Source organism: Amycolatopsis sp. NPDC005961 (genome assembly GCF_040629235.1).
Classification (GTDB): Bacteria; Actinomycetota; Actinomycetes; order Mycobacteriales; family Pseudonocardiaceae; genus Amycolatopsis; species Amycolatopsis camponoti.
This window is the reverse complement of sequence record NZ_JBEXVF010000025.1, coordinates 1-56,816: the sequence shown is the minus strand read 5'-3', so window position 1 is coordinate 56,816 and position 56,816 is coordinate 1. Positions and strand designations below refer to the sequence as shown.

51 protein-coding genes, 2 pseudogenes and 1 riboswitch (1 of these 54 running past the window's edge) are annotated in these 56,816 nt (G+C 71.9%); of the genes and pseudogenes, 34 read left to right on the top strand and 19 right to left on the bottom strand.

Annotated features, from left to right (window positions below; all coding sequences use genetic code 11):
• From ABZ342_RS23150 to ABZ342_RS23130, 5 genes are all read left to right on the top strand, one after another.
• Positions 1-193, top strand: the 3' end of a protein-coding gene (locus ABZ342_RS23150) for a DJ-1/PfpI family protein (protein ID WP_360476435.1). Its footprint begins 512 nt before the window's first position; the window shows 193 of its 705 coding nt (coding positions 513-705); its start codon lies beyond the left edge, outside the window; its stop codon occupies positions 191-193.
• A 101-nt stretch (positions 194-294) separates the two neighbouring features.
• Positions 295-3,717 carry a BTAD domain-containing putative transcriptional regulator gene (locus ABZ342_RS23145; protein WP_360476432.1) on the top strand — a complete coding sequence of 1,141 codons (3,423 nt, stop codon included), beginning with the start codon at positions 295-297 and terminating at the stop codon, positions 3,715-3,717.
• 100 nt (positions 3,718-3,817) lie between these two features.
• Entirely contained in the window at positions 3,818-4,327 is a 510-nt protein-coding gene (locus ABZ342_RS23140; protein WP_155549639.1) for a hypothetical protein, read from the top strand.
• Positions 4,328-4,409: 82 nt separating this feature from the next.
• The gene (locus tag ABZ342_RS23135) at positions 4,410-4,766 is read left to right on the top strand and encodes an SPW repeat protein (protein WP_360476429.1); all 357 of its coding nucleotides are present in this window, start codon (positions 4,410-4,412) and stop codon (positions 4,764-4,766) included.
• Positions 4,760-5,965, top strand: coding sequence for an MFS transporter (locus tag ABZ342_RS23130; protein ID WP_360476577.1), 1,206 nt, complete (start codon positions 4,760-4,762; stop codon positions 5,963-5,965). Before ABZ342_RS23135 ends, ABZ342_RS23130 begins: the two co-directional genes overlap by 7 nt.
• 51 nt (positions 5,966-6,016) lie before the next feature.
• Here ABZ342_RS23130 and ABZ342_RS23125 read toward each other — a convergent pair whose 3' ends face one another.
• Genes ABZ342_RS23125 through ABZ342_RS23110 form a run of 4 tightly spaced genes read right to left on the bottom strand, consistent with a single transcriptional unit; the run spans position 6,017 to position 11,538 of the window.
• Positions 6,017-7,084, bottom strand: coding sequence for a DNA polymerase ligase N-terminal domain-containing protein (locus ABZ342_RS23125; RefSeq protein ID WP_360476426.1), 1,068 nt, complete (start codon positions 7,082-7,084; stop codon positions 6,017-6,019).
• Between the two features lie 55 nt (positions 7,085-7,139).
• Entirely contained in the window at positions 7,140-9,149 is a 2,010-nt protein-coding gene (locus ABZ342_RS23120) for an ABC transporter ATP-binding protein (protein WP_360476423.1), read from the bottom strand.
• Positions 9,146-10,879: an ABC transporter ATP-binding protein gene (locus tag ABZ342_RS23115; RefSeq protein ID WP_360476420.1), complete on the bottom strand. Its 1,734-nt coding sequence runs from the start codon at positions 10,877-10,879 to the stop codon at positions 9,146-9,148. Before ABZ342_RS23115 ends, ABZ342_RS23120 begins: the two co-directional genes overlap by 4 nt.
• Positions 10,873-11,538 carry a TetR/AcrR family transcriptional regulator gene (locus tag ABZ342_RS23110; RefSeq protein WP_155549645.1) on the bottom strand — a complete coding sequence of 222 codons (666 nt, stop codon included), beginning with the start codon at positions 11,536-11,538 and terminating at the stop codon, positions 10,873-10,875. The genes ABZ342_RS23115 and ABZ342_RS23110 overlap by 7 nt, the downstream gene beginning before the upstream one ends.
• 342 nt (positions 11,539-11,880) lie before the next feature.
• Here ABZ342_RS23110 and ABZ342_RS23105 point away from each other — a divergent pair, with 342 nt between their 5' ends.
• The 7 genes from ABZ342_RS23105 to ABZ342_RS23075 all read left to right on the top strand — a co-directional run bounded on the left by ABZ342_RS23105 (position 11,881) and on the right by ABZ342_RS23075 (position 17,101).
• Entirely contained in the window at positions 11,881-13,125 is a 1,245-nt protein-coding gene (locus tag ABZ342_RS23105) for an ATP-binding protein (protein WP_360476417.1), read from the top strand.
• Positions 13,122-13,559: a roadblock/LC7 domain-containing protein gene (locus tag ABZ342_RS23100; protein WP_125315245.1), complete on the top strand. Its 438-nt coding sequence runs from the start codon at positions 13,122-13,124 to the stop codon at positions 13,557-13,559. Before ABZ342_RS23105 ends, ABZ342_RS23100 begins: the two co-directional genes overlap by 4 nt.
• A 29-nt stretch (positions 13,560-13,588) precedes the next feature.
• The gene (locus tag ABZ342_RS23095; RefSeq protein ID WP_086678176.1) at positions 13,589-13,957 is read left to right on the top strand and encodes a DUF742 domain-containing protein; all 369 of its coding nucleotides are present in this window, start codon (positions 13,589-13,591) and stop codon (positions 13,955-13,957) included.
• The gene (locus ABZ342_RS23090) at positions 13,932-14,552 is read left to right on the top strand and encodes an ATP/GTP-binding protein (RefSeq protein WP_155549647.1); all 621 of its coding nucleotides are present in this window, start codon (positions 13,932-13,934) and stop codon (positions 14,550-14,552) included. Before ABZ342_RS23095 ends, ABZ342_RS23090 begins: the two co-directional genes overlap by 26 nt.
• 19 nt (positions 14,553-14,571) lie before the next feature.
• The gene (locus tag ABZ342_RS23085; RefSeq protein WP_360476412.1) at positions 14,572-15,798 is read left to right on the top strand and encodes a styrene monooxygenase/indole monooxygenase family protein; all 1,227 of its coding nucleotides are present in this window, start codon (positions 14,572-14,574) and stop codon (positions 15,796-15,798) included.
• A gap of 84 nt (positions 15,799-15,882) precedes the next feature.
• Positions 15,883-16,755 (top strand): Ku protein, encoded by an 873-nt coding sequence (locus ABZ342_RS23080; RefSeq protein ID WP_360476409.1) that lies wholly within the window; start codon positions 15,883-15,885, stop codon positions 16,753-16,755.
• Positions 16,756-16,891: 136 nt separating this feature from the next.
• Positions 16,892-17,101, top strand: a complete 210-nt coding sequence (locus ABZ342_RS23075; RefSeq protein ID WP_155549650.1) for a hypothetical protein — start codon at positions 16,892-16,894, stop codon at positions 17,099-17,101.
• A gap of 310 nt (positions 17,102-17,411) precedes the next feature.
• On the opposite strand, the gene ABZ342_RS23070 is transcribed toward ABZ342_RS23075, so the two are convergent.
• The 5 genes from ABZ342_RS23070 to ABZ342_RS23050 form a co-directional block, all read right to left on the bottom strand.
• Complete coding sequence (locus ABZ342_RS23070) at positions 17,412-17,567, bottom strand: hypothetical protein (protein ID WP_086678182.1); 156 nt, start codon at positions 17,565-17,567, stop codon at positions 17,412-17,414.
• Between the two features lie 120 nt (positions 17,568-17,687).
• Positions 17,688-19,148, bottom strand: coding sequence for an adenosylhomocysteinase (gene ahcY, locus ABZ342_RS23065; RefSeq protein WP_360476404.1), 1,461 nt, complete (start codon positions 19,146-19,148; stop codon positions 17,688-17,690).
• A gap of 98 nt (positions 19,149-19,246) precedes the next feature.
• A riboswitch (S-adenosyl-L-homocysteine riboswitch) is annotated at positions 19,247-19,323 on the bottom strand.
• 31 nt (positions 19,324-19,354) lie between these two features.
• Entirely contained in the window at positions 19,355-19,837 is a 483-nt protein-coding gene (locus tag ABZ342_RS23060) for a GNAT family N-acetyltransferase (protein WP_360476401.1), read from the bottom strand.
• Entirely contained in the window at positions 19,834-20,514 is a 681-nt protein-coding gene (locus tag ABZ342_RS23055; protein WP_360476398.1) for a hypothetical protein, read from the bottom strand. The genes ABZ342_RS23060 and ABZ342_RS23055 overlap by 4 nt, the downstream gene beginning before the upstream one ends.
• Before the next feature lie 57 nt (positions 20,515-20,571).
• A complete protein-coding gene (locus ABZ342_RS23050) occupies positions 20,572-21,462 on the bottom strand; it encodes a diiron oxygenase (RefSeq protein ID WP_155549928.1) in 891 nt (296 codons plus the stop codon).
• Between the two features lie 86 nt (positions 21,463-21,548).
• Between ABZ342_RS23050 and ABZ342_RS23045 the strand changes: the two genes are divergently transcribed.
• Positions 21,549-22,196 (top strand): TetR/AcrR family transcriptional regulator, encoded by a 648-nt coding sequence (locus tag ABZ342_RS23045; RefSeq protein WP_360476395.1) that lies wholly within the window; start codon positions 21,549-21,551, stop codon positions 22,194-22,196.
• 108 nt (positions 22,197-22,304) lie between these two features.
• Here the strand turns inward: ABZ342_RS23045 and ABZ342_RS23040 are convergent, their stop codons facing one another.
• The 3 genes from ABZ342_RS23040 to ABZ342_RS23030 form a co-directional block, all read right to left on the bottom strand.
• Complete coding sequence (locus tag ABZ342_RS23040) at positions 22,305-22,499, bottom strand: hypothetical protein (RefSeq protein ID WP_360476392.1); 195 nt, start codon at positions 22,497-22,499, stop codon at positions 22,305-22,307.
• Between the two features lie 177 nt (positions 22,500-22,676).
• Complete coding sequence (locus tag ABZ342_RS23035) at positions 22,677-23,702, bottom strand: DNA polymerase IV (protein WP_360476389.1); 1,026 nt, start codon at positions 23,700-23,702, stop codon at positions 22,677-22,679.
• A gap of 22 nt (positions 23,703-23,724) precedes the next feature.
• Positions 23,725-23,988, bottom strand: a complete 264-nt coding sequence (locus tag ABZ342_RS23030; protein ID WP_155549656.1) for a DUF3040 domain-containing protein — start codon at positions 23,986-23,988, stop codon at positions 23,725-23,727.
• A 229-nt stretch (positions 23,989-24,217) separates the two neighbouring features.
• Here ABZ342_RS23030 and ABZ342_RS23025 point away from each other — a divergent pair, with 229 nt between their 5' ends.
• Positions 24,218-25,276: a cobalamin-independent methionine synthase II family protein gene (locus tag ABZ342_RS23025; RefSeq protein WP_360476385.1), complete on the top strand. Its 1,059-nt coding sequence runs from the start codon at positions 24,218-24,220 to the stop codon at positions 25,274-25,276.
• 28 nt (positions 25,277-25,304) lie between these two features.
• Here ABZ342_RS23025 and ABZ342_RS23020 read toward each other — a convergent pair whose 3' ends face one another.
• On the bottom strand, positions 25,305-25,937 hold the full coding sequence (locus tag ABZ342_RS23020; RefSeq protein ID WP_360476382.1) for a LysE family translocator: 633 nt from the start codon (positions 25,935-25,937) through the stop codon (positions 25,305-25,307).
• A 158-nt stretch (positions 25,938-26,095) separates the two neighbouring features.
• Here ABZ342_RS23020 and ribA point away from each other — a divergent pair, with 158 nt between their 5' ends.
• A complete protein-coding gene (gene ribA / locus ABZ342_RS23015) occupies positions 26,096-26,701 on the top strand; it encodes a GTP cyclohydrolase II (RefSeq protein WP_155549659.1) in 606 nt (201 codons plus the stop codon).
• Here ribA and ABZ342_RS23010 read toward each other — a convergent pair.
• Positions 26,698-27,231: a MarR family transcriptional regulator gene (locus ABZ342_RS23010; protein WP_155549660.1), complete on the bottom strand. Its 534-nt coding sequence runs from the start codon at positions 27,229-27,231 to the stop codon at positions 26,698-26,700. The two genes, ribA and ABZ342_RS23010, sit on opposite strands and share 4 nt — an antisense overlap.
• Before the next feature lie 99 nt (positions 27,232-27,330).
• Between ABZ342_RS23010 and ABZ342_RS23005 the strand changes: the two genes are divergently transcribed.
• Both ABZ342_RS23005 and ABZ342_RS23000 read left to right on the top strand, forming a co-directional pair.
• Entirely contained in the window at positions 27,331-28,293 is a 963-nt protein-coding gene (locus ABZ342_RS23005; protein ID WP_360476377.1) for an MBL fold metallo-hydrolase, read from the top strand.
• Between the two features lie 4 nt (positions 28,294-28,297).
• Positions 28,298-29,833: an FAD-dependent monooxygenase gene (locus ABZ342_RS23000; protein ID WP_360476373.1), complete on the top strand. Its 1,536-nt coding sequence runs from the start codon at positions 28,298-28,300 to the stop codon at positions 29,831-29,833.
• Here the strand turns inward: ABZ342_RS23000 and ABZ342_RS22995 are convergent.
• On the bottom strand, positions 29,735-31,948 hold the full coding sequence (locus ABZ342_RS22995) for a discoidin domain-containing protein (protein WP_360476370.1): 2,214 nt from the start codon (positions 31,946-31,948) through the stop codon (positions 29,735-29,737). The two genes, ABZ342_RS23000 and ABZ342_RS22995, sit on opposite strands and share 99 nt — an antisense overlap.
• Before the next feature lie 509 nt (positions 31,949-32,457).
• Between ABZ342_RS22995 and ABZ342_RS22990 the strand changes: the two genes are divergently transcribed.
• A complete protein-coding gene (locus ABZ342_RS22990) occupies positions 32,458-34,152 on the top strand; it encodes a discoidin domain-containing protein (protein WP_360476367.1) in 1,695 nt (564 codons plus the stop codon).
• Positions 34,149-37,055: a glycoside hydrolase family 3 C-terminal domain-containing protein gene (locus ABZ342_RS22985; protein ID WP_360476364.1), complete on the top strand. Its 2,907-nt coding sequence runs from the start codon at positions 34,149-34,151 to the stop codon at positions 37,053-37,055. Before ABZ342_RS22990 ends, ABZ342_RS22985 begins: the two co-directional genes overlap by 4 nt.
• Here the strand turns inward: ABZ342_RS22985 and ABZ342_RS22980 are convergent.
• Both ABZ342_RS22980 and ABZ342_RS22975 read right to left on the bottom strand, forming a co-directional pair.
• Positions 36,998-38,053: a LacI family DNA-binding transcriptional regulator gene (locus ABZ342_RS22980; RefSeq protein ID WP_155549665.1), complete on the bottom strand. Its 1,056-nt coding sequence runs from the start codon at positions 38,051-38,053 to the stop codon at positions 36,998-37,000. The two genes, ABZ342_RS22985 and ABZ342_RS22980, sit on opposite strands and share 58 nt — an antisense overlap.
• Positions 38,054-38,129: 76 nt before the next feature.
• Complete coding sequence (locus tag ABZ342_RS22975; RefSeq protein WP_360476361.1) at positions 38,130-41,186, bottom strand: discoidin domain-containing protein; 3,057 nt, start codon at positions 41,184-41,186, stop codon at positions 38,130-38,132.
• A gap of 195 nt (positions 41,187-41,381) precedes the next feature.
• Between ABZ342_RS22975 and ABZ342_RS22970 the strand changes: the two genes are divergently transcribed.
• The 7 genes and pseudogenes from ABZ342_RS22970 to ABZ342_RS22940 all read left to right on the top strand — a co-directional run bounded on the left by ABZ342_RS22970 (position 41,382) and on the right by ABZ342_RS22940 (position 46,971).
• Complete coding sequence (locus ABZ342_RS22970) at positions 41,382-42,134, top strand: sulfite exporter TauE/SafE family protein (protein WP_360476358.1); 753 nt, start codon at positions 41,382-41,384, stop codon at positions 42,132-42,134.
• Positions 42,135-42,177: 43 nt separating this feature from the next.
• Positions 42,178-44,442, top strand: coding sequence for a xanthine dehydrogenase family protein molybdopterin-binding subunit (locus ABZ342_RS22965; RefSeq protein WP_360476355.1), 2,265 nt, complete (start codon positions 42,178-42,180; stop codon positions 44,440-44,442).
• Positions 44,439-44,909 carry a (2Fe-2S)-binding protein gene (locus tag ABZ342_RS22960; protein ID WP_360476352.1) on the top strand — a complete coding sequence of 157 codons (471 nt, stop codon included), beginning with the start codon at positions 44,439-44,441 and terminating at the stop codon, positions 44,907-44,909. Before ABZ342_RS22965 ends, ABZ342_RS22960 begins: the two co-directional genes overlap by 4 nt.
• Positions 44,906-45,709 carry a xanthine dehydrogenase family protein subunit M gene (locus ABZ342_RS22955; protein ID WP_360476349.1) on the top strand — a complete coding sequence of 268 codons (804 nt, stop codon included), beginning with the start codon at positions 44,906-44,908 and terminating at the stop codon, positions 45,707-45,709. Before ABZ342_RS22960 ends, ABZ342_RS22955 begins: the two co-directional genes overlap by 4 nt.
• Before the next feature lie 29 nt (positions 45,710-45,738).
• Positions 45,739-46,065: pseudogene (locus tag ABZ342_RS22950) on the top strand (ATP-binding protein); the annotation flags it as partial.
• Positions 46,066-46,120: 55 nt separating this feature from the next.
• A pseudogene (locus ABZ342_RS22945) lies at positions 46,121-46,171 on the top strand (hypothetical protein); the annotation flags it as partial.
• Between the two features lie 32 nt (positions 46,172-46,203).
• Positions 46,204-46,971, top strand: coding sequence for a flavin reductase family protein (locus tag ABZ342_RS22940; protein WP_360476574.1), 768 nt, complete (start codon positions 46,204-46,206; stop codon positions 46,969-46,971).
• Here the strand turns inward: ABZ342_RS22940 and ABZ342_RS22935 are convergent.
• Positions 46,949-47,878 (bottom strand): hypothetical protein, encoded by a 930-nt coding sequence (locus ABZ342_RS22935; protein WP_360476346.1) that lies wholly within the window; start codon positions 47,876-47,878, stop codon positions 46,949-46,951. The genes ABZ342_RS22940 and ABZ342_RS22935 overlap by 23 nt on opposite strands.
• Before the next feature lie 94 nt (positions 47,879-47,972).
• Between ABZ342_RS22935 and ABZ342_RS22930 the strand changes: the two genes are divergently transcribed.
• The 8 genes from ABZ342_RS22930 (at position 47,973) to ABZ342_RS22895 (ending at position 55,178) form a co-directional block, all read left to right on the top strand.
• A complete protein-coding gene (locus ABZ342_RS22930; RefSeq protein WP_360476343.1) occupies positions 47,973-48,896 on the top strand; it encodes a 2-dehydropantoate 2-reductase in 924 nt (307 codons plus the stop codon).
• 161 nt (positions 48,897-49,057) lie between these two features.
• Positions 49,058-49,900 (top strand): ESX secretion-associated protein EspG, encoded by an 843-nt coding sequence (locus tag ABZ342_RS22925; protein ID WP_360476340.1) that lies wholly within the window; start codon positions 49,058-49,060, stop codon positions 49,898-49,900.
• 20 nt (positions 49,901-49,920) lie between these two features.
• Positions 49,921-50,388, top strand: a complete 468-nt coding sequence (locus tag ABZ342_RS22920) for a hypothetical protein (RefSeq protein WP_155549674.1) — start codon at positions 49,921-49,923, stop codon at positions 50,386-50,388.
• Positions 50,389-50,402: 14 nt separating this feature from the next.
• On the top strand, positions 50,403-52,397 hold the full coding sequence (locus ABZ342_RS22915; RefSeq protein ID WP_360476337.1) for a hypothetical protein: 1,995 nt from the start codon (positions 50,403-50,405) through the stop codon (positions 52,395-52,397).
• Positions 52,398-52,401: 4 nt separating this feature from the next.
• Entirely contained in the window at positions 52,402-52,746 is a 345-nt protein-coding gene (locus ABZ342_RS22910; RefSeq protein WP_155549676.1) for a type VII secretion target, read from the top strand.
• A complete protein-coding gene (locus ABZ342_RS22905) occupies positions 52,743-53,291 on the top strand; it encodes a YbaB/EbfC family nucleoid-associated protein (RefSeq protein WP_360476333.1) in 549 nt (182 codons plus the stop codon). Before ABZ342_RS22910 ends, ABZ342_RS22905 begins: the two co-directional genes overlap by 4 nt.
• Positions 53,292-53,364: 73 nt before the next feature.
• Positions 53,365-53,901, top strand: a complete 537-nt coding sequence (locus ABZ342_RS22900; RefSeq protein WP_155549678.1) for a GNAT family protein — start codon at positions 53,365-53,367, stop codon at positions 53,899-53,901.
• The gene (locus tag ABZ342_RS22895; protein WP_360476330.1) at positions 53,898-55,178 is read left to right on the top strand and encodes an MFS transporter; all 1,281 of its coding nucleotides are present in this window, start codon (positions 53,898-53,900) and stop codon (positions 55,176-55,178) included. The genes ABZ342_RS22900 and ABZ342_RS22895 overlap by 4 nt, the downstream gene beginning before the upstream one ends.
• Here ABZ342_RS22895 and ABZ342_RS22890 read toward each other — a convergent pair.
• Positions 55,164-56,399: an SGNH/GDSL hydrolase family protein gene (locus tag ABZ342_RS22890; protein ID WP_360476327.1), complete on the bottom strand. Its 1,236-nt coding sequence runs from the start codon at positions 56,397-56,399 to the stop codon at positions 55,164-55,166. The genes ABZ342_RS22895 and ABZ342_RS22890 overlap by 15 nt on opposite strands.
• Between the last annotated feature and the right edge of the window lie 417 nt (positions 56,400-56,816).

Below are 56,816 nucleotides of genomic sequence, written 5' to 3'. Positions count from 1 at the left end.
GGAGCGGCTGGCCGGGCGGCAGATCGCGACGAACGTCCAGTTCGCCATCGAGTACGACCCGGAACCGCCGCAGGGCGAACTGGACTGGGCGAACCAGCCCTACGGCGACCTCAAGCCGCTGCGCGAGCACACGCTGCGGGCCGGGCTGGGGGACAACCCGGAACTCCTGGGCAAGCTGCTCGCGCACACCTGAACCAACGTCGTCGGCCATCCGGGTGAACGAGGGAAATGCCAGACCCCGGGCGGCTAGATTCACCCCGCTCGATCAGGTGATCTCGCGGGTGAGGTGTAGCCGTGCGGTTCCAGGTCCTCGGTCCGATGACGGCCTCCGTCGTGCTGCCCTCGGCAGCCCAGCCGCGGCGGCTGCTCGCCGTCCTGCTCGCCTACGCCGGCCGCTTCGTCGGCCGTGACACGCTGGTCGACGAGCTGTGGCCGGACGGCGCGCCGTCGAGCGCCGCGGCGATCGTGCAGGTCACCGTGTCGAAGCTGCGCAAGTCGCTCTCGCCCGGTCTCGGGGCCGCCGAGGCCGGGCAGCGCCTGCTCTCCGGCCCGCGCGGGTACGCGCTCGTCGTCGAGCCGGGGGAGCTGGACGCGGACGACTTCGTGACGCTGCTGGCCGCGGGCGCCGACGACCGGGCCCAGCGCCGGCGCGCGCTGGAACGGGCCTTGGCGTGCTGGCGGGGTGACGCCTTCGCCGACGTCGCGGGCGGGCCGCTGCTGGAGGCGCACAAGCTGTGGCTGGAAGACCGGCGCTCGGCGGCGCTGTTGCAGCTGGTCGAGCTGGAGCTCGCCGACGGCGACGGGCGGGCCGTCGTGGAGCGGCTCGACCCCGTCGTCGCGGCCCGGCCCGCCGACGAGCGGTTCGCGGCCCGGCTCGCGTCCGCGCTCGGCACCGTCGGCCGCCGCGAGTCGGCCCTGGAGGTGCTCCGCCGGACGCGGCGGGCGCTCTGGGAGGAGGCGGGCGTCCGGCCGGGCGACGACCTCGTCGCGGTGTACCGCCGGATCGCGGGTACCGACTGGACGACGCCCGGGCCGCCCGCCCAGCTCCCGCCCGCGGTCCCCGACTTCACCGGCCGCGTGGCCGAACTCGCCGACGTCGGCCGTGCGCTGCGTGGCCCGGGTCCGGTCGTCCTGCACGGAGCGGCCGGCACCGGGAAGTCCGCGCTGGCCGTCCAAGCGGCCTGGCGGGCGCGCCGCCGGTTCCCGGACGGCCAGCTGACCGCGTCGCTGCGGGGCCAGGACGCCGACCCGGCGACGGTGCTGACCGGCTTCCTGCGCCTGCTCGGCGCGACGCCGGCGGAGCTGGCCGATCGAGCCGGCCTGACCGGGCTCTGGCGCAGCTACACCGCGGACCGGCGGCTGCTGGTGCTGCTGGAGGACGTCACGAACGAGGCCCAGGTCCGGGCGCTGCTGCCGAGCGGGCCCGGCTGCGCCACGCTGGTCACCGCGCGCCGGGAGCTGCCCGGCCTGTGCGGAGCGCGACCGGTGCCGGTCACCGGAATGTCCACAGAGGACGCGTGGGCGCTGCTCGCGGCGATCGCCGGGGAGGCGCGGCCGCGGGCGGAACCCGAAGCGGTACAACGGCTTCTCGGCCACTGCGCCGGACTCGCGCTCGCCGTCCGGATCGCCGGGGCGAAGCTCGCGGCGCGGCCGAACCAGCGCGTGGCCGACCTCGCCGCGCGCCTCGCCGACGACCGCCGGCGGCTCGACGAGCTGACCGCGGGCGACCTCTCTGTCAGGGGCACGGTGACGTCCGGGCTGCGCGAACGGCCCGCGCCCGACCGGTACCTGGTGCGTCTGCTCGCCGCTTTCCCCGGGCCGGTCCCGGACTGGTGCGCCGCGGCGCTGCTGGACCGCCCCCTCGACGAGGCCCGCGACCGGCTCGACGCCCTGGCCGGCGCCCACTTGCTGGAGCCGGCCGGACGGCACTGGGCGGTGGCGCCGTTCGTCCGACTCGTGGTGGCCGAGGGTGTGTCGCCGGAGACGGACGCGGTCGCGCTGCGCCGCGCTTGCGAGGTCACCCTCGCACTGGCCGAGCACGCCCGGGGGGCTGCCGTTGGTGGGCCGGTGGGGGAGGGACCGGCGTGGGGGTCGCGGGCTCCGGTTGCCGGTCCGGGGGCGCCTGGGTCGGTTAGTGCGGGTGCGGTTGCCGACGCGGTAACGCCGCCCGGTTCGCGTACTCCGGCTGCGGCTGGTGGCGCGGGGACCCCACCCGGCTCGCATAGCGCGGCCGCGGCTGGTGGCGCGGGGACACCGCCCGGTTCGCGCACTTCGGCTGGAGTTGCGGGCGCGGGGACATCACTCAGGTCGCGTAGTCCGGCCGCGGTGACCGCCGCGGGCGCGCTGCCGGGCTCGCATAGTGCGGCTGCGGCGGCGGATGCGGCTGGCGGCGTGGGGAGCCCACCCGGCTCGAATAGTGCGGCTGGCGGCGCGGGTACACCACCCAGCTCACGTACTCCGGCCCCGGCGACCGGCGCGGGGACACCACCCGGGTCGCGTACTCCGCCCGAAGCCGTCCCGAGTGGCCCGGCACCGGCTCTCTCCCGGCCGGATCCCGCCGCGCTTCGGCAAGTCACTGCCGATCCGGCGGCCTGGGCCGCCGAGGAGACCGCGCACCTCGCCGCGGCTGCGCGGCTGGCCGGGGCGCACGGCTGGCATGACCTCACCGAACGTCTCGCCGATGCGTGCACCGCGCTGGCCGGCACGCCGTGGCTCGGTCACGCCGCCCGCGCCGTGTCCGTGCTCGGTCTCGCCGCCGCGCGCCGGCGGCAGGATCCGCACGCCGAGGCCGAAAAGCTCTACAACCTCGGCTCCGTGCACCTGCAGCACGGCCACGGACGGCAGGCGCGGAACTACTTCGTCATGGCCGAGCACCGCTTCCGGCAGCTGGACGACCCGCAGGGCACGGGCGCGGTGCTGGCCGCCATCGCCGACGTCGACCTCGACGGCGGGGACGCCCGAGCCGCCGAAGCCGCGCTGCTGGAGGCCCTCGACCTGCTGCGCGAATGCGGCGATCGCCACGGGCAGGCGGCCGCGGCGGCGCAGCTGGGTTCGCTGGCCGAGGACGTCGGGGATGTGCGCCGCGCCGTCGAGAGCTTCGAGGTGAGCATGCTGCTCGCCCGGGAGTGCGACGACGGCCGCGGGCACGACCACGCCGCCAAGCGCTACGCCGACGTCCTGCGCCGGCACGGCGGCTGCGACCAGGCGGCCGACCTGCTGACCGGCGCGCTCGGCGGCACCGTGCGCACCCGCGAGCGGCACTGGGAGGCCCACGTCCTGCGCAGCCTCGGCGACCTGCACACCGACGCGGGAGAACTCGGCGACGGCGAACGCTGCCTGACGCGCTCGCTGGCGCTGTTCGAGCAGATCGGGCACCGGCACGCCGCCGCGTACACCCACCGCTCCCTCGCCGAGCTGCGGCTCCGCGCGGGGGATCCGGTGGGCGCGCGGTGGCACCTGCGCGTCGCGATGGGCGTCTTCCGGGAGCTGCGCGACCGCCGCGGCGCCGGGTACACCCTGCTCAGCCTCGGCCGGACCCACGCCGACGAGGGTGCCGGGCCGGAGGCCGCGCGGCTGCTGCGGACCTCGGCCGGCCTGTTCGAGGAGCTGGGGTTCCCGCTGTGGGAGCTGCGCGCGCTGCGAGAGCTCACCGCCGTCTCGAGTGAATCCCCGGCCCGCGAACGGACTCGTGAAGTCTTGACGAAGATCAGGACCTGACCCGCCCCCGCCGGGGTCCGCGACGAGGTCGTTTGGCGAAGTTATGGCCGTCCCGTTTTGGCTGCCGCCGTTCGGTTCGTCGCAGGAGAAGGAGCAAGGCATGCCGGGACAACGGATGCTCGCGCGCGTGGCAGTGGGATTGACCGCTTCGGCCGCGACGGTGGTGTTCGCGACCATCGGCACGGCTTCGGCGAGCGTCGAGGTCACGAAGCTCAGCCAGTCGGCCGCCGCGTCGCAGCTGTCCGCCGCCGGGGTCACGCACTCGTCGAGCGGGGGCTGCACCACGCGGTCGAACTCGACCTGCACGTCCTACGAGCAGATCAACCAGACGACGGTCACCGGCGTGATCACGCTGAAGCGGGCCAGCGGCTGCGCGATCAACATCACCGGCGGCACCGAGGTCGGCCACGCGTCGGGCACCTACAGCCACTACAACGGCTACAAGGTGGACATCTCGCACAACAGCTGCATCGACAGCTACATCAAGAACAACTTCGGCTACATCGGGCTGCGCGGCGACGGCTACCCGCAGTGGCAGGCCGGCTCCGGCAACCTCTATTGCGACGAAGGCAACCACTGGGACATCACGTACTACACCTGCGGCTGCTGAGGTCCGGTCCGGGGCCTGCCCGTCTCGAGGGCTGCGGGCAGTTCCCGGTTACCGGCCGCGACCGCCGGGGTATCACTCCGGGGTGAAGACAACTTCGCCCGCGGGCCGGTGGGCCGCCGGTCTCGTGCTGCTCGCCGGTGCTTACCTCGTGCTCGCGCCCTGGGTCGCCGGTTTCGGCGGGGCGGGCGTGCTCGCCCTGACCAACACCGTCGTCGGCGTGGCTCTGATCGGGCTCGCGATCGCCGGCATCGTGACCCGGCGCCCGCGCGTGCTCGGCTGGGTCGTCCCGGTCCTCGGTGCGTGGGCGGCGCTTTCGCCGTGGTTGCTGCAGTCCGCCGCGCAGACGCAGCCGTCGGCGGCCGCGTTCGCCGGCAACGCCGTCGCCGGCGCGGTGGTCGTCGTGGCGGGCGTGCTCGGGTCCTCTCGGCCAACCTGCTGACGTTCGGCGGCCTGCTGCTGCTCGGCGGCCGGGCCGCGGATCTGCTCGGCCGCCGCAAGCTCTTCATGGCGGGCACGGCGCTGTTCCTGCTGGTGTCGCTGCTTTCGGCGGTCGCCACCGCGGGTCCGCTGCTGCTGGCCGCGCGGTCGCTGCACGGGGTTTCCGCGGCGCTGATGGCGCCGACGGCGCTCGCGATCCTCACCGACACGTTCCCGGAGGGGCGCCCGCGCAACCGGGCCCTCGCCATCTGGTCGGGGATCGCCGCGCTGGGCGCGACGATCGGGCTGCTGCTCGGCGGCGCGCTGCTCGACTGGTTCGGCTGGCAGAGCCTCTTCTACGTCAACGTTCCGGTCGCCGTGCTGATGCTGGTGCTGAGCCCGGTCCTGCTGCGGGAGAGCCGGGACACCTCGGCGCACCGCACCTTCGACGTCGCCGGCGCGGTGCTCAGCACCGCGGCGCTGGTCCTGCTGGTGTACGTGCTCGTCGAGGCGCCCGCGTGGGGCTGGGCCAGTTTCCGGACGCTCGGCCTCGGGGGCGTCTTCCTGGTGCTGACCGCGACGACGATCGTCGTCGAACGCCGGTCGGCGGCTCCGCTGCTGCCCGCCCGGCTGTTCCGGTCGGCCACCGTGCTCGGCGGCAACGTGCTGACGGTCCTGATCGCGATGCTCGCCTTCGGGTCGTCGGTCGTGCTTTCGCAGTATTCGCTGGGCGTGCTCGGCTACACGCCGATCGTTTTCGGGCTGAGCCAGTCCGCGATGCCGGTCGCGGCGGTGCTCGGTGCGTACGCCGGCCAGGCCGCGCTGGCCCGGCTCGGCATCCGCCCGGTCGCGGTGACCGCGCTGCTGCTGATGGCCGTCGGCAGTGCCCTGCTGACCGGGCTCTCACCCGATTCCGGCTACCTGACGAGCGTGTTGCCGGGCCTGGTCGTGTTCGGCCTCGGACTCGGCATCGGCCCGGTCGTCCTGGCGGCGGCCGCGCTCAAGGGCGTCACCACGGCCGACGCGGGCATCGCCTCGGGGAGAAACGTGGCGGCGTTCCAGGTCGGTGGCGCGCTCGGGGTCGCGGTGGTGTCGACGGTCATCGCGACGACCATGGCGGCCACCCCGGCCCGGCGGGCGCGCTCGCCGGGTTCCACACGGGGATGCTCGTCTGCGCGGGGATCGGGGCAGCCGGGGTGGTGGTCGCGTTCTTCCTGCTGAAGAACGCGAAGCGCGGGCAGCTCGCCGCGGTGCCGCGCGTGCACTGACGCGTCAGTTCCCGATGTACAGCCAGTCGCCGGAGTGGTCGCCGGGGCGATAGACGCTGTCCGCCCGCTTGGCCACCACTCCCGGCAAGCCGTGCTGGCGGCTGGCGCCGAGCACGTCCTCGCCACCACCCAGGAAGTAGCCGGGGACCTGCCAGCGGCCGTCCGTCACCGGCAGGTCCGCCAACAGCTCGCGGCGTTCGGTGTACGGCAGCGAAAGCGTCGGCTTGCCGTCGAGGTGCAGGATGTCGCTGGCGAAGTAGAACACCGGGCAGTGCGTCTTGAGGCGCTTCGCCGCCGCGCCGTCGGCCCGGCGGCGTTCCTCGAGGCCTTCCGGTGAGGGCTTGCCGTCCTTCACCACGACCACTTCGCCGTCCAGCAGCACTTCCGTCGAGCCGAGCTCTTCGCCCAGCTTGTGCAGGTCCGGGTAACGGCCGGTGACGTCGGCGCCGGAGTCGTCGTGCGCGGTGCCGCGGCCGCCCGAAACCTGGAGCATCGTGCGCAGGCCGCCCCACGCGAACTCGTAGGCCCACTCGCCGTCGTCCGCCGGGAGCCCGCCCGGGACCGCCGTCATCGGCTCCAGGAACTCCGGTGCGTCCTCGTGGCCCGGCTCGGCCGGGTCGAGGCGCCGCAGCGTCCAGTCGCGGTCGTCGTCGTGGTGCCGGTTGACGAACAGGTACTTGCCGCGCGCCCGCTCGCCGTGGAAGACGACCTCGACCTTGTGGTCGTTCCAGTGCAGGGTTTCGTACTTCCCGGTGTCCCACACGGTCATCCGGCCGCCGCCGTACTCGCCCGCCGGGATCTCGCCGGAGAACGTGAGGTACTCCATGGGGTGGTCTTCGGTGTGCACCGCGAGCCGGTTCACGCCGGGCGCGAGCGGCAGGCCGCGCGGCACGGCCCACGACACGAGGACGCCGTCGCGTTCCAGCCGGAAGTCCCAGTGCAGCCGGGAGGCGTGGTGCTCCTGGATGACGAAGAGGTCGTTGCCGCCCGGTTCCGGCGGCCCCTCGGGCCAGGGTTCGGGGGTGCGGTCCTTCCCGCGCTTGCCGCGGTACTCCTCGAGTTTGTCGGCCATCGCCGCCCCGGTACCCCTTCCGCTCGGGAGCGTCCAGGATACCGGGGTGACGACGTCAGTCCGTCTCCGCCATGGCTTCGGCGAACTGGGCCGCGTACAGCCGGGCGTAGGCGCCGCCGCTGCCGAGCAGCGTTTCGTGGTCGCCGTGCTCGACGATCTGCCCGTGCTCCATCACCAGGATCACGTCCGCGTCGCGGATCGTGGAGAGCCGGTGCGCGATGACGAAGCTCGTGCGCCCGCTGCGGAGCGAGTTCATCGCCCGCTGGATGAGCACCTCGGTGCGGGTGTCGACCGAGCTGGTCGCCTCGTCCAGGATGAGGATGACCGGCCGGGCCAGGAACGCCCGCGCGACCGTGATCAGCTGCTTCTCGCCCGCGCTGACCGTGCCGCCCTCGTCGTCGAGGACCGTCTCGTAGCCGTCCGGCAACGTCCGGACGAAGCGGTCGACGTACGTCGCCGTCGCCGCCTCGATGATCTCCTCGCGGGTCGGGTCGTCCGCGCCGTAGGCGATGTTCTCCGCGATCGTGCCGCCGAACAGCCACGCGTCCTGCAGCACCATGCCGGTCTGGTCGCGCAGCTCCTCGCGGTTCATCTTCGCGATGTCGACGCCGTCGAGCGTGATCCGCCCGCTGTCGAGCTCGTAGAACCGCATGAGCAGGTTGACCAGCGTCGTCTTCCCGGCCCCGGTCGGGCCGACGATCGCCACCGTCTGGCCGGGTTCGACGGTCAGCGACAGGTCGTCGATCAGCGGCTTGTCCGGCAGGTAGCGGAACGAGACGTCCTGGAACTCGACGCGTCCGCGGATCACCGACGGCCGCTCCGGGTGCTCCGGCTCCGGCGCCTGCTCCTCGGCGTCCAGCAGCGCGAACACCCGCTCGGCCGAGGCGACGCCGGACTGCAGCAGGTTCGCCATGCTGGCGATCTGCGTCACCGGCTGGCTGAACTGGCGCGAGTACTGGATGAACGCCTGCACCTCGCCGAGCGTCAGGCTGCCCGACGCGACGCGCAGCGCGCCGATCACCGCCACCAGCACGTAGCTCAGGTTGCCGATGAACATCATCGCCGGCTGGATCATGCCGGAGATGAACTGCGCCCGGAAGCTGGCCTCGTACAGCGTTTCGTTCTGCTTGTCGAAAATCGCCGCGGACTCGTCGCGGCGGCCGAACACCTTGACCAGCGAGTGCCCGGTGTACATCTCCTCGACGTGCGCGTTGAGCTTCCCGGTCGTCGACCACTGCTTGATGAAGTTCGGCTGCGCCCGCTTGCCGATCTTCGCCGCCACGACGGCCGAGAGCGGCACCGTGAGCAGCGCGATCAGCGCCAGCAGCGGCGAGATCAGGAACATCATGATCAGCACGCCGATCACCGTCAGCAGCGACGAGACGATCTGCGACAGCGTCTGCTGCAGCGACATCGCCAGGTTGTCGATGTCGTTGGTGACGCGGGAAAGGACCTCGCCGCGCGGCTGGCGGTCGAAGTACTTCAGCGGCAGCCGCGCGAACTTCTCCTCGACGTCCTGGCGCAGCCGGTAGACGGCGTTCTGCACCAGCGTCGTCGTCAGCCGGGCCTGGATGAGCCCGAAGAACGACGCGATGACGAACAGCGCCAGCACGGTCAGCAGGATCTGCCCGACCTTGTCGAAGTCGATCCCGACGCCGGGCACGAGGTCGACGCGACTGTAGATGTCGGCGAGCGTGCCGTCACCACGGGCGCGCAGCCCGGCGACGACCTGCTCCTTGGTGACGCCCGGCGGCACCTGCTTGCCGAGCACGCCCGCGAGGATCGCGTCGGTGGCCTGGCCGAGGATCTTCGGCCCGATCACCGTCAGCGCGACGCTCGCCGCGCCGAGCACGAGCACCCCGATGAGGTGGAGCCGTTGCGGGGCCAGCATGTGCAGCAGCCGCTTGAGGGAGCCCTTGAAGTCGAGGGCCTTCTCCGGCGGTGCGCCGCCGGCCATCCACCGGCCGGGCCCGACGGTGGCGGCCCCGGTGTTCTTCTGCCGTTCCGCGGTCGGCCGTTCGCCCGCTTCGGTGACGGCGGTCTTCGGCGATTCCGTGGTACTCACGCCGCCTCCTGCTCGGTCAGCTGGGACAGCACGATCTCGCGGTAGGTCTCGTTGCCGTCGAACAGCTCGTGGTGGGTGCCGGTGCCGACGACGCGGCCCTCGTCGAGGACGATGATGCGGTCGGCGCCCCGGATGGTGCTCACGCGCTGCGCGACGATGATCACCGTGGCGTCGGCGGTCTCCGACACCAGCGCGCGGCGCAGGGCCGCGTCGGTCGCGTAGTCCAACGCCGAGAACGAGTCGTCGAAGAGGTAGATCTCCGGCTTGTGCACCAGCATCCGCGCGATCGCGAGCCGCTGCCGCTGACCACCGGAGACGTTCGTGCCGCCCTGCGAGATCGGTGCGTCCAGGCCTTCGGGCATCGCCTCGACGAAGTCCTTGCCCTGAGCCACTTCGAGGGCGTGCCACAGCTCTTCGTCGGTCGCGTCCGGGTTGCCGTAGCGCAGGTTGCTCGCCACGGTGCCGGCGAACAGGTACGGCTTCTGCGGCACCAGCCCGACCGCGCGGGCGAGCACCCCCGCGTCGAGGTCGCGCACGTCGACGCCGTCGACCTTCACCGTGCCGCGGGTCGCGTCCATCAGCCGCGGGATCAGGTTCAGCAGCGTTGTCTTCCCGGTACCCGTGGACCCGATCACCGCGGTCGTCTCGCCCGGCCGCCCGATCAGCGAGATGTCCTGCAGCACCGGCTTTTCCGCGCCGGGGTAGCGGAACTCGACGCCGGAGAGCTCCAGGTGCCCGTGGAGCGTGCCCGGCTTGATCGGCGAAACCGGCAGGCGGACGCTCGACTCGGTGTCGAGCACCTCGCTGATCCGCTCGGCGCTGACCTCCGCGCGCGGCACCATCATGAACATGAACGTGGCCATCATGACCGACATCAGGATCTGCAGCAGGTAGGACAGGAACGCCGTCAGCGCCCCGATCTGCATGCTGCCGGAGTCGATGCGCTGCCCGCCGAACCACAGCACCGCGACGCTGGAGGCGTTCATCACCAGCATGACGATCGGGAACATCAGCGCCATCAGGCGGCCGACGCGCAGCGACACCGTGAGCAGTTGGTCGTTCGCGGCGTCGAAGCGTTCGCGCTCGTGCTTGTCGCGGACGAACGCGCGGATGACGCGGATGCCCATGATCTGCTCGCGCAGCACCTGGTTGATCTTGTCGATCCGCTCCTGCATCTTGCGGAACGCGGGGCGCATCTTCGTGATGATCGTGCCGACCGCGATCGCCAGCACCGGCACGATCACCAGCAGCAGCGAGGACAGCGGCACGTCGAGGTTCAGCGCCAGGATGATCCCGCCGACGCACATGATCGGCGCCGACACCATCAGCGTCAGCGTCATCACGACCAGCATCTGGATCTGCTGGACGTCGTTGGTGGTGCGGGTGATCAGCGACGGCGTGCCGAACTGGCCGACCTCGCGGGCCGAGAAGTCCTGCACGCGGTGGAAGACGCCGGCGCGGATGTCGCGCCCGACCGCCATCGCCGTGCGGGCGCCGTAGTACACCGCGCCGATCGAGCCGGCGATCTGGGCGAGCGTCACGGCGAGCATCACGGCGCCGATGCGCAGGATGTAGGCCATGTCGCCCTTGATCAGCCCGTTGTCGACGATGTCGGCGTTGAGCGTGGGCAGGTAGAGCATGGCGATCGTCTGCACGAGCTGCAGCGCCACGATCACCCACAACGTGGTTTTGTACGGGCGCAGGTGACTGCGCAGGAGCTTGACTAGCACAACGGTTCCCCCAGTGTGGTGGTGGTGTTCGGTCCGGGTGTCGGTGCGGTGCCGCCGGTCAGGCCGGGCATCCCCGTGGCCAGCTCGTCCAGCAGCCGTTCCAGGGTCGGGAGGAACGGCTCGCCCTCGGTCATGAACCAGTTGACGAAGGCGACGCGGACGGCGCTTTCCACCGTGGAGGCCATCAGCCGGCACAAGAGGTGGTCCGCTCCGCCCGCCCGCTTCGCGATGGTCTCGGCGAGGACGCGTTCGACCGCCGCGTGGGCGTTGAGGAACTCGCCGCGCAGCATGAGCTGGCCCATCAGCTCCCGGATACGCGCAACATACGCGCGATCCGGCTCGCCCTCACGCGAATATTGCTCGATCACCGCCTGCTTCACGGACTCCCAGAGCGGCTCGCCCTCCGGCCGCGCGAGCAGGGCTTCGCGCATCCCCTCGTGGCGGTCGACGACCATCGAGCAGACCGCCTGCTCCTTGCTGGAGAAGTAGTTGTTGAATGTGCGGGGCGAGACACCGACCTCGGCGGCGATGTCCTCGACCCGCACGTTCTCCAGCCCGCGGTCCATCGAAAGCCGCAACGCGGCCTGCGCGAGCGCCCGGCGGGCCTCGCGCTTCTTGCGTTCCCGCAGCGTCAGCTTCGGTGGTTCCTCCGGCGGCATGAACAGAGTGTAGCGAAAAACTTGCGGGCCACGCAAAAAAGTGCGCGGCCCGCAAAATCAGGGCGAACCGGACACGCCCGGGATTCCGTCGTGCGGACCCGCCCGGCCTGCGGTATCGGCCCCCGTGTGCGCTGTGTCGCGAACAGCAAATTGCAAAAATGAACCGAATGGCCTAACGCACTGCGCTCACCAGGAGCGACGCTCCCGATCGGCGCTCACTCGGCGCGATCGCGCGGGGACGGGTTGTGGACACGTCACGAGCCTTTCTGCTTGCATGTCGGTCGTCGCCGGGGGTCGGCAGAAGCACCGCGTCCGAACTGAGCAAGGAAGAAGTGGGACCACATGGCCAGCCGGGCCCGGGAACTCCTGGATCGATCACGCGTCCTGCTGGACCGCTCGCGGGTCGCGGCGGCGCAGTACCTCACCGCGCCGCCGAAGCACGGCGGGTACGAGCCCGCGGCCGGGCCGGCGCTCACGCAGCTGCAGCCGCCCGTGCCCGTGGTGGCGCAGGCGGCGCAGGCGGACGACGCCGTGCTGGCCGAGATCTGCGCCAGCGTCGCCCTGCGTGACCTCAACCTGCTCGACCAGCTCCTCGCCCGGCTCGAAGAGCTGGAGGCGGGGGAGGAGGACCACCACCGCCTCGCCGAGCTCTACCAGCTCGACCACCTCGCGACGCGGCTGCGGCGCAACGCCGAGAACCTGCGTGTCCTGGCCGGCCAGGAGACCGCCGACGACGCCGCCCGCGCCACCTCGCTGCTCGACGTCATGCGCGCGGCGATGTCTTCGATCGACCACTACGCCCGGATCACCATCGGCCGCGTCGTGAACCTCGGCGTCGTCGGCTTCGCCGCGGAGGACCTGGGCCGGGTGCTCGCGGAGCTGTTCGACAACGCCGCCAACCAGTCTTCGCCGAGCTCGCCGGTGAACGTCAGCGCCCACCTGACCGAGCAGGGCAGCGTGCTCGTCCGGATCGAGGACGAGGGCATCGGCATCCCGGCCGACCGCGTCGACGGCCTCAACGCGCGGCTGGCCGCCGGCGGTGACCTCGACGACGCCGCGGCGCGCCACATGGGGCTCGCGGTGGTCTCCCGGCTCGCCGCCCGCCACGACGTCACCGTGCGCTTGGACCGGCGCAGCCCGCACGGCACGGTCGCCACCGTGCTGCTGCCCACCGGCATCGTCACCGAGCTCGCCGAGCACGCCTGGTCCGGCACTCGCACCGTCACGGCCGAGCCGGTCAAGGCACCGGAAGGCGAGCCGGCCACCGTCGGCGGGCTCCCGCGCCGCCGCCCCGGTACCTTCCCCCGCGAGGAACCGGTCACGCCGATCCCGCGCAAGCCCACCCCGCGCCCGCGTCCGGTCGAGCAGACCGGCGGGACCACCGCCAACGGCCTGCCGCGCCGGGTGCCCGGCAGCATCCGCGGCGCCGCGCCCGAACCGTCACCACCGCCCGCGGCGGCCGGACCCGCGGCGAACGGGCACGAGCAGCTGCTCGCCGACCTCGGTGCCTTCACCGACGGCGAGCGGGCCGCGCTCGCCGAGAACCGTTCCCAGCAGGACGAGACGCCCGGAGGAACCGCCTCGTGAGCGCCCCCCACCCGGCCCCGGCGAACTTCGCCTGGCTGCTCGACGACTTCGTGCGCAAGGTCCACGGCGTCAGCCACGCGCTGATCATGAGCGTGGACGGCTTCCCCCTGACCGCGTCCGACTCGGTCGGCGAAGCCGAGGCCGAACAGCTCGCGGCGATCGCCAGCGGCCTGCTCTCGCTGGCCGGCAACAGCGCGGCGCTGTTCGGGAAGGGCGCCTGCGAGCAGATCATCATCCGGCTCACGCACGGGTACTTCCTCTTCATGGGCATCGGTTCCGGTGCCGGGCTCGCGGTGCTGACCTCGGGCGAGGCGGACATGAAGGTGGTCGCCTACGAGATGACCCAGTTCATCACCAACGCCGGCCACGCGCTCACCCCCGAGGTGCGCGCCGAACTGCGCCAGGTGCTCACCGCGCGCCGCCCCCGGGTGTGATCGAGATGCCCGACGAGGATGTGATTCCCGTGTCCGAGAAGGACACCGCCTTGCCGCGGCGCAGCCGCCGGATCCGCGCGTACGCGCTGACCGGCGGCCGCACCAGCACCCGCCACCAGCTGCTGGTGGAGACGCTGGTCTCGGTCCCGCGGTACGACCCGGCGCTGAGCGGCACGCTCATGCCCGAGTCTCGCTCGCTCTACGAACGCGCCCGGGCGCGGTGCTCGATCGCCGAGCTGTCGGTCGGGCTGGACCTGCCGCTCGGCGTGGTGCGGGTGCTGATCGGCGACCTCGCCTCACAGGGCGCGGTGTTCGTCCACCCCACGGCGCACGCCTACCACCACGACACCAACGTCCTCGAGAGGATCCTTGATGGGCTCAAGCGGCTCCCCGCCTGAGGGCGATCTGCTGACGATCTCCGCGAAGATCGTCGTCGCCGGGGGCTTCGGTGTCGGCAAGACCACGTTCGTCGGGTCGGTGTCGGAAGTGCCCCCGATGAGCAACGAAGCGTGGATGACCGAGGCCGGCGACGGCATCGACGAGATCCCGCCCGGCGGCAAGTCGACCACGACCGTCGCGATGGACTTCGGCCGCATCACGCTGCGCCCGGACCTGCTGCTCTACCTGTTCGGCACGCCCGGTCAGGCGCGGTTCTGGTTCCTCTGGGACGACCTGAGCCGGGGCGCGCTCGGCGCGGTCGTGCTGGTCGACACCAGCCGGATCGACGAGTCGTTCGCGGCGATCAACTACTTCGAGAACGACTCGGAGCTGCCGTTCGTCGTCGCGGTGAACCAGTTCGAGGGCATGCCCGTGCACGACCTCGACGAGGTGCGCGACGCCCTCGCGCTCGACCCGAGCGTCCCGCTGGTCACCTGCGACGCCCGTGACCGCGCTTCGACGATCGCCACCCTGACCGAGCTGGTCGGCCACACGCTGTCGCTGGCCGTGCTGTCCGGCCCGCGCGAGCTGGCCGCCAGCGTCCCGCAGGCCTGAACGAGGAGAGAAGAGCTTCATGCGCAAGGTCCTGATCGTGGGCGCCGGGCAGTCCGGGCTGCAGCTGGCCCTCGGGCTGCTGGCGAAGGACTACGACGTCACGGTGATGTCCGCGCGGACACCGGAGGAGATCCGGAACGGGCGCGTGATGTCGACGCAGTGCATGTTCCACGACGCGCTGCAGCACGAGCGGGACCTCGGCATCGACCAGTGGGAAGCCGACACCGTGAACGTCGAGGGCCTCGGCGTGTCGGTGGCCGCGCCCGACGGCGGGCGCGCGCTCGACTGGTTCGCCGAGCTGGACCACATCGCGCAGTCGGTCGACCAGCGGGTGAAGATGGCCGGCTGGCTCGAGCTGTTCGAGGACCGCGGGGGCAAGCTCGTCATCCACGGCGTGATGACGTCCGAATTGGACGCTCTCGCCCGGCTGTACGACCTGGTGATCATCTCGGCCGGCAAGGGCGAGCTGGTCCAGCTGTTCGACCGGATCCCGGAGCGCTCGCCGTACACGAAGCCGATGCGCGCGCTGTCGCTGGCCTACGCCCACGGCGTGCGCCCGCGGCCGGAACACCCGGACAAGATGGCCGTGCGGTTCAACATCGTCCCGGGCGTCGGCGAGCTGTTCATGATCCCCGCGTACACCCTGAGCGGGAACTGCGACATCCTCTTCTTCGAAGGCGTCCCCGGCGGGCCGCTGGACTGCTTCGACGACCGCCCGGGCCCGGCCGAGCACTTCGGGCGGATCCTGGACCTGATGAAGCAGTTCGTGCCGTGGGAGTACGAGCGCAGCCGCGACGCCGAGCTCACCGACGCGAAGGCCACCCTGGCCGGCGGCTACACGCCGGTGGTGCGCAACCCGGTCGGCACGCTGCCCGGCGGCGCGATCGTGCTGGGCATGGCCGACGTCGTCGTGGCGAACGACCCGATCACCGGCCAGGGCTCGAACAACGCGAGCCACTGCGCGGCGACCTACCTGGACGCGATCGTCGAGCACGGCGACCGCCCGTTCGACGCGGGGTGGATGGACGCCACGTTCGAGCGCTACTGGGAGTACGCCCGGCACGTCACCGAATGGACCAACGCGCTGCTCATGCCGCCCCCTCCGCACGTGCTCCAGATCCTCGGGGTGGCCGGCCAGAATCCCGCGGTGGCGAAGCGGTTCGCGAACGGGTTCACCGATCCGACGGACTTCCGGAACTGGTTCATGGACCCCGCACTCTGGGAGAAGTACCTGGCAGAGGTCTAGATCAGACTGTCGCCGGGGGACGATTCGGGCTACGGTAGTTACCGAGCGTGAAGTCGGCAGGGTCGTCTCTCGGAGGTACGTGGCATGCGGGCGATGTGGAAGGGCTCGGTGTCGTTCGGGCTGGTGAGCATCCCGATCCAGCTGTACGCGGCCACCGAGAACAAGAACGTCTCCCTGCGCCAAGTGCACGAGGCCGACGGCGGCCGCATCCAGTACAAGCGGTTCTGCACGATCGACGGCGCCGAGGTGCCCTACGCCGAGATCGCCAAGGGCTACGAGCTGCCCGACGGCGAGATGGTCGTCATCACCGACACCGAGATGGCCGACCTGCCGCTGCCTTCGCAGCGCACGATCGACGTCCTGGAGTTCGTGCCGCTCGAGTCGATCGACCCGATCCAGTACGACCGGACGTACTACCTGGAGCCGCAGAAGAACGCGGTGAAGCCGTACATCGTGCTGCGGGACGCGCTGCACAAGTCGAGCCAGGTGGCGATCGCCAAGGTCGCGGTCCGGCAGCGGGAGAGCATGGCGGTGCTGCGGGTGCACGCCGACGTGCTGGTGATGACGACGATGCTCTGGCCGGACGAGGTCCGCGAGCCCGACTTCCCCTTCCTGCGCGACGACCCGCCGCAGATCCGGCCGCAGGAGCTGACCATGGCCGGGTCGCTGATCGACTCACTGGCCGAGCCGGTGTTCGAGCCGGAGAAGTACCACGACCACTACCGCGAGGCCCTCGAGGAGATGATCGAGGCCAAAGTGGCGGGGGAGGAGACGACCAAGCCGGCGGCGGTCACCGCGAAGGCCGACGTGGTCGACCTGATGGCGGCGCTGCAGGCCAGTGTGGACGCGGCGAAGAAGTCGCGTGGGGCGAAGTCCACTTCGGAAGAGTCCGATGAGGACGAGGCGCCGGCCCCGGCGCCGGTGAAGAAGAAGCCGGCGGCGCGGAAGCGGGCTTGAGGGCGGCCCCCGGCCGGTCGTTCCCGTCCGGGTGGCGGGGCCGACACGCGCGGTTCCGGTCCCGCGTTCGCGTGCTTCCCGGTGGTACCAAGGAGGGCGAGCACACCGGGCACCAACGCGGAAAGGCGGGCCGGTCATGGAGTGCGCTTCTTGTGACGCGGGGATCGATCACTGCCACGGCACGCTGGTGGTGCACCCGGACGGCGGGTTCGCCGAATGCACCGAGCCGTCCTGTGGGGACGGTGACCGCCTCCGGCACGCGCTGATCGTCGACTGCCAGGCTCTCGGCCGCGGGTGCGGCTGTGCGGCCGAACCGGGAAAACCCCGGCTGCGCCAAGCTTCCTGAGCCTCCCGCCAGGACCGTGAAGGCCTCCCCGGCCCGGCCGGGGAGGCCTTCACGGCGTCAGGGAAGCGTCAAGGGCATGACACGATCGTGTATGCAGCTGTGTACACGGGCTGAGCGATGTGCTAACACTAACGGGGTCCTTCGGCTCTCCCTCCCCCTCGGAGCCGGAGGACCCTTTCATTCCCGTCCCGGGTGGCTTGCCGGCAAACGGACTTTGCTCTGCGCTTACCTTCGTGGCGGTGAAAGGCCGAACGGCCCGGCACGGCGAGCATTGCTGCTGCGCCGTGCCGGGCCGTTCGCGAGCACTTGATCAGTACCAGTGCGCACGCCCACCGATCCGGCGGCCGGTGCCGCCCAGGATGGCCAGTGCCACGCCGGCCACCGCGAGAATGATGCCGATGGTGTAAAGCACCGGGATACCGACGATAAACCCGATGATGAGGAGAATTACACCGAGAACGATCACTTTGACACACACTCCTTCGCATGGGACCCATCCGCCGTACGGGCCGGACGGATGCGCTGTCACGGGGAGGATGGCCACTTTCGCGGTGCCGCAAACTGCGTCAAATGGAGCAATCTCGAATCAGTACCGGTAGTGATCGAGCTTGTACGGACCTTCGACGTCGACTCCGATGTACTCGGCCTGCGCCTTCGACAGCTTGGTGAGCTTCACGCCGAGGGCGTCGAGGTGCAGCCGGGCCACCTTCTCGTCGAGGTGCTTCGGCAGCCGGTGGACGTCGGTGGCGTACTCGCCGGGCTTGGCGAACAGCTCGATCTGCGCGATGGCCTGGTTGGTGAAGGAGTTCGACATCACGAACGACGGGTGGCCGGTCGCGTTGCCGAGGTTCATCAGGCGGCCTTCGGAGAGCACGAGGATCGCGTGGCCGTCCGGGAACGTCCACTCGTGCACCTGCGGCTTGATCTCCTTCTTGACGATGCCCGGGAGCTTCGCCAGGCCGGCCATGTCGATCTCGTTGTCGAAGTGCCCGACGTTCGCGACGATCGCGTTGTGCTTCATCCGGCTCATCTGGTCCGCCGAGATGATCCCGAAGTTGCCGGTGGTGGTGATGAAGATGTCGGCCGTCGCGACGACGTCGTCCAGCTCCACCACGTCGAGGCCGTCCATCGCCGCCTGCAGCGCGCAGATCGGGTCGATCTCGGTGACCGCGACCCGGGCACCCTGGCCGCGCAGTGCCTCGACCGCGCCCTTGCCGACGTCGCCGTAGCCGCAGACGAGGACGCGCTTGCCGCCGATCATCACGTCGGTGGCCCGGTTCAGGCCGTCCACAAGGGAGTGCCGGATGCCGTACTTGTTGTCGAACTTGGACTTCGTGACGGAGTCGTTGACGTTCATCGCGGGGAAGAGCAGCTCGCCGTCCTTGGCGAGCTTGTAGAGCCGCTTGACGCCGTTGGTCGTCTCCTCGGTGACGCCGCGGATCTCCTTGGCCATGCGGGTGAAGCGGTCGCCGTCGGCGGCCAGGCTCGCGCGCAGGGTCTCCAGGACGATCCGGTACTCCTCGGGGTCCTCTTCGGACGGTTGCGGCACCGCGCCCGCCGCTTCGAACTCGACTCCCTTGTGGACGAGCAGGGTGGCGTCGCCGCCGTCGTCGAGGATCATGTTCGGCGCCTGGCCGCCCGAGAACGCGAACAGCCGGTCGGTGCACCACCAGTACTCTTCGAGCGTCTCGCCCTTCCAGGCGAAGACGGGAGTGCCGGACGGCGCGTCGACGGTGCCGTCCGGCCCGACGACGACCGCGGCGGCGGCCTCGTCCTGGGTGGAGAAGATGTTGCAGGACACCCAGCGGACCTCGGCGCCGAGCGCGACCAGCGTCTCGATCAGCACGGCGGTCTGGACGGTCATGTGCAGCGACCCGGCGACCCGGGCGCCCTTCAGCGGCTGCGAGGTGGCGTACTCCTCGCGGATCGCCATCAGGCCGGGCATCTCGTGCTCGGCGAGCCGCAGCTGGGTGCGGCCGGCCTCGGCCAGTGCGAGGTCGGCGACGGCGAAGTCGAGGCCGTTTCGGGTCTGCAGTTTGTCACTCATGCTTGCGCGCACTCCGGAGTTCGTTTGCGGAACGCTCGGGAGGCGGCACGGGACAGTCCACGCGCACGACGACGGCGGGACACCGAAAAGCACCTCCCTCGCGGGAGGCGCCCTTGGAGTCGTGGTCCGGGCCGAGCGTGGCGGAAAGAGTTCCGTCGCAGCGCCTCTCGGCCCACGACCAGGATGGCAAAGCCGCCGGGAAGCTGTCAAGCGAGCCGGCGGGCCATGAGAACGTCGTCGAGGTCCTCGCCGCCGACGTGGAATTCCCCGCGCAGCACGCCTTCGACGACGAACCCGGCGCTCTCGTAGAGCCGGCGGGCGGCGGTGTTGTGACCCAGGACGCGCAGCGTCACCTTGCGCGCGCCGCGCCGGCGCGCCTCGGCCACGGCGGCGTCGACGAGCCGCCGGGCGATGCCGAGCCGCCGCCGGTCCGGGTCGACGGCGAGCCCGCCGATCACCCGGACGTGAGCGTGGGCGGGAATGGGGAACCCCGCGTCGAGACGGACGTAGCCGGCGACCATGCCGTCGTGCTCGGCGACGAGGACGTCTTCGGGGTGGGTGCTTTCGCCGAAGAACGGGGTGCCGGCCGGCGGCGGGGGAGCGGGGGACACCGCCGTCGTCCAGGTGCGCTCGTCGAGCTTCGCGAGTGCGGCTTCGTCACCGGCGCGGGCCGTCCGGACGGTGCTCACCCGAGCTCCTTCCAGGCCTGCTCGACGATCCCGGCCAGCTCCTGGGGGTCGTGGTTGCCCTCGGTGCCCAGGCTCCGCACCGCGACGGTCAAGCCGGGGCCGGTGCGCTGGCAGTTCAGGACGAAGGACTGGTCCGGGTCCGGGGTCGTGCCGGGCGCGGCCGGGGCGTTGTGCACCAGGCATTGCACAGCGCCGACGCTCACCAGCTCGGTGCCCGGCTTGGCCACGCCGAGGGCCTGGACGTCTTCGTACGGCGCGAACAGCCGCGGCGAGGGTGCGCGGACGGCGACCAGCTGGAAGGACCGCAGCAGCCGCTCGTCCTGGTAGTCCTGGACCACCGCTCCGGCTCCGTCGTAGGCCGCCGAGACCCGGGACGTCGTCTCCTGGTCGGTCTTGTCGATGCGGTCGATCGTCGCCTTGCCGCGCACAGAGTCGACCTTCGCGATCGCGTCCTGGGCGCGGCTGAGCCCGCCCAGGTTCGCCGGCGCGGCCAGTGCCTGCCCGCTCGGCCCGCCGAGCAGGCTCAGCGCCAGCCACGGCACGCCGACCAGGATCGCGCCCACGAGCACGCCGATCAGGCCGGCGACGACCGGCCGCCTGAGCGGCGGACGGGGTGCCGGGTGTGGCGGCCCCGGTGGGGGTCCGGCCGGGAAGTCCTGCGAGTAGCCCTCGGTCACCCGGGAATCGTGGCGCAGTCCGGTGCCTCCCGGGAAGGCAATTTCGCGGCCGGTTCGTCAGAGCAGGTGCGCGCGCCGCCAAATGCCCTCGGACCGGCCGCCGATCAGCCCCGCCTCGCGCAGGAACGGCACGATCTTCTCGGCCATCCACCGGCGCGTCTCGTGGAAGTGCGGGTTCGCGAGGGCCGCGGCCCGGCCTTCGCGCGCGTCGATCCCGACGCTGCGGTACACCCGCGGGTCGACCATGGCATCGACGACGCCGAACGCGACGAGCGCGGTCCGCAGCCGGTGCCGCTGCAGCGCCGCCTTCGACAGTTTCGGCGTCTCCCGCAGCACTTCCTCCTTGGCGAACCGGACGTGCCGGGCCTCCTCGACGACGTGGATGCGGTTGACCGAGCGGATCAGCGGCTGGATGCCGTCGTCGTCCATCATCGAGCGCTGCAGCCGGTCGGTGGTCTCCTCGGCGACGAGCACGCTGGCGAACATCGACGGCCCGGCGGCGGTCGCGCCGAACACCTTCGCGGCGCGGTGCACGACCTTCGGGACGCCGTAGCGCGGCACGCCGAGCCGGTCGGCGGTGCGGGCGAACATCACCGAGTGGCGGGTCTCGTCGCCGATCTCGGTCATGGCGTACTGCGCGTGCTCGGTGCGCGCGTCGAGGTCGAAGACGTAGCGGGCGAGCAGCTGCATCAGGACGATCTCGAACCAGAGGCCGACGCTCATGATGCTGGCGATCTCGTGCTTGGACAGCTCGATCCGCTGCTCCGGCGTCAGCCGCGCCCACAGGTCGGTGCCGTAGAGGGAGACGCGCTCCAGCGGCATGTACGCCTTGCCCTCGGCCAGCGGGGCGGTCCAGTCGATGTCGACGTACGGGTCGTAGGAGTTCTTCGCGGAGCTCTTGAGCAGGCGAGCCGCGGTGACGTCCCGGTCCTGGGCCTCGACGCCCATGGTGGCCTCCGGAAGTAGGGGGTACATGCTGTACTAGCTACTTCGGGAGCGTACACGTCCTCGCGGGCGTTGAGTAGGCTGCCGCCGTGACCAAGGTCGACGGACGGGCGACGCGGTGGGCGGGCCAGCAGGAACGGCGGCGCGCCGAGTTCGTCGACGCGGCCCTGGAGGCGATCGCCGAGCACGGCCCGGACGTCTCGACCGAGCAGATCGCCGAACGCGCCGGCGTGGCCAGGACGCGGCTGTACAAGCACTTCGACGGCGCGTCCGACCTCCAGCGCGCGATCGCCGAGCGCGCGGCCGAGCTGGTGACGGCCGAGCTGGAGCCGCTCTGGCACCCGTCGGGCTCGCCGAACGAGATGATCTCGACGGTGATCGCGACGCACCTGCGCTGGCTGACCGAGCACGTCCACCTGCACCGGTACCTGACGCGCGCGGCGCCGGGACCGGTGGACGTCCGCGGCACGATCGCCCGCCACCTCAGCCGCCTGCTCACCGGCTACCTGACGGCGTTCGGCATGGACCCGGCCCCGGGGGACACGATCGCGTTCGGCCTGGTCGGCTACGTCGAGTCGGCGACGACCCGCTGGCTCGACCACCCGGGCACGCTGAGCCTGGAGCAGCTGACCGGCCAGCTGAGCGGCACGATCTGGGCGATGCTCGACCACACGCTCCGGGCGGGCGGGGTCGAACTGGACCCGGACCGGCCGTTGCCCTTGCCGGAGGGGCTTTAGCCGCCGATCACCTTCGTCGGCCCGGAACGTGATGACCAGGTCGCCCGCCGCGCCGCCAGGGCTCACGCGGCGGGCGACCACCGGCTCCGACGGCCTACCGGACCGCTGCTAGTCGCGGATGTCGTTCCACTGGTCGGAGCACTTGAACGCCCCGCCGTCGCCGGTGATGCAGGCCTGGCTCCTGATCCGGTTGATGCCACCGACGAGATCCGGGTCCCCGATCAGGAAGTCGGCGGTGTCCCTGGTCGTCACGCGGCTGTCGATCTTCTTGGCACCCGCGAACGCGTCGAAGTGCCCGGTCATGGTGGCACCCTGGTGGTCCACCGTCATCCGGGCGCCGCGGCCACCTGCCATCGTTTGATCGCCATGTCCTCACCTTTGCTGACGGTTTACGTCCGGCGAAGACACGCCTCAGCGACCCGGTCGGTTGAGTCCGGTTCGATCCCGCCGGCGGCGATCACCTGCCGGGCAGGGACCGGCCTAGTCCTCCCTGGGGAACTCCGCCCGCACACCGAGCAGCCGCACCGCTCGGGTCAGCTCGAACATCCCCAGCACCTCCTGTGCCGCGCGGTCGATCTCGCCGGCGTCCGATGTCGGCTCGGGGAGGGTGATGCTGTGCGTGTGGGTCAGGAACGGCACGAACCGCACCTTCACCGCGACCCGCGCCGCCGGCCGGCCTTCGTCGAGGACGTCCTGGGACACGCGCTTGGCCAGCGCCGACACCTCCGCCGCCATCTCCGCCGGGTCGGTGAGGTCGCGCTGGAACGTCGTCTCGCGGCTGCGGGAGCGGGCCACGTACGGCGTCGCGCTCACCTCCGCGTCGCTGATCCCGCCGCCGAGCAGGCGCAGCCACGGGCCGGTCTTCGGGCCGAACCGCGCGGCCAGCGCCGCGGCGTCCGCGCCCGCGAGGTCCAGGACGGTGTGGATGCCCAGCTCGGCGAGCTTCTTGGTGGTCTTGCCGCCGATGCCCCACAGCGCGTCGGTCGGGCGCGAAGCCATGACCTCCCACCAATTCGCCTGCGTCAGCCGGAAGATCCCGCCCGGCTTGCCGAACCCGGTGGCGAGCTTGGCCCGCAGCTTGTTGTCGCCGATGCCGACCGCGCACGACAGCCCGGTCTCGCGCGCCACGGCGTCTTTGATCGAGACGGCCAGCGCCTCCGGGTCGTCGGTCTCCGCGCCGACGAACGCCTCGTCCCAGCCCAGCACCTCCACGACGACCGGCAGCTCGCGCACCGCGGCCATCACGTGCTCGGACACCTCGAGGTAGGCCGGCGGGTCACTGGGCAGGAAGACGGCGTCCGGGCAGCGCTTGGCGGCGATCCGCAGCGGCATGCCGGACTGGATCCCGAACTCGCGGGCCTCGTAGGACGCGGTCGCGACGACGGCGCGTTCGGTGGGGTCGCCGTTGCCGCCGACCACCACGGGCTTCCCGCGCAGCTCCGGCCGGCGGGCGATCTCGACCGCGGCGATGAACTGGTCGAGGTCGACGTGCAGGACCCACTTCACGAGCCCAGTGTGCCCCAGGACGTCAGACGCGGTGCCGCGCCACGTGGGTCCAGACGGTGCCGGTGAGGGCGAGGATCCCGCAGAGCGTGACCCCCGGGTCGGGCAAGATCAGCCCCAGGACCAGCAGCGTCACGGCGACGACGTCGACGGCGATCAGCAGGGCGCTCCGGAGCGCGCGCGACTTCGGGCGCTTGCCCTCGCGCAGGGCGGTGGCCAGGTCGGGGTCGGTGACCTCGAGGTTCCGCTCGATCTTCTCGAGCTCGGTGCGATCGTGGTGACTGAGCATCGGGGTACTCCTTCGGCGCCGAACCCGCCGTGTCGCCGTAGCGAATACCCAATCGTCCTCCTGGCTAACCGCCAAACGTCTTCTTATTTCGTGCTTTTCGCTGCTCCGACCGGGTGATCCGCGCTCCGTGACCGCCCGGGAGCGCGTTAGGTTCGCCTGACACGAGGCCGGTCAGGCCGGCTTCGCGCCGGTCGAAGCCGGTCAGGACCTTCAAGCAGCGGAGGACTCCATGACCTTGCCGACCGAACCGATCGGCAGCATTCCCCGTCCCGGCTACCTGATCGACGGGCTCGGCGCGTTCGCCGCCGGACGGATCGACGCCGCCGCGCTCGCCGAGCTGGAGAGCCGCGCCCTCGCGGACACGCTCAGCCGGTTCGAAGAGACGGGGTCGCCGGTCGTGTCCGACGGCGAACAGGGCAAGCCGAGCTTCGCGACCTACCCGCTGGCCGGGCTGACCGCGCTGGCGCCGGACGGCGTCGTCATACCGTTCGCCGACGGGCACACCCGGCAGCTGCCGCGGCTGACCGCGGGCCCGTTCCGCTACGCGACGCACGCCGACGAGTACCTGACGCGGGCGAAGGCGCTCACGGACAAGCCGGTCAAGCAGGCCGTGATCGCCGCGTCCGCGATCTCGCTGATCTACCCGGCCGACGGCATCGACGGGTACCCGCAGGAGCAGTTCGTCGCGGACTTGGTGAACGAGGCGGAGGCCGACATCCGGCGCAGCCTCGACGCCGGGGCGCACGCCGTCCAGATCGACTTCACCGAGGGGCGGCTGTCGCTGAAGCTGGACCCGTCCGGCGGGCTGCTGCGGCAGTTCGTCGAGCTCAACAACGCCGTGCTCCAGCGGTTCACGGCGGAGGAGCGCGCGAAGATCGGCGTCCACACCTGCCCGGGCGGCGACCAGGACTCCGTGCACAGCCTCGACGTCGACTACGCGGGCCTGCTGCCGGAGCTGTTCCGGCTGGAGGCGGGGAACTTCTACGTCCAGCTGGCGAGCGAGGCCGACCCGGCTCGCGCGCTGCAGGTGATCGCCGATCACCTGCGGGCGGACCAGCGGATCTTCGTCGGGGTGATCGACCCGATCGACCCGCGGTTGGAGACGCCGGAGGAGGTCCGCGACCGCGTGCTCACGGCGGCGAAGTACCTGCCGGCCGATCGGCTCGGCACCTGCGACGACTGCGGGTTCTCCCCGTTCGCGGACGACACGTCGACCTCCCGCGACATCGCGTTCGCGAAGATCCGGGCCCGGGTGGAGGGCACCCGCCTGGCGGCCGAAGCGCTGTGACGGCCGGAGGGCCCGCCCCGGCGGGCCCTCACGCCGCTTCGGCGGCGACCTTCACCCCGAGCGCGACGAGCACGCTGCCGAGGACGGCGTCGAGCCCCCGCCGGACGCGTCCGTCACCGAAGAACCGCTTCAACGCGCCGACCACGAGGGCGAGCGCCCCGAACCACAGGACCGTGCCGGCGGTCGCGATGGTGGCGAGCTCGAGCGTCTGCAGGGTGGAGCCGCCCGCGGGCAGGAACTGGGGGAGCAGGGCGAGGAAGTAGACGGCGACCTTGGGGTTGAGCAGGTTGGTGAACAGCCCCTGCCGGAAGGCGGCACCGGCCGCGAGCGGTGGGGCGTCCCCGGCGTCGCCGAGGTCCCGGTATTCGCCGCGGCGCACGGCCAGCCAGGCTTTGACGCCGAGGAAGACGAGGTAGCCGGCGCCGACGAGCTTGACGACGCTGAACGCGACGGCCGACGCGGTCAGCACGGCGGCGACCCCGAAGGCGATGGCGACGACCCAGGCGAAGACCCCGAGCGAGATCCCGGCCCCGGCGGCGACCCCGGCCCGTCGTCCACCGGTGAGGGAGGACCGGGTGACGACGACGAAGTCGGGCCCGGGCGACATCGCCCCGAGGACGACGACCAGCAGGAACGACGCGGCGGTGGCCCCGGGGATCATGGCTCGAGGATACGACGTGACGTAACCGGTTTTCGGGGCCGATCGGGAAGATCCGGTGATCCTCCGGTGTTGGCCCCAGTGATGTTCGGCGCGATCACCGATGTTCGAATTTGAACTTCCGGTAGGGTCGATCACGTGGGCGATCCCAGGGAGAAAGCATGACGGCCGAGGTGCGAACGCGGGTGCGGATCCCGCTGCGACTCCACGGCGGCGTCGCCGTCGACGCCGAGGCCGTCACCTTCCGGGGCCTGGCCGACGGGGGCGAGCACCTCGCCTTCGTCCTCGGCACTCCCGGGGACGTGCCGCTCGTGCGGCCGCACTCCGAATGCCTCACCGGGGACGTCTTCGGGTCCGCGCGCTGTGATTGCGGGCCTCAGCTGGCCGAGGCCGTCGAGCGGATCTCCGAGGCCGGCGGCTACTTGCTCTACCTGCGTCAGGAAGGCCGGGGGATCGGCCTCTACAACAAGCTCGACGCGTACGCGCTGCAAGACCAGGGCCTCGACACCTACGCCGCCAACGCCGCGCTCGGCCTGCCCGAGGACGCCCGCGACTACGCCGTCGCCGCGCAGATGCTCGAAGCACTGGGGGTCACCGAGGTGGACCTGCTGTCGAACAACCCCGACAAGGCCGCTCAGCTGCGCAAAGCCGGGATCGCCGTGCGCGAGCAGGTGCCGACCGGGGTCTTCGCCACCGAGAACAACGTCCGGTACCTCCGCGCGAAGGCCGAGCAGACCGGGCACACCCTGCCCGGGCTGGCCAGCTAGGCGAGCCGCTGGGCCGCCGCGGCCACCGGGCTCGTGGTGAGCTTTTCCAGCAGTCCGATCAGGACCGTCTGCTCCGACGGCGTCAGCGACGCCGCCCACTCCTTCTCGCGCGCGTTGTGCGCCTGGTACGCGTCGGTCACCGCCGAGTGGCCCCCCTCGGTCAGGGCGAGCCGGACAGCCCGTCGATCGCTGGGGACCTGTGTGCGGGTCACCAGGCCGTCGCGCTCCAGGGTCTTGACCAGGGCCGACACCGCCGCGCGGCTCATCCCGGCCAGGCGCGCCGCGTGGCGGGACTCCTGCGGGCCGGCCAGCCACAACACGAACAGCACCCGGAACCCGCCCCAGCTCAGGCCGCGCGGCCGGTGCACCGTCGACTCCCAGTCGTACACCAGCGCGCCCGCCAGCCGGTGCAGCGTGAGGCCGAGGCGCATCGCGACGGGGTCGGTGGCCGGCAGCTCCGCCTTCGTCTTCCCGATCGCGTAGTCGACGAACGAGAGGTAGTCGAGGTCTTCGGCCGGTCGGTCGGTCATGCGGCCCAGATTAGGCGAAGGGGTTCCGCGCGCCGGTGCGGCGGGTTAGTGTGACCGGCGAGATAGTCAAACCTTTGACGATCAGAAGGAGCGCTCGCCGTGACGAAGAAAGCCTTCGCCTCTTCGGCCGACCTGGCGGAGAAAGCGCAGACCCTGGAAGTCCTGGACGACGGCGTCTACGCGCTGACCGCCGAGGGCGACCCCAACATCGGCGCGATCGAGGGCGAGGACTTCCTCGTCTGCTTCGAGGCGCTCGCCACGCCGGTCGCCGCAAGCGAATGGCTCGCGAAACTCCGCGAGCACACCGACAAACCCGTGCGCTACCTGGTCTTGAGCCACTACCACGCGGTGCGCGTGCTGGGCGCGTCGGCGTTCGACGCCGACGTGATCGTCGCGCACGAGAACACCCGGGCCCTGGTCGCCGAGCGCGGCAAGGAGGACTGGGAAAGCGAGTTCGGCCGGATGCCGCGGCTGGCGAAGGCCGCGGACTCGGTGCCGGGCCTGACCTGGCCGACGCTGACCTTCTCCGACCGGCTCACCATCGACCTCGGCGGCGACCGCGGCGACCTGGTCCTCCAGTACTGCGGGCGCGGCCACACCGAGGGGGACATCGTGGCCTGGCTGCCGCGGCGGAAGATCCTCTACGCCGGCGACCTCGTGGAAGCCGAAGCCGCGCTGTACACCGGCGACGCGTTCCACCGCGAATGGGCATCGTCCACTTTGGACCGCGTCGGCGCCTTCGGGGCCGAGACGCTGATCGGCGGCCGCGGCGGGGTGAGCCGGGGAGCTAAGGCGGTCGAGGCCGCCATCGCGCAGACCCGCCACTTCCTGGACACGATGATCCGCGAGGTCGGCGCGGTGCGGGACGCCGGCGGGACGCTCAAGGACGCCTTCGAACGGACCCACGCGGCGCTCGTCGGGCAGTACGGCCAGTGGCCGATCTTCGAGCACTGCCTGCCTTTCGACGTCTCGCGGCTGTGGGACGAGCTGGGCGGCATCGAGCGGCCGGTGGTGTGGACCGCCGAACGCGACCGCGAAGTCTGGGACCAGCTGCAGGACTGAAGCGATGACCGTCGCCGTTCTCGGCAGCGGCCCCGTCGGCCAGACGGCCGCGCTGCTGCTCGCGCGCTGGGGCGTACCCGTGGTGCTCGTCGACGAGCACGAGGTGCGCGACCCCGTCGGGTCCAAGGCCATCTGCCAGCAACGGGACACTTTGGACGTCTGGGCGTCCCTCGGCGCGGGCTGCCTCGCCGAGGAAGGGCTCACCTGGACGACCGCGCGGACGTTCCACCGCGACACCGAGCTGTTCTCGCTGAAGCTGCCCGACGGCGGCTCGGCCCTGCCGCCGTTCGTCAACCTCTCGCAGGCCCGCGTCGAGGAGGTCCTCGACGAGCTGATCGCGCGGCAGCCGCTGATCGACGTCCGCCGCGGGCACCGCGTCCGGAGCCTGACCCAGCCCGGCCGGGTGGTCGTCGAGTGCGACACGGCGGCCGGTCCGCGCCGGATCGAAGCCGACTACGCCATCGCGTGCACCGGTGCGCGCGGCGACGTCGTGCGACGGGCGCTCGGGCAGCGTCTCGACGGCGTGTCCTTCCGGGACCTGTTCCTGATCTGCGACATCCGCGCCGACCTGCCGGGCTGGGCGGCCGAGCGGCGGTTCTACTTCGACCCGCCGTGGAACCCCGGCCGCCAGGTGCTCATCCACCCGTGCCCGGACTCGCGGTTCCGCATCGACTGGCAGGTCCCGGCGGACTACGACCTCGCGGCCGAGGAGTCGGGCGGGGCGATGGAGGCGCGGATCCGCGCGATCATCGGATCGGTGCCCTACGAGGTGATCTGGCGTTCGGTCTACCGCTTCCACACGCGGCTGGTCCCGCGGATGCGGGTCGGGCGGGTGCTGCTCGCCGGGGACTGCGCGCACCTCGTCGCGCCGTTCGGGGCGCGCGGGCTCAACTCCGGCGTGGCCGACGCGGAGAACGCGGCCTGGAAGCTGGCGTGGGTCCTGCGCGGCGACGCGGGGGAGGAACTGCTGGAGAGCTACCACACCGAGCGGCACGCCGCGGCGGTGGAGAACGCGGCCGTCACCACGGCCACGATGGACTTCCTGGTGCCGCAGGACGATGAGCGGCACCGGCGCCGCTCGGACGTCCTCACCCGCGCAGCGCACGACCCGGAGGCCTGTGAACAGGTGGACTCGGGCCGGCTGGCCGAACCGTTCTGGTACGCGGATTCGCCGTTGACCACGACAGATCCGGGACGCCCGTTCGCCGGACGGCCGCCGCGAGGTGCGGTGCCGCCGCCCGGGCCGGGTGTGCTGCTACCGGACCTCACCGTCGCGAGTGGACGGTTGCGGGACCTGGCCCGGCGGGGGTTCCTGCTGCTGACGACGCCGGGCGTGCGGGCGGAGGGTGCGCGGTCGGCGGGGATCCCGGTGGGCGGGGTGCTGGGTGCGCGTCCGGGCGAAGCCTGGCTGGTCCGCCCGGACGCGTACGTCGCCGCCGTGCTACGGGTAGGAGACCAGCGGGCTCACCTGGTGCCCGGTGTTCGCGGCGTCACCCGAATCGTTGATGACGTGGGCGATCGTGCCCACGCCACCGAGTGACACCGAAACGAGGTTGTGGAACCGGACCCCGCCGTTGTTCGGCACCTCGAAGGAGTGACTGGCCACAATGGACGGATTCGTGTTGAAGAAGCAGTAGCTGCCCAGGCCCCAGCCTTCGTGGCTGGTCACCGAGTCGGCCACCTTGTACGCCGCCCAGCCCTGCCGGCCGCCGCCGCTGGACCAGGACGCCTGGTCCGGCGGGTCGTACGGCATCTCGTTCTGGAAGAAGTACGTCCGCCCGCCGTTGCCGTTCCAGAGCACCTCGTACTGCTGGTAGTGCTCGACGAACAGGCCGTACATCGTCACGTTCGCGCCGTTGACGACCAGGCCGTTCGCCGCGGTGTTGACGTTCCAGCCGACGCCGTTCGAGTGGTCGCCGCGCCACAGCCACATGTGGTCGCCGATGACGTTGTTCGAGTTGACCACCAGCGTCTGCGTGGCCTTCCCGACGGCCGCGCCGCCGATCCGGAAGAACACGTCGTGCAGCGACGTCGGGTCGGCCGCGTGGTTGGCGTTCGAGCCCGGCTGGCCGACCTGCACGAGCACCGGCGAGTTCACCGCGCCCGCGTCGATCAGCAGCCCGGCGATCTTGACGCCGTCCACATCGGACGTCGTGATCGCCGCCGTCCCGGTGGTGGGCATCAGCGTCGCCAGGCCGAGCCCGAGCACCACGGTGTCCGGGCGCGTGACGTTCAGCGCCTGGTCGAGGTGGTAGACGCCCGGCGTGACCAGCAGGTTCTTACCCGCGGCCAGAGCCGCGTTGATGGTCGCGGCCGAGTCGGACGGGTGCGCGACGTAGAACTCGCTGAGCGAGATCGACTGCCCGGCCGGCGCGCCGTGGCCCCAGCTCGTGCCCGAGGAGTTCTGCCGCAGCGCCGGGACGAACACGTTGTAGCTGCCCGAGCCGTCGACGTAGAGGAACGGCTTCTCGCGGATCACCGGCGTCTGGCCGACGACCGTTTCGGGCGGGTTCGGGAACGACGCCGGCGGGGTGCCGGTCGAGCCGACGAACACCATGTTCCAGACGCCGCCCTGCCAGCCGCCCAGCTCACTGTTGCGGGTGAGGAACTGCTGCTGCGAACCGGAAACGGCCACGCCGTCGATCTTGCTGTCGGCGATCAGGCCACCGCTGGCCCAGCCGTCCCCGCCGTTCCACAGCTGGATCTGGCTGCCCTTGAGGTGCATCCGGCGGTACGGCGCGGCCTGCGCGACGGCCCAGCGTTCGACCTGCCCGGCGGGCAGCGTCACCGAGAGGTTCTCGGCGGAGCGCCAGAAGTTCTGCGTCGCGTTGCCCTTGTTGGCCGGGTTGTCGCCCTGCTGCAGCCAGTCCGCTTCGACGCGGACGTGGCCGTTGAGGTTGACGTCGTCGGGCGAGAGGCCCAGGCCCGCGACCTGCTCGTAGAAGCCGAGGTTGACGTCGGCGGTGTAGTTCCCGGGCTTGAACAGCACGGCGTAGCGCTCGTTGCCGAACTGGTTGGTGTGCTGCTGGTCCGCCAGCTGCGTCAGCCGGTTCTGGATGGTCGCGGCCGGGGTCGACGGGTCGAACACCGACACGTTCGGCCCGAGGTCCGGGTTGCGCGGGTCGGTCGGCGGGATGGTCGTCCCGCCGCCGGTGCCGTGCACCGCGACTTCCCAGAGCGAATAGCCGTAGCCGGTCGCCCGCTGGGTGCCGTAGACCCGCAGGTAGCGGGCGGTGCCGGTGACGGACACGGTCTGCGTGCCGCCGGCGCCGGTGGTGGTCGTGTACGCCGTCGTCCAGGTGTTCGCGTCCGAAGAGAGCTGCACGCTGAACGCCTTCGCGTACGCGGCTTCCCAGCTGAGGACCACGTCGCAGAGCTGCTGCGCGGAGCCCAGGTCGACCTGCAGCCACTGCGGGTCGCTGAACGCGCTGGACCAGCGCGTGCCGGCGTTGCCGTCGACCGCGGCGGACGCGGGCGTCCCGCCGTTTTCGGTCGAGGACGCGGTCGCCGTGTGGCCCTGCGCGAGGTTCGTGGTCCCGCACGCGGCGGCCTGCGCCGGAGCGGACCCGACCACCACCGCGGTGGTGACCGCGGTGACGAGGGTGGTCGCGAGAACGAGGAGGCGGTGTGCGGGGGAGAACGTCGGTGATCTCATCTGCCTGCCTGCTGATCGAAGTGCGGGGAAGAGACCGCGCGGCAACGCCGGGCGGCGGCGGACCGGGCGAGCCCCACAGCTCGCGCCGGCGTCGGGTGGTGCGGCGGGTCCGCGGCCGCCTCATCCGCCCGGCGCCGTGAGCCGGAGGAGCGGTGCGAGGCGGGTGCGACGGCGCGAACCGGTCATCCCGAAGGGGTGCGTGTCGCGGCGGAACGGTCCCGGGTGGCGGTCACGGAACCGGTTCCGACGGCGGTTCGCAGTTAACAGCGCGGGGTTCGGCGGAGTCAAGGATCCGGCGGGGATTCGTTCTCCCGGACCAGTGTGCGGGGTGGTCCGCGACCGTCCGGCGCAGCGGCGTTGACATTTTACGGCTCTTTATTTATATCCTGAACTAAGAGCGTGCCGAGGGCGGGACCCACACCCGCGCCGAGGACCACGTGAGCCGATCCGCGCCGGGGCAAGGCCGTCCCGGCGCCGGTTCGCCGTGGAGGTGCCCCATGCAACGCCGCATGCCGAGAACCCGGGTTCTCGCCGTCCTCGCCCTGACCCTCGCCGCCCTGCTCACCGCGCCGGTGGCCCAGGCCGCGCCCGTCCTGCTCTCCCAAGGCCGTCCGGTGACGGCGTCCTCGACCGAGTCCGCCGCGTTCCCCGCGTCCGCCGCCGTTGACGGCGACCCCGGTACCCGCTGGTCCAGCGCGTTCGGCGACCCGCAGACGCTGCAGGTCGACCTCGGCTCCACCCAGCAGCTGTCCCAGGTCGTGCTGAACTGGGAAGCCGCCTACGCCAAGGCCTTCACGATCCAGGCGTCCACCGACGGCGCCACCTGGACGTCGCTCTACTCGACCACCACCGCGACCGGCGGCACCCAGACGCTGAACGTCACCGGCAGCGGCCGGTACGTCCGGCTGACCGGCACCCAGCGCGCCACGCAGTACGGCTACTCGCTCTGGGAGTTCCAGGTCTACGGCGGGGGCGGGACGACCCAGCCCGGCGACGCCCTGCTGTCCTACGGCAAGTCCGGCACGGCCTCCTCGTACCAGGACGACGGCGCGTGCCCGGGCTGCCTCCCGGCGAAGGCGTTCGACCACGACCCGGCCACGCGCTGGGCGACGAGCGCGACCACCGGCTGGGTCGACCCGGGCTGGATCACCGTCGACCTCGGCGCCACCGCGGCCGTGCACCAGGTCGTCCTGCAGTGGGACCCGGCCTACGCCGTCGCCTACCAGCTCCAGATCTCGAACGACAACGCGAACTGGACGACGCTCTACTCGACCACGACCGGCAAGGGCTTCAAGGAGACGCTGACCGTCAACGGCAGCGGCCGCTACGTCCGGATGTACGGCACCGCCCGGTCGAACGGCTACGGCTACTCGCTGTGGGGCTTCGACGTCTACGGCACCGGCGGCAACCCGACCACCCCGCCGCCCGCGCCGCCGGCCCCGCACTTCCCGGGCACGCTGGTCTGGAGCGACGAGTTCAACGGCGCCGCGGGTGCGGGCCCGGACGCGAGCAAGTGGACCGCCGAGACCGGCCCCGGCGTCAACAACGAACTCGAGTACTACACGAACAACAACAACGCCAAGCAGGACGGCCGGGGCAATCTCGTCATCCAGGTCCGCCGCGAAGCCACCCCGGGCAGCGCCTGCCCGGTCGACCCGATCAGCGGCAGCGGCACCTGCCAGTACACGTCCGGCCGGATCAACACCGCGGGCAAGTTCAGCTTCACCTACGGGCACGTCGAGGCGAACATCAAGGTGTCCGGTTCGCAGGGTCTCTGGCCCGCGTTCTGGTTGCTGGGCGCGAACTTCTTCAGCGGTACGCCGTGGCCCAACTGCGGCGAGATCGACATCATGGAGCACGTCGGGAAGTCGCCGAACCTGGCCTACTCGACCATCCACGCGCCCGCGTACAACGGCGCCGGCGGCATCGGCGCGCCCCTCGACCTCGGCCAGGACGTCTCCGCCGGGTTCCACAAGTTCGGCCTCGACTGGGACGCGTCGCACATGACCTTCTACGTCGACGGCAACGCGTTCGAGACGATCAACCGCGACACCGTCGAGAGCACGCGCGGGCCGTGGGTCTACGACCACCCGTTCTTCCTGATCCTCAACAACGCCATCGGCGGCGACTTCCCCGGTCCGCCGGGAGCGGGGACCGTCCTGCCGCAGGACATGGTGATCGACTACGTGCGGGTGTACCAGTGAGGCGGTTCGCCCTCGGTGCGGCGGTGGCGGTGGGACTGCTCGCGGTCCCGCCGCTCACCGCCCAGGCGGCCCCGGCCCTGCTCTCCCAAGGGCACGCCGTGATCGCCTCCTCCACCGAAAACGCCGCTTTCCCCGCGAGCGCGGCCGTCGACGGCGACCCGGGCACGCGCTGGTCCAGCCTGGCCGCCGACCCGCAGACGCTGCAGGTCGACCTCGGTTCGTCGCACAGCCTCAGCCAGGTCGTCCTCCAGTGGGAGGCGGCGTACGCCACGGCGTTCACGATCCAGGCCTCGGCCGATGGCGGCCAGTGGTCCACTGTGTACTCGACCACGACCGGCACCGGCGGCACCCAGACGCTGCCGGTGTCCGGGAGCGGCCGCTACGTCCGGCTGACCACCACCCACCGCGCCACCCAGTGGGGCGTCTCGCTCTGGGAGTTCCAGGTCTTCGGCGACGGTTCGGCGCAGGCGTGCGGCAGCGCCGACGCGGCACTGCGGCAACCGGCGACGGCGTCGAGCGTGCAGTCGGACGCCTTCCCGGCGTCAGCGGCCGTCGACGGGGACGGCGGCACCCGGTGGTCGAGCCTGGCCGCGGACCCGCAGTGGATCCAGGTCGACCTCGGCGGCTCGCGGCCGGTCTGCGGCGTCGACCTGACCTGGGAGGCGGCCTACGCGAGCGCGTACACGATCCAGCTGTCCACCGACGGGACCTCATGGACCACGGCGGCGACCGTGGCCGGTACCGGCGGCACCGAACACCCCGCGGTGTCCGGCACGGCTCGCTACGTGCGGATGACCGCGACCGTGCGGGCCACGCAATGGGGTGTCTCGCTGTGGGAGTTCGCGGTGCACACGACCGACGGCACGACGCCACCACCGACGGGCTGCCCGTGGGTCGGCTCGACGGCCCCGGTCGCCGACCGCGTCACCCAGCTCATGGCGGCCATGACCGCGCAGCAGAAGATCAAGGTGCTGCACGGCAACGGTGCGACCGGGCCGTACATCGGCAACACCGACGCCGTGCCCGAGCTGTGCATCCCGGCCCTCGGCCTGCAGGACGGCCCGGCCGGGGTCGGCGACGGCCTCGACGGCGTCACCCAGTTCCCGGCGCCGGTTTCGGCCGCGGCGACCTGGGACACCGGCCTGATGAACCGGTACGGCAGCGCGATGGGCGCCGAGTTCGCGGGCAAGGGCGTCGACATCGCCCTCGGCCCGACGATCAACCTGGTCCGCGACCCCCGGTGGGGCCGCAACTTCGAGACCTACGCCGAGGACCCGTACCTCGCCGGGGCGGCCGGGACGGCGACGATCCAGGGCATCCAGAGCCAGGGCGTCATGGCGCAGGCCAAGCACGCGGCGGCGTACAACGTCGAGGCCGGGGCGTCGCGCGGGACGCCGTCGGACAACGTGATCATCGACGACCGCACCCTGCACGAGCTGTACCTGCCGGCGTTCCAGCAGGTGGCGAGCCAGGGCCAGGTCGCGTCGATGATGTGCGCCTACAACCAGATCAACGGCGTCCCGGCGTGCCAGAACAGCGGCGTGCTCACCACCGCGATCAAGCAGGACGCCGGCTGGGGCGGCTTCGTCGGCTCCGACTGGGGCTCGGCGACCGGCGGCCCGCGGCAGCTGGCCAACGGCGGGCTCGACATGGAGATGCCCGGCGGCGCGTTCTTCGGCCAGGGCCTGCTCGACGCCGTCTCGCGCGGTGAGGTCACGCAGGCCCGCGTCGACGACATGGTCCGGCGGGTGCTGACGCAGATGTTCCGGTTCGGCGTCTTCGACCGGGCCCGGCGGGGTACGCCTGCTTCCGTGGTGACCACCGCGGCGAACGTGACGACCGCCCGGGACGTCGCGGCGGCGGGGTCGGTGCTGCTGAAGAACACCGGCGTCCTGCCTTTGACCGCGTCGACGAAGTCGATCGCGCTGTCCGGCGGCGACGGGATCGACCCGCAGAACATCGGTGGCGGCAGCGCCAAGGTCAACCCGTCCCCGGCGTCGGTCAACCCGATCAACGGCATCAAGGCACGGGCCGGGTCCGGCGTCATGGTGTCCTATGTGGACGGCGCCGGTGAGCACGTGCAGACGCCGAACATCCCGGGCGCGGTCGCCGCCGCGAAGGCCGCGGACGTCGCGATCGTGTTCGCCAGCTACGGCGAGTCCGAGACGCAGGACCTCGACACGATCGACCTGCAGAACCAGCAGAACGACCTGATCGACGCAGTCGCGACGGCCAACCCGCGCACGATCGTCGTCCTCAACACCGGCTCGGCGGTGACGATGCCGTGGCTGGCGAAGGCCGCCGCGGTCGTCGAAGGCTGGTACCCGGGCCAGGAGAACGGCAACGCGCTCGCGTCGCTGCTCTACGGCGACGTCAACCCGTCGGGCAAGCTGCCGGTCAGCTTCCCGAAGCAGCTCGCCGACCTGCCGACGGCGAACGTCCAGCAGTTCCCGGGCGCCAACGACCGGATCGAGTACTCGGAGGGCCTGAACGTCGGGTACCGGTGGTACGACAGCCGGAACATCGAGCCGCTGTTCCCGTTCGGCTTCGGCCTGTCGTACACGACGTTCGGGTTCTCGAACCTGGTCGTGTCGCCGCAGGGGACGAACGGCACCGCGACCGTGACGGCGACGGTGACCAACACCGGCTCCCGCGCGGGCGCCGACGTCGTCCAGCTCTACGTCGGACAACCCACCGGGAACGGTGAACCGCCCAAACAACTGAAGGGATTCAAGAAGGTGCAGCTCAACCCCGGACAGAGCCAGCAGGTGTCGTTCCCGCTGACTCCGAGGGACCTCGCGCACTGGAGTGGTTCGTGGACGACGAACGCGGGCCAGTACCGGGTCTACCTCGGTGACTCCTCGCGCAACGTCCCGCTCTCGGCGGCGCTGACCGTCTCCTGAGCCTCCCGGGTCGACTCCCGGATCACCAGGGAGGTCGGGACGATCAGCGGCTCGTCCGGCTGGGGTGCCCCACCCAGCTGGGCGAGCAGCTGCCGGGCCGCCGTCTCGCCCATCTGCCGCAGCGGCTGGCGGACGGTGGTCAGCGGGGGCTGGGTGTGCGCGGCCAGGGGGATGTCGTCGAACCCGACCACGGCGACGTCCGCCGGCACCGCACGCCCGGCCTTCCGCAGCCCGGCCAGCACACCGGCCGCGGTGAGGTCGTTGTGCGCGAAGACGGCGTCGAACTCCGGGCCGGTGGCCAGGAGCTGGAGGATCGCCGCCTCGCCGCTTTCGCTGGTGAAGTCGCCTTCGATGATCAGGTTCGGGTCCAGCGCCAGGCCGGCTTCGCGGATCACGTCGCGGAAGCCGTTGAGCCGGTCGCTCGTGCAGCCGAAGTCGCGCGGGCCGGTGACGGTCGCGAGCCGCGTGCGCCCGGTAGCGAGCAGGTGCCGGGCCGCGGACGCGCCGCCCTGCCGGTTGTCCGTGCCCACCGACGGGAACGCGGGACGGCGGCCGCGGTCGTCGATCACCACGACCGGCAGCCCGGAGTCGTGCAGCACGCGCAGGTGCCGCACGGCATCCGGCGGTTCGACGAGCAGCAGCCCGTCGAACGCCTTCGCCGACACCTGCCGGGAGAACTCGCCGAGGGAGTCCGCGCCGCGGTTGGCCGTGGACAGCAGCAGGCCGTAGCCCTTGGCCTCCACGACGTCGGCGACGCCCTGCAGCACCTCGCCCATCCACGGCCACGTCAGGCCCGGCACCAGCATCCCGACCGTGCGGGTCACGCCGCGGGCGAGCCCGACCGCGCCGGCGCTCGGGATGTACCCGGTCGCCGCGATCACCTCGCGCACGCGGATCGCGGTCGCCGCGTCCACATCGGCTTTGTTGTTGAGCACCCTCGACACGGTCGTCTTGCTCACCCGCGCGCGGCGGGCGACCTCGGCGATCGTGACGCGCATCCGTCCTCCCGGGCCGGCGAGACCTGTGGTGCCAAGGTACTCGCCCCGGGGCCCGCCGCGGGCGCTGCGAGATCGATCAAGTCCGGACGGAAAGCCGCGTGAGGCTCGCATCGCCGCTTCGCCAGCCCGTCCGGACCGCCACGTACCGGGCCGGGCCGGAGCTCGCCGTCCGGTAGGTGACGCCGTCGACGCTGGTTTCGACGCTCGCCTTCGGCCGGCGTCCGGGTGTCCAGGCCAGTTCGACGGCGGAAACCGCCGTCACCGCCCCGAGATCGACGACCAGCCGGCCGTCCGGGCCGGGCCGCCACGCCGTCGCCGGGTCGTCGTCGACGGCCGCCGCCGGGCTCGACATCCCGGGCGGCAGGGGCTCGGCGGGGAAGGTGGTCCGCCCGGGCGCGAGGTCGGCCAGCGGGTACGGCCGGACGTCGCCGAACACGACCGGCACCGCCCGGCGCGGCGGCAGGACGACCGGCCGCGGCCGGCCGCCGTCCGGCGTCACGGTGACGACGACCGGGAGGAACCCCGGCGGCGCCGTCAGGTCGACCCGGCTCGCGTCGCGCACGACCGCCTTCAAGCCAACCGGTCCCCGCACGGTGAACCGCGGGGGCTCGATGCGGCCTTCCGCCGCGGCCAGCGCGTAGGAGACTTCGGTGCCGGTCCGGGTGACGGTCTGCTCGCCGCGGTAGAGCCGGTAGGTGCCGCCGTCCTGCGGGAGGGTCGCCGTGCCGGTCGCCGCGGTGCCGGAAAGGTTGACCAGCACGAGGAAACCGTCGGTGACGCTCGCGCGGACCGTGTCCGCCGTGGTGGTGGCCTTGGGGCGGGCGGCGAGCTTCGCGAGGTCCTCGGTGTTCGGGTACAGCTCGGCGAGCAGGGGCACGGCCGGCCCGTCGGAGAGGGTGACGCGGTCGCCGGTGACCGTGAGCGGGTTCGGGCCGCCGGTCACGATCCCGGCCCGGCCGTCGATGTCCAGCCAGCCCTTAGTGCTGCGCAACGCGGGCACCGGGTAGGTCGCGACCGTCGTCCAGGTCACGCCGTCTTGCGAGGTTTCGATGCGGTACTTGCGCCCGGCGGCGGCTTCCCAGCTCAGTCGCACGCGGTCGAGGGTCTGAGGCGCGCCGAGGTCGACCGCGAGCCAGCTGTCGGCGCGTGGACGGTCCGATGTGGACACTGCCCAGCGGGTGGCCGCGTTCCCGTCGTTCGCGTACTTGGCTTCCTTGCCGGAGGCTGCCGAGGACGCCGACGCGGTTCCGGCTCGCGCGAGGTCCGGGCCGTCGCCGTCGCGGACCTCGAAGGCCCAGAGCGAATAGCCGTACGTCGGGTCCGGCTGGACGCCGAGCATCCGGACGTGCCGGGCGGTGACCGGGGTGAACATCAGATCGTCGGTCCGGGCGCCGGTGGGCGCGGCCGTGGCCTGGAGCGTGACCTTGCCTTCGGCGGCGGTGTAGGTGCGGTCGCCGTCGAGACCGGGGACGCCCGGCATGGCGAGGTTGTAGACGTTCAGGACACCTTCGCTCTCGGCGACCCCGGTGCTGGCATACACCGCGGCCCCGGTGGGGAGAGTGGCGAGCGCGGCGTACCCGGCGTCGAAGCGCAGGACGCCTACGGTGCCGTCGAAGCCGTCGCGGACCTTCTCGTAGGTAGTGGCGTGGCGTTCTTTGACCGCGATGTTCGTGGCCGGGAGCAGCATCGGGTTGGCGCCGCCGAGCACGAACAGCCAGTCGTCGTGGTGCGGCTGCCAGGCGAATTTGACGAAGCCGGGCTTGGTCACCGTCGCGGCCCAGGCGGTGGGGGAGCGGTGGGCCAGCAAGCCGGGCGCGGCGCCGAAGTCGGCGACCCCGGCGGCGTGGGCGTCGAACTCCGTGGTGCTCACGGGGGTCACCGGGCCTTGCCGCGCGCGCCATTCGTGCAGCAGGTAGCTGATGGCCAGTTCGGCGCGGGCCTCGGGCTCGTACTTCGGTTCGCCGGAGAACTTCGTGATCCGGTCGGCGGGCGCGTAGGCCTGGTAGGGCTCGAGCCGCGCGGCGAGGTCGGCCTCGGCGCGGGCGGCATGGCGGTCGCCGAGCACCTGGGCGCGGAAGGCGAGCGGGATGACGTCGCGGCCGTAGAGGTGCTCGCGGTCGGCGACCATCGGCATCAGCGGCTCGCCGGCGTCGCTGGTCATCAGCAGCATGGAGCGCCAGAGGAGCTCGCCGTTCGGCTGGGCGGTGAGGACTTCGGGCAGCGGGGCTCCGGCCGCGAGGAAGTGCATCGCGTTCCGGCCGGAGGTGCGCCACAGCTCTTCCTGGTAGTGCGGGCCGAACGAGCCGTGGTTCTCGACGAGGAAGGTGTCGTAGAGGTTGGTGGCGGTGTTCGCGCTGATCGGGTGGCCGTCGACGAGCCGCGGGTTGGCGAGGTCGGCGGCCGGCAGCCCGGTCTCGTTGCGGCTCCACGCACCGAAGGCTTCGCGCCAGTCCTTCGCACGCGGGTCGCCCGGCGCCCACGCGAGCGCGGGGGCGAGCGACTGGGCGTAGACCCCCATCTCTTCGAGCTTGGTGTCGCCGACGTAGCCGCCCTTCAGGCCGTTGGGTGTCCAGTCGCCGGACGCCGGGTCGTTCCCGGTGCCGAGGGCGGTCGTGTAGGCGGCCTGTTCGGTGGTGATGCGCTCGACGTTCCGTTTCGTGGCGTCGTCGAGGTCCGTCCACAGGAGACGGGCGGCGAGCAGGAAGTACGACTGGAAAGTGGTGTCGAAGAACAGTTTCCGGCCCCATTCGGTGCCGCCGGTGAGCAGGTTCGACGCGGCGAAGTGCTCGATGGTGGCGAGGGTGTGGGCCTTGAGGGTCGCCTGGCTGACGCCGGCCGTGGTCTCGTCGTAGCCGGGGCGGGTGAGCAGGAGGGCGTTGCCGAGCACGACGGCGAAGGTGAAGTCCTTCGCGGGGTAGATCCCGGCCGCGGCGTCGAACTGCTGCTCGGCCCAGCGGGTGTGCCGGAGCAGCACGCGCAGGTAGGTGGCGGCCACCGGATCGGGCGGTCCGCCGGGTGCCTGCCCGCTCGCCGCGCCCGTGGCCGCCGCGACCCCCGGCAGCAGTCCCGAGGCCAGGAGGGCCGCGACGCCACTCGCGCCCACGAGGGCCTTCCGCCGGTTCAACTCGCCCATGGTCCGGTCTCCGCTCGCTGACAACCTTGTCAGCGCGGATTCTGTGACGGCCTGTCGCCGCGGGGCAAGCCCGTCGCCGGATCCCGTCCGGTTTCGGACAAGGCCTGGGTAATTCGTATAACGACCTATACCGCAGCCCTCGGGTGGGAGCAATCTCACCGCGGCCGGCCGCCCCCGCCGTGTTGAGATGACAACGTGATCACCGGCCCCGGCGTCTTCCTCCTGCTCGTCCTGGCCGGCGTCGGCGCCGGCCTGACCGGGTCGATCGCCGGGCTGGCCTCGCTGGTCTCCTACCCCGCCCTCCTCGCCGCGGGGCTGCCACCCGTCACCGCCAACATCACCAACACCGTCGCCATGCTCGGCACCACCGCCGGGGGCGCCGCCGGGGCGCGTCCCGAACTGGCCGGTCAGGGGCAGAAGCTCGTCCCGCTCTGCGTCATCACCACCGTCGGCGGCGCGTGCGGCGGGCTGGTGCTCCTCCTGACCCCGTCCGACGCCTTCACCGCGATCGTCCCGTGGCTGATCGGCGCCGCCTCGATCGTCCTGATGGCCGGGCCGCGGCTGCGCCGGCTGGCCGAAGGCGCCGAGCACCACGGCCTGCGCCCGGCCACCGGCGTCGCCGCGTTCTTCATCGGCATCTACGGCGGCTACTTCGGCGCCGCCGCGGGCGTCTTGATGCTGGCCCTGCTCGTCTCCGTCTGGACGCAGCCGCTGGCCCGGACGAACGCCGCGAAGAACCTGGTCACCGGCTCGGCGAACCTGCTCGCCGCGATCGTCTTCGCCGTCACCGGCAAGGTGGTCTGGACGGCCGCCCTCGCCGTCTGCCTCGGCTCGCTCGGCGGCGCGTGGCTGGGCTCGACGCTCGTGCGCCACCTGCCCGCCACGCCGTTGCGCATCGGGATCGGCATCGCCGGCCTGGGACTCGCGGCGGTGCTGGCGTTCTCCTGAAAACAGGGCATGATCGGCGGGGTATCGGCGAGCAGGAGACCAGATGAGCATTGTCGGGACCCGGGTGGTCCGCCAGGAGGATCAGAACCTGATCACCGCGGGCGGCACCTACGTGGACGATCTGCGGGAGGAAGCGCTTTCCGGCGCCGCGCACGCGGTGTTCGTGCGCAGTCCGGTGGCGCACGCGCGGATCGAAAGCATCGATGTCAGCGAGGCGAAGGCGGCGCCGGGGGTGCTCGGGGTGTTCACCGCCGCCGACCTCGGCCTCGACCCGCACGCCGCGGGGCCGGTGAAGGAACCGTGGCTGGCCGACGGGGTGGTGCGCTACGTCGGCGAGCCCGTCGCGCTCGTCCTCACCGAGGAGCGCTACCAGCTGGCCGACGCGGCCGAGCTGGTCGACATCGACTACGACCCCCTCGGCGCCGTCGCGAGCATCGACGCGGCCCTGGCGGACGAGACGCTGCTGTACCCCGAGACGGGCAGCAACGTCGTGCAGGTCAACGGCGCGAAGGAGTTCGACGACGGGATCTTCGCGGACTGCGAGGTCGTCGTCTCGCAGACGATCGTCAACCAGCGTGTCGCACCCGCGCCGCTGGAAGTCCGGGGCGCGTCGTGCGCGTGGGGCGAGGACGGCAGGCTGACGGTCTGGCTTTCCACGCAGAACGCCCAGATCGCCCGCACGCAGGTGGCCATGAGCCTCGGCGTCGGCGAGGAGAACGTGCGGGTCATCGCCCCGGACGTCGGCGGCGGGTTCGGCGCGAAGATCGGCGCGGACCCCGAGGCGACCGTTCTCGGCTGGGCGGCCAAGGAGATCGGCCGGCCGGTCCGCTGGATCGAGTCGCGCAGCGAGAACCTCACGTCGATGACGCACGGCCGCGCGCAGCAGAACACCGTGACCATCGGCGGGAAGCGCGACGGCACCGTCCTCGCGTACCGCCTCGACGTCATCCAGGACGCCGGCGCGTACCCGCGGACGCTGTTCCTGCCCACGCTGACCGAGCTCATGGCCGTCGGCGTGTACCGGTTCCCGAAGGTGGAGACGCGCAGCCGCGCCGTCGTCACGAACACGACGCCGATCGCGGCCTACCGCGGCGCGGGCCGCCCGGAGGCGACGGCCGCGCTCGAACGGGCGATGGACCGCTTCGCCGCCGAGATCGAGGTCGACCCGGCCGAGGTCCGGCGGGTCAACTTCATCCGGCCGGAAGAGTTCCCCTACACGACGCCGACGGGCGCGTCCTACGACACGGGCGAGTACGCGGCGGCGCTGGACAAGGCCCTCGAAGCCGGCGGGTACGCCGAGCTCCGCGCCGAGCAGAAGCGGCGCCGGGAAGCCGGCGACCCGATCGAGCTCGGCCTCGGCATCGCCGCCTACGTCGAGATCACCGGCGGCGACGCCGGCGGGGAGAGCGGCCGCGTCGACCTCTTCCCGGACGGCTCGGTGGTCGCCTGGACGGGCAGCTCACCGCACGGGCAGGGCATCGGGACGTCGCTGGCGATGCTGCTGGCCGACCAGCTCGGCGTGCCGCTGGACAAGATCACCGTCCGCCACGGCGACACCGACGAGGTGCCCAAGGCCGTCGGCACGTTCGGCTCCCGGTCGCTGCAGCTGGGCGGCTCGGCGATCCGGCAGGCCGCCGACGAGGTGATCGCGCAGGCCCGCGCACTGGCCGCCGACCTGCTCGAAGCCGCACCGGAGGACCTCGAGCTGGACGCCGAACGCGGCGTCTGGCAGGTCCGCGGCGCGCCGTCGAGCACCGTGCTCAGCTGGGCGCAGGTCGCCGAGACGGCGTCCGGCGGCAAGCTCACCGCCGACGTCTGGTTCGGCGGCGGCAAGCCGACCTTCCCGTTCGGCGCGCACCTGGCCGTGGTCGAGGTCGACACCGAGACGGGCAAGGTCGAGCTGCGCCGGATCATCGCCGTCGACGACGCCGGCCCGATCGTCAACCCGCTGACCTTCCGCGGTCAGCGGCACGGCGGGCTGGGCCAGGGCGCGGCGCAGGCGCTGATGGAAGTCGTCACCTACGACGATGACGGCAACCCGACGACCGCGACGCTGGCGGACTACTCGTTCGTCACCGCCGCCGAGCTGCCGGACTTCGAGCTGGTCGACATGGCCACCCCGACCGACCGGAACCTGCTGGGCGTCAAGGGGATCGGCGAAGCGGCGACGATCGGCTCGACGCCCGCGGTGCACAACGCCGTGGTGGACGCGCTGGCCGAGCGCGGCGTCAAGCACCTGGACATGCCCACGACCCCGATCCGGGTCTGGGCCGCACTCGAAGAAGCTCGGAAGGGAAACGCGCGGTGAAGGTTTCGATCGAGGTCAACGGGCAGCCGGTGGCCGAGGAGGTGCCGGACCGGACGTTGCTGGTGCACTTCCTGCGCGACACCGCCGGGCTGACCGGCACGAACATCGGGTGCGACACGACGTCCTGCGGTGCCTGCACGGTGCTGCTCGACGGCGAGTCGGTCAAGTCCTGCACGGTGCTGGCCGCGCAGGCCGACGGCCACGCCGTCACGACCGTCGAGGGACTGTCCGAACCGGACGGTTCGCTGCACCCCGTGCAGCGGGCGTTCCGCGAGCAGCACGGCCTCCAGTGCGGGTTCTGCACGCCCGGGATGCTCATGGCGTCGGTGTCGCTGCTGGCCGACAACCCGAAGCCGACCCGCGACGAGGTGCGGGCCGGGCTCGAGGGGAACCTCTGCCGCTGCACCGGGTACCACAACATCGTGAGCGCCGTGATCGACGCGTCGGGACAGGAGGTGGACCGGTGATCCCCGCCGAGTTCCGCTACGAGCGCGTGTCCACAGTAGACGAAGCGGTGGCCCGGCTCGCGGCACTGGGCGACGAGGCGAAGGTCCTCGCCGGCGGGCATTCCCTGCTGCCGCTGATGAAGCTCCGGCTGGCGGCACCGGAGTACCTGATCGACATCGGACCGGTCGACGAGCTGCGTTTCGTCCGCCTCGACGGCGACGACGTCGTGATCGGCGCGTTGTCCCGGTACGGCGACCTCGCGCGCGACCCGGTGCTGCGGGAGCACGCGCCGCTGCTGGCGCACGTGTCCGGCGAGGTCGGCGACCGGCAGGTCCGCCACCGCGGCACGATCGGCGGTTCGCTGGTCCACGCGGACTCCGCGGCGGACCTGCCCGCGGCGGTGCTGGCGTCGGACGCGGTGCTGGTCGCCCGCGGCCCGGCGGGGGAGCGGCGGATCCCGGCGGCGGAGTTCTTCCTCGGCCCGTTCACGACGCCGCTGGAGCCGGACGAGCTGCTGACGGAGGTCCGCCTGCCGGCCCAGACCGGCCAGGACTGGGGCTTCGAGAAGTTCACCCGCCGCGCGATCGACTGGGCGATGGTGGGCGTGGCCGTGGCGGGCGGCCGCGTCGGGCTGGTGAACATGGGCGGAGTCCCGCTGCGGGCAACGGCGACCGAAGCGGCGCTGGCGTCCGGAGCGTCCGTCGCCGAGGCCGCGGCTCTGGCGGCGGAGGGGACATCCCCGCCGGACGAACCCCACGCGACGGCCGAGTATCGCCGTCACCTGGCCCGGGTCCTGACCCGGCGGGCCTTGACGCACTGACGGCGTTGCGGTCCTGACTTCCGGGGGAGGTGGCCACCCTCCCCCGGATAGTCCGGCGCGCCCTCGCTCGTCGGCTACCGTTGACGTCGGCAAGTCGTGCGAGGTCGGCGAATCGGGAGCGTCCGGTGAAGCGCAGTTCCGTGAGTCTGCAGGACCTGATCCGCCGTCGGCAGGCGGGTGGGTTCGTCGGCCGTCAAGAGGAACTGGGGCAGTTCCAGGACAACCTCCGCCTCGAGGTCGACGACGTCCGGCGCCGGTTCCTCTACAGCATCCACGGCGACGCCGGCATCGGAAAGACGTTCCTGGTGCGGCAGTTCGCGAGGCTGGCCCGGGAGCACGGCTGCTTGACCGCCTACATCGACGAATCCGTTTACGACATCCCCGCCGGACGAACCCCACGCGACGGCCGAGTACCGCCGTCACCTGGCCCGGGTCCTGACCCGGCGGGCCTTGACGCACTGACCCGCGTCCGCGATCACCGGCGCCCGGTCGCGGTGCCGGTGATCGCGACGGCCGATTCCCGCGAGTCTTCGCCGCGCGGCCGCGGCAGGATCGTCGGTGTGAAGACGGAAACCCTTGCGCACACGGCCATCGAGCCCGGCATCCTGTACTTCGGCACCCCGGTCCTCCTGATCTCCAGCGAGAACGAGGACGGATCGGCGAACCTCGCCCCGATGTCGTCGGCGTTCTGGCTCGGCTGGCGTGCGATGCTCGGGCTCGGCGCCCGCTCCAAGACGGCCCAGAACCTGCTGCGCACGCGCGAGTGCGTGCTGAACCTGCCTTCGGACGCGCTCGCCGCGGCGGTCGACCGGCTGGCGATGACGACGGGTTCGGATCCGGTGCCGGCGGGGAAGGTGGCGCGCGGGTACTTCCACGTCGCGGACAAGTTTTCGCGGGCGGGCTTGACTTCCGTTCCGTCGGAGACCGTTGTCCCGCCCCGGGTCGCGGAGTGCCCGGTCGCGATGGAGGCCGTCGTCGAGGCGGTGCACCCCGTCGCCGACGACGATTCTTCGCAGCGTGGGGGAATCGTGGCCATCGAAGTCCGGATCCAGCGGGTGTTCGTGCACGAGGACATCCGGGTGCCGGGGAGCCCGGACCACATCGACCCGGATGCCTGGCGGCCGTTGATCATGAGCTTCCAGAAGCTCTACGGGCTGGGGCCGCAGGTTCATCCGTCCACTTTGGCCCGGATTCCCGAGCGGCTCTACCGCGGGCCGGACATCGACCGGGCCCGGGCGGTCACGTCGCGTCGAGCCGGGTGAGCAGCGGTGCCAGCGTCCGGATCCCCGCCGTCACCGCGGCGCGGCCCTTCGCCGAGCTCACCGGCGGCTGCTGCGTCATCAGCACCACCACGTACCGGCCACCGACCACCCCGGTCGTGTTCAGCACCAGCGCGTTCCGCAGGATCATCCACCCCTGCTTGATCTGCCACGAACGCCCCGGCAAGCCGTCCGGGATCCCGAAGTACTGGTCCCACCCGTCGTCGGCCGGGTTGCGCGCGTCGCCCAGCGCCGCCAGCAACGGCGCCGCCACGTCGTCGGGTACCTCGTCCAGCAGGTACTCGTACGTCGCCACCACGTCGCTCGCCGTCGTCTTGGCCATTCCCCACTGGGTCGGATCGGCCGGCGGCGTCGTGTGGGAGAGCCCGATCAGCGCCGCCGTGCGGGTCACGATGGCGTTGCCGCCGTTCTGCTCCCAGAACGCCGACGCGATCGCGTCGTTGCTGCCCTCCAGCATGTCGGTCAGGTCCTCGACGGCGTCCGCGTCCGGCAGCGCCCAGCCGCCGTCCGAGCGGACCTCGTCGATCGCGATCAGGAGCTTGACCACCGAGGCCGTGTAGTACGGCCGGTCCGCGTCGAGGGAGGCCAGTTCTTTGCCGGATTCCCGGTCGTACAGGACGAACCCGACACCGGTGCCACGGGACGCCGCCGTCACCGCGTCGCTCACCTCGCGAGCGACCGACGACAAGTCGGGGTACGGGACCTCGGACGTCGACGCCACCGGGCTGACCTCCGTGTCGTCGGGAGTATCGGGAGCGTCCGGGGCACGCGGAGAGGTCGCCGCCACCGTCGCCGCCCGGTGCCCGTCGACGACGACCACCACCCCGGTCGTCAGGACGGCCGCCGCCAGCCCCGCGCTCGCCACGATCCACCGGATCCGTCTTCCCATGCCTGGTCAACGCCCGGCGTTCCGGGATCGACCTGTCGTTTCGCTGTGTCTTGCTGTGGGAATACTGTGGCCGCCGCCGGGCGTAGGTCATGGTGTGAGCGACTTGAAGATTCTCGTGGTGGGCGCCGGCGCGACCGGTGGGTACTTCGGTGGGCGGCTGCTGCAGGCGGGCCGCGACGTCACCTTCCTGGTGCGGCCGGGCCGGGCGAAGCTGCTGCGGGACCGCGGCTTGCGCATCACCGGGCTCGGTGAGGACACCGTCCTCGAACCGGCGCTCGTCGAGACCGGATCCCTCGACGGGACCTACGATCTCGTGCTGCTGGCCGTCAAGGCGACCGGTCTCACCTCGGCCATCGACGATTTCGCTCCCGCGGTCGGCCCCGGCACGCTGATCCTCCCGTTCCTCAACGGGCTCGCGCACCTCGACGCGCTCGACGCGCGGTTCGGCGAGGACGCCGTGCTCGGCGGGGTCGCCAAGGTGCAGACGACCATCGACGACGACGGCGCGATCCGGCGCCTCGGCCCGCTGCAGAGCCTGGACTACGGCGCTCGCACGGAACCCGCGCCCGAAAGGCTCGCCGACGTCGACGACGCGCTGAAGAACGCCGGGTTCGCCGCCGCCCTGGACGAGCGGATCACCGAGTCGATGTGGGCGAAGTGGGTGTTCATCGCGGCGATCGGCGCGGTGAACAGCCTGATGCGCGGCACGATCGGCGACGTCGTCGCCGTGCCCGGCGGCACGGAGTTGGCCGAAGCCGTCGTGGCCGAAGCGGCCGCGGTCGCCGCGGCGGCCGGATACCCGGTGCCCGAAGCGGGTCTCGCGGTGACGCGCCGGGCCGTCACCGACCCCGGGACGGGTGGATCTTCGCTCTACCGGGATCTGCTCGGGGGTCACTCGGTCGAGGGAGACCAGATCTTCGGGGATCTCACCGCACGTGCCCGTGAGCTGGGCGTTGCCGTGCCGCTGCTCGATCTCGTCACCCTCCAGCTGCGCGTGCACCAGCACCGCATCGGGTGATCCGGTCACCGAGTGCGCTTTGCCCGCGCAGGCCGGTGATCGTGGTCTTTCGGGCACCCGCGTGGCGGCGCCGACGCGGGGTCCGCGGGCACTGATAACCTTCGGCAGGAAGTTGCTTGAGGGTTTGACGTCTTGGATTCCACAAGAAGCAGCGAGGGGAAATGGCGGACAGGTTCGAGTTCGTCCTCGAGGTCGTCGAAGCCCTCGTCGTCGGCCGGGCGACCGGTGGCGACGTCCGGCGCTACCCGTTGCGCGCGGGCAACCTCCCGACGGACCCGGTGCGGTTCGTGCGGGTCGCGCGCCAGGTCTACGACGCGCTCGAGGAGCGACGGCTTTCGGTGTCGGGCGAACTGCACCCCGGGGTGCGGACGGCGTTCGAGCTGCTGGCCGAGTCACGCGTTTCGGTTGCGGTGAGCGGGATCGACGGCCTCGGCGCCGACGTCGCCGTGCTGGTGGTCACCGACGGCGCCCAGGCGCTCGGCATCACCCAGGCCCCGGACACCGACGAGCTGCTGTTTTCGCTGTTCGCCGACGAAGAGCTGGTCGAGGTCGTCACCGGCGTGCTGCCCCCGGCCCCGGCCGCGACGACCGGCAAGCACGTCGTGCACCGCGCCGCCGGGCGCGAGGTCTCGGCGATGACGGCGAAGCGGCTCGCGGACGCCGAGTTCGACGAGGAAGAAACCGACGCCTTCGGCATGATCGAGGTCAAGGCCGTGGTGCGACCCGGCCGGCGGCCGCCGTCGCCGAAGCCGTCGGACGTCGCGGTGCTCGAGCGGGTGCTGGCCGAGCCGCGGCTGGGCGGCGGCCACATCGCCGTCACCGCGCAGAGCCGGCGCGGCGAGCGGCTCGCGGGCGAACCGCTGAGCTGGCTGGACACCGCCGACGGCCGCTACCTCGTGCACACCAAGACCGGCGAAGCGGGCGAACTGACGGCCGAGTACGTACCGGCCGGCCGCGCCGACCTCGCGCGCGCGATCCGCGAAGCGATCGCCGCCGTCTACTGACCGGGAAGGAACAGCTTCTGATGACGGAAGAGACCGAGGCGACGGCCCAGGCTCTCCAGGCGACGATGCAGCTGCAGTCCGCCACGACGCCCGAGACCAAGGCGCTGGCCGCCGTCCGCGTCGGCCTGGCGGGTGCCCAGCTGAAGCGGCTCGCGCAGTCCGGCGGCTTCGCCATCGACGACACCACGGGCAACCAGCTGATCGAGGCCCTCGAAGGCGTGCTCGAGTCCCTGGAGCAGCGCTGGGCGAACCTCCAGCGGCTGCACGACGCGCCCGCGATGAGCCGGACCGCGACCGGCCAGTGGGTTTCCGCGCACATGGTCAGCACCGCGGCCGACGAGCACGGCCTCGTGACCCAGCTGCAGGCCGCGCGGCAGGAGTTCCCGACCTACATCGAAGCCATCAAGCTGGCGAAGCAGAACTACAAGTCCCGGGAAGAGACCACGCGCACGACGCTGACCTCGCTCCCGACCGCCGACCAGAGCTGAGGGAGACCGAGACCGTGGCACCCACCGCCGAGTCCGTCTCGGACCCGTCGTCGCCGGACTACGACAAACGCAGTCCGCTCTACGACGTGACGGCCGATCCGTCGTCGAAGTACTACGTCGGGCCGCTGAAGACGGACAACACCCCCTCGGGTGACGAGATCCGCGAGATGGCCACCCAGCAGATCGACGACGAGATCCGGGCCGGCTGGCTCGGCCCGGCCGTCGACCCCGTGCTGCGCGACAAGAAGATCCAGGAGCTGTACCAGCAGCACCTGGACAACGCCAAGCACGGCCTCGACGAGGGCCTGACCATGCGCGAGAACGGCGGGGCGCCGCGCACGCTGTGGGCCAACGCGAGCCACGAGCAGATGAACGACGCCATCACGCAGGACGCCAACCCGGCGACCGTCGCGGAGACGTCGGAGGAGTGGGTCGCGGTCGGCAACGACCTGGGCACCCACCAGAAGACCCTCGGCGACGCGATCAACGCGAGCACCAGCAACTGGCAGGGCGACGCCGGTGACGCCGTCCGCGAGCACCTCGCCGGCGTCGGCAAGTGGCTGGGCGCGACCGCGCAGGGCGCGACGCTCGCCGGGCGCCAGCAGGAGATCCACTCCCAGGCGCTCAACGAGACCCAGCGGCAGATGGTGGCCAACCCGCCGGTCCAGTTCGACCTGCAGTCCACCAACCAGAAGCTGATGTCGATGACGGACCCGGTGCAGTACGCGGCGGCCGCCGGCGAAGCGATGCAGACCTACCGGGCGCAGACGGCCGCGCGGGACCACGCGGCGCAGATCATGACGCAGTACGACGACACCATCGGCGGCGCGGTCGCGACGCCGCGGTTCCCGGCTCCGCCGAAGCTGCCGTCCGCGACGGCGCGTTCGGCGACCAGCCCGGCTTCGGGTGGCGCCGGTGCCGGAGCGAACGCTTCCCCGTTCCTGACGGCGCGCTCGGCGACGGATCCGGCGCTGGACCCCGAGGCGGCGGCCCGGCAGCGGGCCGGTCTCGACGCGGCGGCGCTCGACGGTTCGGGCGGCGCCGGGGGCAGTGGCGCGGGCGGCAGCGGCGCCTTCGGCGGCGCGGGCATCCCCGGTGGCGGCTCGGGGGCCGGTGGCTCCGGCTTCTCCGGCAGTGGCATTCCCGGTAGCGGCGGCTCCGGCCCGGGCGGTTCCGGGTTCTCCGGCGCGGGCATCCCCGCCGCGTCGGGAGGCGGTGGCGCGGGCGGCGGCAGCTTCACCCCGCCGAACTTCGACGTCCCCGGCGGCACGCCCGGCGGTGGCAGCTTCACCGGCGCCGGCATCCCCGGCTCGTCGATCCCGATCGGCGGCGACTCGACCACGTCGTCCGGCTTCACGCCGTCCGGGATCGGCGGCGGTGGCGGGGGCACCGGCGGCAGCGGCTTCAACCCGGGATCGATCCCGGGCATCCCGGACACCTCGGGCGGGGGCGGCGGCGGTATCCGCGGCGGCGGCGGTATCCCCGGGTTCACCCCGCCGGGCATCGACCCGATGACCGGCCTGCCCACCGGCACCGGCCCGGGCGGCATCCCCGGCGGCGGTAGCGGCATCGGCAAGATGCCGACCATCGGCCGCGGGGGCGGGATCAACGGCGAGAGCATCGCGAGCCGGCTCGGCGGCATCGGTGGCGGCGGCGCCGGCGGCGGTTCACTGGGCGGGATCGGCGGCGGTGGCGCGGGTACCGGTGGTGCCGGCGGCGGCGTGCGGGGCACGGGCGCGGGCAGCCTGGGCGGCGGTGCCGCGTCCGGCGCGGCCGCGGAGGCCGAAGCGGCCGCCATGCGGAACGCGGGTGCGGCGGGCGGCAAGGCCGGTGCGGCCGGCAGCCCGGGCATGGGCGGCATGGGAGCCGGTCGCGGCGGCAAGAAGGAAGACGACAAGGAACACAAGTCGGCCGACTACCTCGAGAGCGACGACCCGAACTTCTTCGCGGGCGAAGAAGCGGTGGCGCCTCCGGTGATCGGTGACTGGAAGAACCAGGATTGGAAGTGACCGCATGACGGCCGGCGGCTTCGAAGTCGAGCCCGACGAGCTCGTCGCGCACGCGAGCCACGTCGAGGGCCTGGTGGATCGGCTCAGCACGGCGGCTTCGGCGGCGGACTCGGCGATGTCGGACCACGCCTACGGGTTGCTGTGCGCGTTTCTCCCGCCGATCATCCGGCCGACGGGTGAGAAGGCGAAGGAAGCGCTGGACGCGTCGTCCGAAGGCGTGCGCGGCCTGGCCGACAACGTCAAGACGGCGGCGCAGTCCTACCGCGACGGCGAAGAGGGCAACGCCCAGCCGTTCGAACGGCAGCTCACGGCCGCGCCGCGCGCGGTGGAAGCGAAGGTGCGGACATGACGGGCCCGAACAACGGCCTGGGGGACCTGATCCGGGACCCCGACGAGGCGATCCGCCGGATGGACGACTGGGCGGCCGGGTTCGCGGCGAAGGCGGAGCGCTACCAGGCCGCGCAGGAGGAGACCGAACGGCTGCGGCTGACCGCGAGCAGCGGCGACGGCGCGGTCAGCGTCACCGTCGGCGCCGACGGCACGGTCACCGACCTGACGTTCAGCAACAAGATCAAGTCGTTCCCGCTGGACGAGCTGTCCCGGACGATCCTCACGACGATGCGCCGGGCCCAGTCCGGCATCGCCGAGAAGGTGGCGGGCGTGATGTCCGAGCGGCTCGGCGACGAGGACCGCGAGACGCGGACGCTGCTGCTGGACAACCTGCGCGGCCGGTTCCCCGATCCCGACGAGCCGGACGAGCCGCAGCCGCCCGTCGAGCCGCCGCCCGCGCCGCCGCAGCCGCCGTCCCCGGCCGGTGGTGCCGGTACGCCTCCGGGGGCGCCGCCGCGCCGGAGGGCCACCGACCCGGACGAACAGGACAACAACCCGTGGTGACCTCCGGAGCCTGAAGACGGCCGGCCGGGCGGCTTTGCTCGACAGACGGCGTCCGGGGGTCGACACTGGGCCGATGACCGGCCTGATCACCGGCAGCCGTGTCCGCCTGCGCCCCGCCGCAGCCGCGGACGCCGCCCGGTTCGAGGAGATCCTGTCGCACCCGGACGTCGCCCGGTGGTGGGCGGACGCCGAGGAACCGGTGGCCACCCAGGTTTCGTACCTGCTGGACCCCGATGACGGCACCACGACGTACGCCATCGAGCACGAGGGCGTCGTCGTGGGCATCGTGCTGGCCTTCGAGGAAGCCGACCCCCAGTACCGGCACGCCGGGATCGACATCGCGGTCCACCCGGACTGGCAGGGCCGCGGCCTCGGCTCGGACGCGATCCGGACGCTGGCCGGGCACCTGTTCTCCGTGCGCGGGCACCACCGGGTGGTGATCGATCCCGCGGCGGACAACAAGTCCGCGATCCAGCTCTACCAGTCACTCGGCTTCCAGCCGGTCGGCACGATGCGCTCCTACGAGCGCGGTCCGGACGGCAGCTGGCACGACGGGCTGCTGATGGACCTGCTGGCCGAAGACCTCGTCCCCGCACTAGCCGGCTCGTGAGCGCGGCTCCGGCCGAGGCGACTCGGCAGCTGCGGCGGGTCGCCGTCGCGAGCGCGATCGGGACCACGATCGAGTGGTACGACTACTTCATCTACAGCACGGCGACGGCGCTCGTGTTCGGCAAGCTCTTCTTCACGACGCTCTCCCCGGCCTCCGGCACCCTCGCCGCGTTCGCGACGCTCGGCGTCGGGTTCCTGGCCCGCCCGGTCGGCGGGATCCTGTGGGGCCACTTCGGCGACCGCGTGGGCCGCAAGGCGATGCTGGTGCTGTCCCTGCTGCTGATGGGCGTGGCGACGGTCGGCGTCGGCCTGCTGCCCACGTACTCCGCGATCGGGGTCTGGGCCCCTATCCTGCTGCTGGTCCTGCGGCTGCTGCAGGGCCTGAGCGCGGGCGGCGAGTGGGGTGGCGCGGCGCTGATGGCGGTCGAGCACGCGCCGGAGGGACACCGCGGCCGGTACGGCGCGTTCTCCCAGATCGGCGTCCCGGCCGGGCTGATCCTGGCGCAGCTGATGTTCTTCATCCTCGGCCGGTCCCTGACCGACGCGCAGTTCGCGGCGTGGGGCTGGCGGGTGCCGTTCCTGGCGAGCATCGTGCTCGTCGGCGTCGGCCTGGTGATCCGGCTGCGCATCGAGGAGTCACCGGTGTTCGCGCGGCTGCGGGAAGAAGGGGCGCGCAGCAGCCGGCCGATAGTCGACGTCTTCCGCGAACGGCCGCGGGCGCTGCTGGTGGCGTCGGGCAGCTTCATCGCCAACACCGCGATCGGGTACATCTTCCTGGCGTACCTGCTGTCCTACGGCACGTCGGTGCTGAAGATCGACCGCACGACGCTGCTGGTCGTGGTCATCGTCGGCAGCGTCACGTGGCTGGTGAGCATCCTGGTGACCGCGGCGTGGTCGGACCGCGTCGGCCGCAAGCCGGTGTACCTGGCCGGGTCGATCCTGCTGGTCGTCTGGCCGATCCCGTTCTTCCTGCTGGTCGACACCAAGGCCACCGGCTGGCTGATCGTGGCCGTCGTGGTGCTGAACGTCGGCCTGGGCGCGACGTACGGGCCGCAGTCGGCGTTGTTCGCGGAGCTGTTCGAACCGCGGTACCGCTACAGCGGCGCGTCGTTCTCCTACGCGGTCGGCGCGGTGCTGGGCGGTGCCTTCGCGCCGTTGATCGCGACGAAGTTGCAGGCGGTCACGGGGACTTCGTTCTCGGTGGCGCTCTACCTCGTCGGCGTGGCGGTGCTCAGCTTGGTCGCGGTGCTGTTCATCCCGCGCTCACAACCGGTCTAGGCGGACCGCGGCGGCCATCCGCTCGTAGCCCGCGTCGCCCGGGTGGAGGTGGTCACCGGAGTCGTACGCCGGGAGCATCCGCAGCGGGTCGGCCGGGTCGCGGACGGCGGCGTCGAAGTCGACCACGCCGTCGAAGACGCCGCCGGTGCGGATGAACGTGTTCACCGCGGTGCGGGTCGCTTCGAGCGTTTCGTCGTAGACGCGCCAGCCCTTGAACGGCGTGAGCGTGCCGCCGAGGACGCGGATGCCGCGGGCGTGCGCCTGCGTCACCAGCTGGCGGTAGGCCGAGGTGATCGCGGCCGGGTCGGTCTGGTGCGGATCCTGCTGGATGTCGTTGATGCCTTCCAGCACGATCAGCGTCCGCACGCCGCCGACGCTCAGCACGTCGCGGTCGAAGCGGGACAGCGCGTTCTGGCCGGCGCCCGACCCCGGCACGTCGAGCAGCAGCCGGTTGGCGCTGATGCCCGCGTTGAGGACGCCGAACCGGCCGTGCAGCCGGTCGGCGAGGTAGTCCGGCCAGCGGTGGTTGGCCCCGGCGGCCGAGCCGACGCCGTCGGTGATCGAATCGCCGAGCGTCACGATCGAGGCCTCGGCCCCGCCCTGGACGTCGACCCCGGAGACGTAGTGCCACACCGACGTCTGCTCGGTGTAGGGCGCGCCCGACTCGCTGCCGGCGAAGTCGCCCGCGCGGGTGAAGTACGACGTCTGCGACGCGGCCGGGTGGTAGGTGACGGGCCCGGACTTCGTGGGCACGTAGGTGGTCACGAGCAGGTTGGCGTCGGCCGGGATCCGGACGTCGGCCGGGTCGCTCAGCGCCTCGGCGCCGGCGGGCACGACGACGCTCGCCGCGCCGCCGAAGGTCAGCGAGCGCAGCGTGCCGGGCACGGCGTCCGGCCCGGTGCCCTGGACGGCGATCGTGACGTGGCCGAAAGTCAGGGGAGAGGCGCCGAAGGCGTTCGAGAGGTGCACGCGCGCCCGGCCGCCGCCGGCGCTGCTGTGCACGACGTTGCGGATCGAGAAACCCGGGTAGCCGTCGGGGGTGTTGGCGACGGCCGACGCGGGCGACGCGGCCCACGTGCCGACCCAGCCGCCGACGGCGTGCTCGGCGACCGCCGGGACAGCGCTTTCTGAATAGGCACTGACCGGGTTCGCGCTCCCGGACGTCGTGAGGATGCCCAACCCCGTCAGAAGTGCCGCGCTCACGGCCAGAAAGCGTCGCATGCACTCACAGTGGCGCGACTGCTCCGGACCAGGGACCGCTGATCAGGTGACCGAATCGGACAAGATCCCGGACAGTGCGGGGCGGGCCCGTCCGGGATTCTGGGGATGCCGGACGGGCCCGCGCGAGGTGGCCGTTGCCGCGACGGCCGCTCGCCGGAGTGGCCCGGTTCCGATCGGGCGGAGGCTGGCCCGGATCGGTGCGTCGTAGCGACTCCGGAGGGCGTGTGCGAGACGCCCTCACCCAGAGCACGGCCACCGGCCCGGGGCGGTTCAGTCCCTTCGCGAGGTTTCTCGCCCGGTCCCCGCCGGGGAACGCCCGAAGCCGTGAATGGCCCACGAAGGGACTTCGAGTCCCTCCAATCGCCATTCACCGCTTCAGACAAGGGCGCGGGACGCCCCCGCCGGGAAAACACCGCC

Excerpts from the sequence above, each read along its gene's own strand:
- ABZ342_RS23140 (WP_155549639.1), top strand. The coding sequence starts at position 3,818 with ATGCCGGGACAACGGATGCTCGCGCGCGTGGCAGTGGGATTGACCGCT.
- ABZ342_RS23125 (WP_360476426.1), bottom strand. The coding sequence starts at position 7,084 with ATGGCCGACAAACTCGAGGAGTACCGCGGCAAGCGCGGGAAGGACCGC.
- ABZ342_RS23110 (WP_155549645.1), bottom strand. The coding sequence starts at position 11,538 with ATGCCGCCGGAGGAACCACCGAAGCTGACGCTGCGGGAACGCAAGAAG.
- ABZ342_RS23105 (WP_360476417.1), top strand. The coding sequence starts at position 11,881 with ATGGCCAGCCGGGCCCGGGAACTCCTGGATCGATCACGCGTCCTGCTG.
- ABZ342_RS23090 (WP_155549647.1), top strand. The coding sequence starts at position 13,932 with ATGGGCTCAAGCGGCTCCCCGCCTGAGGGCGATCTGCTGACGATCTCC.
- ABZ342_RS23085 (WP_360476412.1), top strand. The coding sequence starts at position 14,572 with ATGCGCAAGGTCCTGATCGTGGGCGCCGGGCAGTCCGGGCTGCAGCTG.
- ABZ342_RS23080 (WP_360476409.1), top strand. The coding sequence starts at position 15,883 with ATGCGGGCGATGTGGAAGGGCTCGGTGTCGTTCGGGCTGGTGAGCATC.
- ABZ342_RS23075 (WP_155549650.1), top strand. The coding sequence starts at position 16,892 with ATGGAGTGCGCTTCTTGTGACGCGGGGATCGATCACTGCCACGGCACG.
- ahcY (WP_360476404.1), bottom strand. The coding sequence starts at position 19,148 with ATGAGTGACAAACTGCAGACCCGAAACGGCCTCGACTTCGCCGTCGCC.
- ABZ342_RS23050 (WP_155549928.1), bottom strand. The coding sequence starts at position 21,462 with ATGGGCGTCGAGGCCCAGGACCGGGACGTCACCGCGGCTCGCCTGCTC.
- ABZ342_RS23040 (WP_360476392.1), bottom strand. The coding sequence starts at position 22,499 with ATGACCGGGCACTTCGACGCGTTCGCGGGTGCCAAGAAGATCGACAGC.
- ABZ342_RS23030 (WP_155549656.1), bottom strand. The coding sequence starts at position 23,988 with ATGCTCAGTCACCACGATCGCACCGAGCTCGAGAAGATCGAGCGGAAC.
- ABZ342_RS23025 (WP_360476385.1), top strand. The coding sequence starts at position 24,218 with ATGACCTTGCCGACCGAACCGATCGGCAGCATTCCCCGTCCCGGCTAC.
- ABZ342_RS23020 (WP_360476382.1), bottom strand. The coding sequence starts at position 25,937 with ATGATCCCCGGGGCCACCGCCGCGTCGTTCCTGCTGGTCGTCGTCCTC.
- ribA (WP_155549659.1), top strand. The coding sequence starts at position 26,096 with ATGACGGCCGAGGTGCGAACGCGGGTGCGGATCCCGCTGCGACTCCAC.
- ABZ342_RS23010 (WP_155549660.1), bottom strand. The coding sequence starts at position 27,231 with ATGACCGACCGACCGGCCGAAGACCTCGACTACCTCTCGTTCGTCGAC.
- ABZ342_RS23000 (WP_360476373.1), top strand. The coding sequence starts at position 28,298 with ATGACCGTCGCCGTTCTCGGCAGCGGCCCCGTCGGCCAGACGGCCGCG.
- ABZ342_RS22995 (WP_360476370.1), bottom strand. The coding sequence starts at position 31,948 with ATGAGATCACCGACGTTCTCCCCCGCACACCGCCTCCTCGTTCTCGCG.
- ABZ342_RS22990 (WP_360476367.1), top strand. The coding sequence starts at position 32,458 with ATGCCGAGAACCCGGGTTCTCGCCGTCCTCGCCCTGACCCTCGCCGCC.
- ABZ342_RS22980 (WP_155549665.1), bottom strand. The coding sequence starts at position 38,053 with ATGCGCGTCACGATCGCCGAGGTCGCCCGCCGCGCGCGGGTGAGCAAG.
- ABZ342_RS22975 (WP_360476361.1), bottom strand. The coding sequence starts at position 41,186 with ATGGGCGAGTTGAACCGGCGGAAGGCCCTCGTGGGCGCGAGTGGCGTC.
- ABZ342_RS22965 (WP_360476355.1), top strand. The coding sequence starts at position 42,178 with ATGAGCATTGTCGGGACCCGGGTGGTCCGCCAGGAGGATCAGAACCTG.
- ABZ342_RS22935 (WP_360476346.1), bottom strand. The coding sequence starts at position 47,878 with ATGGGAAGACGGATCCGGTGGATCGTGGCGAGCGCGGGGCTGGCGGCG.
- ABZ342_RS22925 (WP_360476340.1), top strand. The coding sequence starts at position 49,058 with ATGGCGGACAGGTTCGAGTTCGTCCTCGAGGTCGTCGAAGCCCTCGTC.
- ABZ342_RS22920 (WP_155549674.1), top strand. The coding sequence starts at position 49,921 with ATGACGGAAGAGACCGAGGCGACGGCCCAGGCTCTCCAGGCGACGATG.
- ABZ342_RS22910 (WP_155549676.1), top strand. The coding sequence starts at position 52,402 with ATGACGGCCGGCGGCTTCGAAGTCGAGCCCGACGAGCTCGTCGCGCAC.
- ABZ342_RS22905 (WP_360476333.1), top strand. The coding sequence starts at position 52,743 with ATGACGGGCCCGAACAACGGCCTGGGGGACCTGATCCGGGACCCCGAC.
- ABZ342_RS22900 (WP_155549678.1), top strand. The coding sequence starts at position 53,365 with ATGACCGGCCTGATCACCGGCAGCCGTGTCCGCCTGCGCCCCGCCGCA.
- ABZ342_RS22890 (WP_360476327.1), bottom strand. The coding sequence starts at position 56,399 with ATGCGACGCTTTCTGGCCGTGAGCGCGGCACTTCTGACGGGGTTGGGC.